This is a genomic window from Pseudomonas sp. WS 5532, from assembly GCF_012985445.1.
Lineage (GTDB): Bacteria > Pseudomonadota > Gammaproteobacteria > Pseudomonadales > Pseudomonadaceae > Aquipseudomonas > Aquipseudomonas edaphica.
The window spans coordinates 114,468-170,554 of sequence record NZ_JAAQWK010000001.1; the positions used below are offsets into that span (position 1 = coordinate 114,468).

Here is a 56,087-nt window from a genome sequence, read left to right on the forward strand (position 1 = left end):
CGGGCTTTTTACTTTCTCAAGGTCTGGCGCGGTCACTGTGGGAGCTGGCTTGCCTGCGATAGCGGTGGGTCAGCAACATACCCATCAACTGACAGTCAGCTATCGCAGGCAAGCCAGCTCCCACGTTAGATTGCATTCACAGGTCGGTCAGTGGCGGCCTGGGTATTCCGTGTGAAGCTTATCCAGCAGCGCATCCTTGTCTTCCCACAACCGGTTGATCCACCCCTGGAACGCCAACCGATACTCCCCATCCTGCTCATAATTCTTGCCGATAAATCCGGCTGGAATCTGCACTTCCTCAAAGTGCACCACCACGTCTTTCACATTCCCGCACAACAAATCCCAATACCCTGGACGCCCGGCCGGGTAGTGGATGGTCACGTTCACCAATGACTTGAGCTGCTCGCCCATGGCATCCAGCACAAACGCAATGCCACCGGCCTTGGGCTTGAGCAGGTAACGGAACGGCGATTTCTGCTGTGCGTGCTTGCCCGGCGTAAACCGCGTGCCTTCGGCAAAGTTGAAAATACCCACCGGGTTGTCGCGAAACTTCGCGCAGGTCTTGCGCGTGGTTTCCAGGTCTTTGCCTTTCTTCTCCGGGTGCTTCTCCAAGTAAGCTTTGGTGTAGCGCTTCATAAACGGGAAGCCCAGCGCCCACCATGCCAGGCCAATCACCGGCACCCAGATCAGTTCCTGCTTGAGGAAAAACTTCAGCGGCCGAATCCGGCGATTGAGCACGTATTGCAGCACCATGATGTCGACCCAGCTCTGGTGGTTACTGGTCACCAGATACGAGTGCTGGTAGTCCAGGCCTTCAAGGCCAGTCAGGTGCCAGCGTGTGCGTCGCACCAGGTTCATCCAGCCCTTGTTGTTGGTCACCCAGGCTTCGTGGGTGTGGTTCATCAGCCATTCGCTGAAACGTTTGGCAAATGGCAGCGCCTTGAACAGCGCGACAACAAACAGGAACGAACACAGCAGGATCGTGTTCAGCGCCAACAACAAGGACGCGATTACCCCGCGTACGGCGGCAGGTAGAAAATCCAGCATTTAGATATCCATAGGTCGGTTGGCGGCTTGAATCGCCGTCAGGGCGATGGTGTACACGATGTCGTCCACTTGCGCACCGCGCGGCAGGTCGTTCACCGGTTTGCGCAAGCCTTGCAGCATGGGGCCCAGGCTTACGCAGTCGGCGCTGCGCTGCACGGCCTTGTGCGTGGTGTTGCCGGTGTTCAGGTCCGGGAACACAAACACCGTGGCTTTACCGGCGACCTGGCTGTTGGGCGCCAACTGCCTTGCCACGGTTTCATTGGCCGCGGCATCGTATTGCAATGGGCCGTCGATCAGCAGCGAGCTTTGCTGTTCGTGGGCGAGCAAGGTGGCTTCGCGGACTTTCTCCACTTCTTCGCCGCTGGCCGAATCACCGCTGGAATAGCTGATCATCGCCACCCGTGGCGTAATGCCGAAGGCAGCGGCGGAGTCGGCACTTTGCAGGGCGATTTCCGCCAGTTCCACGGCGCTTGGGTGCGGGTTCATCACGCAGTCGCCGTACACCAGCACCTGCTCGGGGAACAGCATAAAGAACACCGACGACACCAAGGTGCAGCCCGGCGCCGTTTTAATCAGCTGCAGGGCAGGGCGGATGGTGTTGGCGGTGGAGTGAATAACCCCGGAAACCAGGCCGTCCACTTCATCCAGCGCGAGCATCATGGTGGCGATCACCACCGTATCTTCCAATTGTTGCTCGGCCATCGGCGCGTTGAGGCTCTTGCTCTTGCGCAGTGCGACCATTGGCTCGACATAGCGCTGGCGAATCAGGTCCGGGTCGAGAATCTCCAGGCCTTCGGGCAATTCGATGCCGTGGGCGCGGGCGACGGCTTCCACGTCGGCAGGTTTGGCCAGCAGCACGCAGCGTGCAATGCCGCGGGCCTGGCAGATGGCGGCGGCCTGCACGGTCAACGGCTCGCTGCCCTCGGGCAACACGATGCGTTTGTTGGCGGCCTGGGCGCGCTGGATCAACTGATAGCGGAACACCGCGGGCGACAGGCGCATTTCCCGTGGCGTGCCGCAGCGTTGGTGCAGCCAGCGTGCATCGAGGTGGCTGGCGACGAAATCGGTGATGATCTCCGCGCGCTCGCGGTCATCAATCGGGATTTCTTTGTTCAGGCTGTTGAGCTGGTTGGCCGTGTCGTAGGAACCGGTGCTCACGGAAAGGACTGGCAGCCCGGCCTGGAAGGCGCCACGGCACAGGTCCATGATGCGCGGGTCGGGCAGGGTGTCGCTGGTCAGCAACAGGCCGGCCAAGGGGACGCCGTTGATCGCGGCGAGGCTGACGGCCAGGATGATGTCGTCACGGTCGCCCGGCGTTACCACCAGCACGCCCGGCTTTAGCAGCTCCACGGTGTTACGCATGGTGCGCGCGCAAATGATGATCTTGGTCATGCGCCGGGTTTCGTAGTCGCCGGCGTTGAGGATCTGTGCGCCCATCAGGTCGGCCACGTCGCGGGTGCGCGGGGCGTTGAGTTCGGGCTGGTAGGGGATGCACCCGAGCAGGCGGAAATCGCCGCTACGCAACAGGGGCGAGTGCTCCTTGAGGCGCGCCGAGAAGGCTTCCATGCTTTCGTCGGTGCGCACCTTGTTGAGGATCACGCCCAGCACTTTCGGGTCTTTGGGGCCGCCGAACAGTTGGGCCTGCAATTCCACGCGGCCCGATAGCTCGGTGAGCACTTCGTTTTCCGGCGCCGACACCAGGATCACTTCCGCGTCGAGGCTCTTGGCCAGGTGCAGGTTGACCCGCGCCGCATAGCTGGCGCTGCGGGTCGGCACCATGCCTTCGACGATCAGCACGTCTTTGCCCACGGCGGCTTGCTGGTACAGGGTGATGATTTCTTCGAGCAGCTCGTCGAGCTGGCCGTCGCCGAGCATGCGTTCCACATGGGCCAGGCCCAAGGGTTGTGGTGGCTTAAGGCCGTGGGTGCGCGCCACCAGTTCGGTGGAGCGCTCGGGGCCGGTGTCACCCGGATGTGGCTGGGCAATCGGTTTGAAGAAGCCGACTTTCAGCCCGGCCCGCTCAAGGGTGCGCACCAGCCCAAGGCTGATGGAGGTCAGACCCACACCAAAATCGGTGGGCGCGATAAAAAAAGTCTGCATGCGAATTCTCTGGAGGTGCATGGCTTCGGTGGCGTTCTATGGCTGAGCGCCTACCGGGAATCAGGCACCAAGGTTATCGTTATTCAGGCGCTTGCGCACACCAGCCGCACGTAAAGGGTTGGCCTATTTTTTCAAGACGTTGCGCGGTATCGAGTACCCAGGCGCGCGACTGCCATGGCGGCTGGTGGCGCAGGTGCTGGGTGTGGCCGCAAGACAGCTCGGCCACCCAATGGTTGTCCTCATCCTGATGGAAACCGATGATGAAGGATGCCGTTGATCGGTTCCGTCTGTCCGGGTTCTGTTCGCTTTCGGGCAAATCCTTGTTTAGACTTGTCCGTTCTTCATTCTTATGCAAAAGGTCTCGCCCCATGACGATCGCCGCTAACAAGGCTGTCTCCATCGACTATACCCTGACCAACGACGCTGGTGAGGTCATCGACAGCTCCGCCGGCGGCGCGCCGCTGGTCTACCTGCAAGGTGCAGGTAACATCATCCCGGGCCTGGAGAAGGCTCTGGAAGGCAAGAACGTCGGTGACGAACTGACTGTCGCCGTAGAACCTGAAGATGCTTACGGCGAATACTCCGCCGAACTGGTCAGCACCCTGAGCCGCAGCATGTTCGAAGGCGTTGATGAGCTGGAAGTGGGCATGCAGTTCCACGCATCCGCTCCGGACGGCCAGATGCAGATCGTCACCATCCGCGATCTGGACGGCGACGACGTGACTGTCGACGGCAACCACCCTCTGGCTGGTCAGCGCCTGAACTTCCAAGTGAAGATCGTTGCTATCCGCGACGCCTCCCAGGAAGAAGTGGCCCACGGCCACGTCCACGGTGAAGGCGGTCATCACCATTGATTGTGGTTTGATCAATAGGTAGCAAAAACGCCCCGACTGGTTCGGGGCGTTTTTTTTGCGCCCGAAAATACACTGCAGTTCAAGTGTGGGAGCGGGCTTGCCCGCGATGAGGGCGTGTCAGCCGCCTTATACATCACTGACCCACCGCAATCGCGGGCAAGCCCGCTCCCACATTTTTGATCTTATCGCGCACAAACAAAAATGCCCCGGACCTTTCGGTTCGGGGCATTTCTTAACTGTTACGCAACCTGAGTTACGTGGCAGTTGTTACCACTTAGGCTGCTGCAGCGACGTTCAGAGCCTTGATGTGGCCATTCAGGCGGCTCTTATGACGAGCGGCTTTGTTCTTGTGGATGATGCCTTTATCGGCCATACGGTCGATAACAGGCACAGCCAGAACGTAAGCAGCTTGAGCTTTTTCAGCGTCTTTGGTGTCGATGGCTTTAACTACATTCTTGATGTAGGTACGAACCATGGAACGCAGGCTGGCGTTGTGGCTGCGACGCTTCTCAGCCTGTTTTGCACGTTTTTTGGCGGAAGGTGTGTTGGCCACCGTCGAGCTCCTCGAAAGACTTTTTAGGAAATAGCAAACAAAATAGGCCGCGAATCATGCCGATGACTTGATGGGTTGTCAAGGGCGGCTGATGCGAACTGCTGAGTGGTCGATCTGAAGAGGCGGGTGATTTATTTCCGGCGCTTGACCTGTAAACTCGCGAGCTTTGGCTCTGTGCTGTTGCAGGCGCGCAGTATCGCATAAGTGGGCGCTTTGTTCGCCTGCTCTTTATCTAAAGGCGCAAACTCTTTCAATGAATCTGCTCAAATCGTTGGCTGCCGTCAGCTCTATCACGATGATCTCCCGGGTTTTAGGGTTTGTGCGTGACACCCTGCTGGCGCGCATTTTCGGCGCCAGCATGGCCACGGATGCGTTCTTTATTGCCTTTAAACTGCCCAACCTGTTGCGGCGGATCTTCGCCGAGGGCGCATTCTCCCAGGCTTTCGTGCCGATCCTGGCCGAATACAAAACCCAGCAGGGTGAAGAGGCGACCCGTACCTTTATTGCCTATGTCTCGGGCTTGCTGACCCTGGTACTGATGCTGGTAACCCTCGTCGGCATGCTTGCCGCGCCCTGGGTGATCTGGGCCACGGCCCCCGGTTTTGCCAATACCCCGGAAAAATTCGCGCTGACCACTGACCTGTTGCGGGTGACCTTTCCTTATATATTGCTGATTTCGCTGTCTTCCCTGGCCGGGGCGATCCTCAATACCTGGAACCGTTTCTCGGTACCGGCCTTCGTGCCGACATTGCTGAACGTCAGCATGATTATTTTCGCGCTGTTCCTGACGCCGTACTTCGACCCGCCGGTTATGGCCCTGGGCTGGGCGGTGCTGGCCGGCGGCCTGGCGCAGCTGCTGTACCAACTGCCGCACCTGAAAAAAATCGGCATGCTGGTGCTGCCGCGCCTGAACCTCAAGGACACCGGCGTATGGCGCGTGATGCGCAATATGCTGCCGGCGATCCTGGGCGTGTCGGTGAGCCAGATTTCCCTGATCATCAACACTGCGTTCGCATCCTTGCTGGTGTCCGGTTCGGTCTCCTGGATGTACTACGCCGATCGCTTGATGGAGTTGCCGTCCGGCGTACTGGGTGTAGCCTTGGGCACAATCTTGCTGCCGACGCTGTCGCGCACCTATGCCAGCAAGGACCGCCAGGAGTACTCGCGCATCCTCGACTGGGGCCTGCGCCTGTGCTTTATGCTGGTGTTGCCGTGTTCCCTGGCCCTGGGCATTCTGGCTGAGCCGTTGACCGTGTCGCTGTTCCAATACGGCCAGTTCAGCGCGTTTGACGCGTCAATGACCCAGCGCGCACTGGTCGCCTACTCCGTCGGTCTGCTCGGCATTATCGTGATCAAAGTGCTGGCGCCGGGCTTCTACGCCCAGCAAAACATCCGCACGCCGGTCAAGATCGCAATCTTCACACTGATCGTCACGCAACTGCTCAACCTGGTGTTTATCGGCCCGTTGGCCCATGCCGGCCTGGCCCTGGCCATCAGCGCGGGTGCCTGCATCAACGCGGGCCTGCTGTTTTATCAACTGCGCAAGCAGCAGATGTATCAGCCGCAGCCGGGCTGGGGCCTGTTTGCCCTCAAGCTGCTGGTGGCTGTGGCGATGATGTCGGCGGTGTTGTTGGGCCTGATGCACTTCATGCCCGCCTGGGATCAAGGCCATATGCTTGAACGCTTCATGCGCCTGGGTGTTCTGGTCGTGGCAGGTGTGGTGGTGTACTTCGGGATGTTGCTGTTGCAAGGCTTCCGTCTGCGTGATTTCAATCGAAAGTCGCTTGGCTAGAGACTTTGCCGTGATAAAACGGTTGTTTTATCGATTCGATCCATTTGGCCTGCGCTGTTGCCTGTCGTCCGGGGCCGGGTGTGGTTATAATCGACCACTTTATGAGCAAGAAGCGCGTTATGCAGCTGGTTCGAGGTCTCCACAACCTGCGCCCCGAGCATCGGGGCTGCGTCGCCACTATTGGCAACTTTGACGGTGTTCACCGTGGCCACCAGGCTATCCTGGGCCGGCTGCGTGAACGTGCGGTCGAGTTGGGCGTGCCCAGCTGCGTGGTGATTTTTGAGCCACAGCCGCGGGAATACTTTACCCCCGAGACGGCTCCGGCGCGCTTGGCCCGCCTGCGCGACAAGCTGCAACTGCTGGCTGAAGAGGGCGTGGACCGTGTGCTGTGCCTGGCCTTCAATCAGCGTTTGCAAAGCCTCAGCGCCGCCGAGTTCGTTGACCGTATCCTGGTAGATGGCCTGGGCGTGCAGCACCTGGAGGTCGGCGACGACTTCCGTTTCGGCTGCGACCGCGTCGGCGATTTCGACTTCCTGCAACACGCTGGTGTGAATCAAGGTTTTACCGTCGAAGCCGCGCAAACCGTCGAACTGGACGGCCTGCGCGTGAGCAGTACCCAGGTGCGTAACGCACTGGCGGCTGCCGACTTCGCCTTGGCCGAGCGTTTGCTCGGTCGCCCCTTCCGCATTGCCGGGCGGGTATTGCACGGTCAGAAGCTGGCGCGCCAACTGGGCACGCCAACCGCCAACGTGCAGCTCAAGCGTCGTCGTGTGCCACTCACCGGGGTTTACCTGGTGAGTGTCGACATCGACGGCCAATCGTGGCCGGGAGTCGCCAACATAGGCGTCAGGCCCACGGTTGCAGATGATGGCAAGGCCCACCTGGAAGTTCACCTTTTGGATTTTGCCGGTGATTTGTATGACCGGCGTTTAACGGTGGTTTTCCACCAGAAGCTGCGTGAAGAGCAGCGTTTCGCCTCCCTTGAGGCGTTGAAAACGGCGATCAATGCGGATGTCGCCGCCGCCCGTGCACTAGCCGCACCTAGCGCCCATCGCTAACCGAAGAGCCTTAAATGACCGACTATAAAGCCACGCTAAACCTTCCGGACACCGCCTTCCCAATGAAGGCCGGCCTGCCACAGCGCGAACCGCAGATCCTGCAGCGCTGGGACAGTATTGGCCTGTACGGAAAGTTGCGCGAAATTGGCAAGGATCGTCCGAAGTTCGTCCTGCACGACGGCCCTCCTTATGCCAACGGCACGATTCACATCGGTCATGCGCTGAACAAAATTCTCAAGGACATGATCCTGCGTTCGAAAACCCTGTCGGGCTTCGACGCGCCTTATGTTCCGGGCTGGGACTGCCACGGCCTGCCGATCGAACACAAAGTCGAAGTGACCTACGGCAAGAACCTGGGCGCGGATAAAACCCGCGAACTGTGCCGTGCCTACGCCACCGAGCAGATCGAAGGGCAGAAGTCCGAATTCATCCGCCTGGGCGTGCTGGGCGAGTGGGACAACCCGTACAAGACCATGAACTTCAAGAACGAGGCCGGTGAAATCCGTGCCTTGGCTGAAATCGTCAAAGGCGGTTTCGTGTTCAAGGGCCTCAAGCCCGTGAACTGGTGCTTCGACTGCGGTTCGGCCCTGGCTGAAGCGGAAGTCGAGTACGAAGACAAGAAGTCCTCGACCATCGACGTGGCCTTCCCGATCGCCGACGACGACAAGCTGGCTCAAGCCTTTGGCCTGTCCAGCCTGCCAAAGCCTGCAGCCATCGTGATCTGGACCACCACCCCGTGGACCATCCCGGCCAACCAGGCGCTGAACGTGCACCCGGAATTCACCTACGCCCTGGTGGACGTCGGTGATCGCCTGCTGGTGCTGGCTGAAGAAATGGTCGAGGCCTGCCTGGCGCGCTACGAGCTGCAAGGTTCGGTCATCGCCACCACCACCGGCACTGCGCTGGAGCTGATCAATTTCCGTCACCCGTTCTATGACCGTCTGTCGCCGGTGTACCTGGCTGACTACGTGGAGCTGGGTTCGGGTACTGGTGTGGTTCACTCCGCGCCGGCCTACGGCGTTGATGACTTTGTGACCTGCAAAGCCTACGGCATGGTCAACGATGACATCCTCAACCCGGTGCAGAGCAATGGCGTGTACGCGCCGTCGCTGGAGTTCTTTGGCGGCCAGTTCATCTTCAAGGCCAACGAACCGATCATCGACAAACTGCGTGAAGTCGGTTCGCTGCTGCACACCGAAACCATCAAGCACAGCTACATGCACTGCTGGCGTCACAAGACCCCGCTGATCTACCGCGCTACCGCGCAGTGGTTTATCGGCATGGACAAAGAGCCGACCAGCGGCGACACCCTGCGTGTGCGCTCGCTCAAAGCGATCGAAGAGACCAAGTTTGTCCCGGCCTGGGGCCAGGCGCGCCTGCACTCGATGATCGCCAACCGCCCGGACTGGTGCATCTCCCGCCAGCGCAACTGGGGCGTGCCGATTCCGTTCTTCCTGAACAAGGAAAGCGGCGAGCTGCACCCACGTACCGTTGAACTGATGGAAGCAGTGGCGCTGCGCGTTGAGCAGGAAGGCATCGAAGCCTGGTTCAAGCTGGACGCCGCCGAACTGCTGGGCGACGAAGCGCCGCTGTACGACAAGATCAGCGACACCCTCGACGTGTGGTTCGACTCGGGTACCACCCACTGGCACGTGCTGCGCGGTTCGCACCCGATGGGTCACGCCACCGGCCCGCGTGCCGACCTGTACCTGGAAGGCTCGGACCAACACCGTGGCTGGTTCCACTCGTCGTTGCTGACCGGCTGCGCCATCGACAACCACGCGCCGTACCGCGAACTGCTGACCCACGGCTTCACCGTCGACGAGACGGGCCGCAAGATGTCCAAGTCGCTGAAAAACGTGATCGAGCCGAAAAAGATCAACGACACCTTGGGCGCCGACATCATGCGTCTGTGGGTAGCGTCGACCGATTACTCGGGCGAAATCGCCGTGTCGGACCAGATCCTGGCCCGTAGCGCCGATGCCTACCGCCGTATCCGTAATACCGCACGCTTCCTGCTGTCGAACCTGACCGGTTTCAACCCGGCCACCGACATCCTGCCGGCCGAGGACATGCTCGCTCTGGACCGTTGGGCCGTGGACCGTACCCTGTTGCTGCAGCGCGAGTTGCAGGAACACTACGGCGAATACCGCTTCTGGAACGTGTACTCCAAGATCCACAACTTCTGCGTGCAGGAGCTGGGTGGTTTCTACCTCGATATCATCAAGGACCGCCAGTACACCACCGGCGCCAACAGCAAGGCGCGCCGCTCGGCGCAGACCGCGCTGTACCACATCTCTGAAGCGCTGGTGCGCTGGATCGCACCGATCCTGGCCTTCACCGCCGACGAACTGTGGGAATACCTGCCGGGCGAGCGTAACGAATCGGTGATGCTCAACACCTGGTACGAAGGCCTGACCGAATTGCCGGCCAACTTCGAACTGGGCCGCGAGTACTGGGAAGGCGTGATGGCCGTCAAGGTTGCGGTGAACAAGGAGCTGGAAGTTCAGCGCGCGGCCAAGGCCGTCGGTGGCAACCTGCAAGCCGAAGTCACCCTGTTTGCCGAGGAAGGCCTGAGCGCCGACCTGGCCAAGCTGAGCAACGAACTGCGCTTCGTACTGATCACCTCGACCGCGAGCCTGGCACCGTTTGCCCAGGCACCTGCGGACGCAGTGGCCACCGAAGTGCCGGGCCTCAAGCTCAAAGTGGTCAAGTCGGCCTTTCCTAAGTGCGCCCGTTGCTGGCACTGCCGTGAAGACGTCGGCGTGAACCCGGAGCATCCGGAAATCTGCGGTCGTTGCGTCGACAACATCAGCGGTGCTGGCGAGGTTCGCCACTATGCCTAATGCTTCCAGTCGTTTCGGACGTCTGGGTTTGCTCGTGCTGAGCGTGCTGGTCCTGGTCATTGACCAGGTCAGCAAGGCTCATTTCGAAGGCTCCCTGCAGATGTTCCAGCAGATTGTGGTCATTCCTGACTACTTCAGCTGGACCCTGGCCTACAACACCGGTGCTGCCTTCAGCTTCCTGGCGGACAGCGGCGGCTGGCAGCGCTGGCTGTTTGCCTTGATCGCGGTGGTTGTCAGCGCTGTGCTGGTGGTCTGGCTCAAGCGTCTGGGCCGTGATGATACTTGGCTCGCCATTGCCCTGGCCTTGGTGCTGGGCGGCGCGCTGGGCAACCTGTACGACCGCATTGCCCTGGGCCATGTGATCGACTTTATTCTGGTGCATTGGCAGAACCGCTGGTACTTCCCTGCGTTCAACTTTGCCGACAGCGCCATCACCGTCGGTGCAATCATGCTGGCGTTGGACATGTTCAAAAGCAAGAAAACCGGAGAGACCGTCAATGACTGATCAGGTATTGGCTGAGCAACGCATCGGCCAGAACACGGAAGTCACTTTGCATTTCGCACTGCGCCTGGAGAATGGCGACACGGTCGACAGCACGTTCGACAAAGCCCCGGCGACCTTCAAAGTCGGTGATGGCAACCTGCTGCCGGGTTTTGAAGCGGCACTGTTCGGTTTCAAGGCCGGCGACAAGCGCACCTTGCAGATCCTGCCGGAAAACGCCTTTGGCCAGCCCAACCCGCAAAACGTGCAGATCATCCCGCGCTCGCAGTTCCAGGACATGGACCTGTCGGAAGGCCTGTTGGTGATCTTCAACGATGCGGCGAACACCGAGCTGCCCGGCGTGGTTAAAACCTTCGATGACGCGCAAGTGACCATCGACTTCAACCACCCGTTGGCCGGTAAAACCTTGACGTTTGACGTTGAAATCATCGACGTTAAAGCGCTCTGACTGACGAAACCGGCGCTTATGGGGCCGGCTTGTGTGGGAGCTGGCTTGCCTGCGATAGCATCACCTCGGTGTACCTGATACACCCGGTCGTTTGCATCGCGGGCAAGCCCGGTTCCCACAGGGGCTTACTCCTGTAGAGTTGAGTTGATCCAATTTCTTGCCCTGCAAGACACGAGGCACAGCATGCAAATCAAACTCGCCAACCCCCGTGGCTTCTGCGCCGGTGTGGACCGGGCGATCGAAATCGTCAATCGCGCCCTGGAAGTGTTCGGGCCGCCGATTTACGTGCGCCATGAAGTCGTCCACAACAAATTCGTGGTTGAAGACCTGCGCGCACGCGGGGCTATCTTTGTCGAAGAACTCGACCAGGTGCCGGACGACGTTATCGTCATCTTCAGCGCCCACGGCGTGTCCCAGGCAGTACGCACCGAAGCGGCGGGCCGTGGCCTCAAGGTGTTTGACGCCACCTGCCCGCTGGTGACCAAGGTGCATATCGAAGTCGCGCGCTATAGCCGCGACGGCCGTGAATGCATCCTGATCGGCCACGCCGGTCACCCGGAAGTCGAAGGCACCATGGGGCAGTACGACGCCAGTAATGGCGGCGCCATCTACTTGGTAGAAGACGAAAAAGACGTGGCCGAGTTGCAGGTTCAAAACCCTGATCGCCTGGCCTTCGTGACGCAAACCACCCTGTCGATGGACGACACCAGCCGTGTGATCGATGCCCTGCGCACGCGTTTCCCGGCAATTGGCGGCCCACGCAAGGATGACATCTGCTACGCCACGCAAAACCGCCAGGACGCCGTCAAGCAACTGGCCGACGAATGCGATGTGGTTCTGGTGGTCGGCAGCCCCAACAGCTCCAACTCCAACCGCTTGCGCGAACTGGCTGAACGCATGGCCACGCCGGCCTACCTGATCGATGGCGCTGAAGACATGCAGCGCAGTTGGTTCGACGGCGTTGAGCGTATTGGCATCACCGCAGGGGCTTCCGCTCCAGAAGTGCTGGTGCGCGGTGTGATTCAGCAACTGCAAGCCTGGGGCGCCACCGGCGCGGATGAATTGGCCGGTCGCGAAGAGAACATCACGTTCTCCATGCCCAAAGAGCTGCGGGTTCGTTCGCTGCTCTGAGTGCCACGGTGCCGGAGCCGCACAGCGCCTGCTCGGTGGCCTCACTGCGCAGGCTGATGCGCCCGCTGGGCGCCAGCACCACTTGATAGAGGCTCTGTACCGGGTCGGTGCCGCAGATGTGCACCGTACCGGCGCGGAAGCCACCTCCCGCAAACACCGGCTCACCCAGCCCGCTGAAGCGTACCTGGCTCTTGACTGGCCCATTGCCCGCCATCAGCACGCGCCCATTGCCCTGCCGTTCCAGCAGTATAGGGTTGTCGGTACCCGGCTCGCCGCGCCCGCTTGTATCCACGATGATTTGCCATCCTCGGCTCCAATCGTTCTCCAGCGCCTGAATGATCACTGCGCGATTGCGGGTGATTGCCTCAGTGCGCGCCAACCGCAGGCCTTCGGCAAGTGAGTGTGCCGCGCTGCGTTGCTGCTGCGACGCAAGCAACCCCTTGAAGGCGGGCACTGCCACGGTCACCAGGATGCCGCCCAGTAACAGGCCGAACAGAAGTTCGATCAGGGTGAAACCGCGTTGTTGCATAGTCTGTCCCTCCATGGGCAAGGGTAAAAATGGGTTTGGAGACCTAGGTATAGCGCCCGGCGGCGGGGCTGAATGATGGCCTTTATGTCCAAAGTATTTCCCTTTGTTCCGATAGCAGCGCGAGCCAAAAACCGGCGCTAGTCTTGGGTCTCACAGCAGCATTGCGCTGCTTTTTTCAGCCTTCGACACGGATGACGACGGTAATGCTTGCCTGCCCGAACAGACTTTTTCCCTGCGTGCTGCCTCGACAGCAAACCGGCATGACCTTGATCGAAGTGCTGGTGGCGGTGCTGATTCTCGCCGTCGGGTTGCTGGGCGCCGCAGTGACCCAGCTCAATGCACTCAAGTACACCGACAGCTCAAGGATGACCAGCCAGGCCAGTTTCATTGCCTACGATATGCTCGACCGAATCCGCGCCAACTCAGGCGCCGACTATGCATGGGGGGTCGCGCAAACCGCCCCCGTCCTTAGCGCGACGGCCAGCGTGCGGGACCTGGACCTGCATGACTTCGAAGCCAATATCATCGGCTTCGCCGGCGAGGACGCCAAAGGCTCGGTGGTGATCAGCGGTGGCGAGGTAACCGTGAGCATCAGTTGGGATGATGCCCGTGGGGCGAATACGCCCGGGGCGCGGGAAACCTTCACCCTCACCAGCCGCATTACCAGCGACCCGCAGGTGCCTCAATGAGAAGCTTTGTCCGTGGCTTCAGCCTGGTGGAGTTGTTGCTCGCGCTGGCTGTCGGGTTGCTGCTGGTGCTGGGTGTCAGCCAGGTGACGATCAGCGCTCGCGCGACTCAAGCCAGCCAACAGGCCGCCATGCTGCTGCAGGATGACGCGCGGTTTGTGCTGGGCAAGATGATCCGGGATATCCGCCAGGCGGGCATGTTCGGCTGCCTGGCGACAGCCTCTATCGACAACGCACCGTCAGCCTTTGATCAACCTGTGGGTTGGCATTCTGCAGGCAGTTCCTGGTCGCTGACGCTGGTCACCGCCGATGTCGCAGGTGAGGGCGGCACGCCTGACTGGACGGTGCTCTCTGACTGCCTCGGCACGGCCCAGGCCTACGCGGGGAATTCACCGCCACCGATGCCAGGGCAGATCCGCTTTGCGCTGCGCCAACTCACCTACACCTATGAAACTGGGCAATTGAAGGTCAGTACGCCTGCGGCGCCGGCCAAGGCGGTGCTGTTGGATAACGTGCAGGCCTTCGACATCAGTTTCGGCGTGGCGGGCAAACCAGGTTCGCCTCAGGTAGCGCGCTATGACGCCAGCCCGGCGGATGAATCGCTGATCCGCAGCGTACGCCTGCGCATGACGCTGCAAGATCCGACCGGGCGTGTGAAAGATCAGGCCTACAGCGTCGTCGCAGCCCTGCGAAACCGGTTGGGGTAGGGCAGCATGTTCAATCATCAACGCTTTTATGCAGGGCAAGCCGGCATCGTTTTACTGATCAGCCTGGTGTTTCTGCTGGTGCTGTCACTGATCGGCCTGGCATCGATGCAAGGGGCGGTGTCCCAACAAAAGATTACCGGCAGCGTATGGCATCGAAACCAGTCATTCCAAAGCGCCGAAAGTGGCCTGCGGTTGGGTGAGTCGGTGATCCGGCGGGCAGGCGCGACACTGCCGGTGTGTCGGGCAATCAATTCCTGTGCGCCGCCGGTCGAGTCGTCGCAGGTGATAGAGGCTGGCACAAACCCCGTGTCAGCAGTTACTTGGGTTGCCCTGAAGGGCGGCCTGTATGGCGTGCAATCCCTGGGAGTGGGCGTGGGGATGGCGGGTTTGCCTGCCGAAACACCGGCCGCGTTGTACCGCGTGACGGCGGTTGGGAGCAGTGGCCAAGTGCGCACGGTGCTGGAGGCGGTCTATGCACAGGCAGAGGGCGGTCTGTGCATTCATCGGGTGCTATGGCGACAACTTCACTAGTAAGGAGCGTATCAATGGGCAAGGATTGCCAAGGTTTTACCCTGATCGAGTTACTGGGTGCGGTCGCGATCATCGCGTTTTTGGCCGGGATTGCTTACCCCGCGTATACCGGGCAGGTGAAAAAAGCCTACCGCGCGCAGATCGTTGCACTGTTGATTGAGCAGGCGCAGCACCTCGAACGTTTTTACACGCGCCACGGCACTTTTATTGATGCAAGCGGCGCCAGTGCCGGCAATGATCACTATAGAATCAGCACTGCATTGAGCCCCCAGTCATTCACACTGGTCGCCTCGCCTGCAGTCGGCGCCATCATGGCAAATGACCCATGCGGTGAGTTCAGCTTGTCCAGCACCGGCGTGCGCAGCAACCCGGGCGCGATACCTGAAATGTCGCGCCAGGCGTGTTGGGGGCAATGATGAGAGTACTGGATGAATGGGCGCCGGGTGCGCTTTTCCCTTTTTATCGGCTGGATCAAATGATGGCTAAGCAACAGCAAGTGGTGATTGTCGGTGGCGGTGTCATCGGCTTGTTGATCGCGTTTAACCTGGCCACGGAGGGGCAGGCCGTGGTGCTGCTGGAGCGGTCGGGGCTTGGGCAGGAGTCTTCCTGGGCGGGTGGCGGCATTGTTTCGCCGCTGTATCCATGGCGCTACAGCCCGGCGGTCACCGCACTGGCCCATTGGTCGCAGGATTTTTACCCGCAGTTGGCAGAGCGGCTGTTTGCGGCCACCGGGGTTGATCCAGAGGTTCACACCACAGGCCTTTACTGGTTGGACCTGGAAGATGAAGCCCAAGCGTTGGCTTGGGCTGCCCGAGAAGGTCGCCCGTTGAGCAAGGTAGATGTGTCGGCCGCCCATGATGCCGTGCCGGTGCTGGGCGGTGGATATTCCCAGGCGATCTACATGGCGAACGTGGCCAATGTGCGCAACCCGCGTCTGGTCAAATCCCTCAAGGCTGCGCTGTTGGCGTTGCCGGGCGTGACCCTTCATGAGCAGTGCGAAGTGGAGGGGTTTGTTATTGAAGATGGCAACGTCGTGGGTGTAAATACCGCTGCGGGGCCGATCCTGGGCGATCAGGTGGTGCTGGCTGCGGGCGCCTGGAGCGGCGAAATACTCGGCAAGCTGGGCCTGTCGCTGCCAGTGGAGCCGGTCAAAGGCCAAATGATTTTGTACAAATGTGCGTCGGATTTTTTGTCGAGCATGGTGCTGGCCAAAGGGCGTTATGCGATCCCGCGGCGTGACGGGCACATTCTGATCGGCAGCACGCTGGAGCATGAAGGGTTCGACAAGACCCCGACCGAGTCGGCCTTGGAAAGTCTCAAGGCGTCGGCGGTGGAGTTGATTCCCGCGCTGGCAGACGCGCAGGTCGTAGGTCACTGGGCCGGTTTGCGCCCCGGTTCACCGGAAGGTATCCCTTACATCGGTGAAGTGCCCGGTTTCAAAGGGCTTTGGCTCAACTGCGGGCATTATCGCAATGGGCTGGTGCTCGCGCCGGCATCCTGTCAACTGTTCGCTGACTTGCTGTTGGGGCGTCCCCCGATCATTGACCCGGCGCCGTATGCGCCCGCCGGTCGGATCAACGCTGAATAGACTTCGGCCCTTGTTCCAGGTGCGCCTGGGTGCAGTACCACTCCTGGCGTGAATTGAGTGCGCGATCCTGCGGCAGGTGCACGCCGCAGTGGGCGCAGCGCACCATCAGGGCCGCGCTCGGCTCGGCGGAGCGTTGCTGTTTAGCCGCCGGGCTTTTGAATTTGCGCCAGAACCATACCGCGGCAGCAATGACGGCAATCCAGAACAGTAGACGAAGCATGATGGGCAGTTTCTCGACAGGGAATGCGCCAGTTTAGCCAAGCGCGTGGCAAGCGCACAGCGCAATAACAAGACGCCCACAAAAAAGGAGCCTCGAGAGGCTCCTTCTTGATGACGCTGTGTGCAATCAGTCAAACACGCCGAAGGTCATGTAGCTGAACCACGAACGGTCTTCATTGTTGCCCAGGGCCTGGGGTGCTTCTTCTTCGATCACGTCGCCATTGGCGTCATGCGGCTTGAGCTCCGAAGGAATGGCTTCCTTGGCGTCCTGGAACTGCTTCATCACGTCCTGGTTGGCGCGGGTTTCGCCCGGCGGCAACGGTGGACGGGAACTGATCAGGCCCAGGGTGTATTTGCTCAACCAGGAACGGTTGTCTGCTTCAGCTACCCGAGGCACGAACTGGCCGTCTTTCAGACTTGGGGAGTCCGGGTAGTTGAGCTTCAGGGTTTCCAGGCTGGTGGTTGCCAATGCATCCAGGTGCAATGCCTGGTAAGCCTGGGTCATCACCGCCAGGCCATCACCCACGGATGGGGTCTCCTGGAAGTTCTCAACTACATAACGACCACGGTTGGCGGCAGCTACATACGCCTGACGGGTCAGGTAGTAGTCGGCCACGTGAATCTCGTAGGACGCCAGCAGGTTGCGCAGGTAGATCATGCGCTGCTTGGCGTCCGGCGAGTAGCGGCTGTTGGGGTAGCGGCTGGTGAGCTGGGCGAACTCGTTGAAGGAGTCGCGGGCAGCACCGGGGTCACGCTTGGTCATGTCCAGCGGCAGGAAGCGCGCCAGCAGGCCAACATCCTGGTCGAACGAGGTCAGGCCCTTCATGTAGTAGGCGTAGTCCACGTTCGGGTGCTGCGGGTGCAGGCGGATGAAACGCTCGGCGGCGGATTTTGCAGCTTCAGGCTCCGCGTTCTTGTAGTTGGCGTAGATCAGCTCGAGCTGTGCCTGGTCGGCATAGCGCCCGAACGGATAGCGCGACTCCAGGGCCTTCAGCTTGGCTGTGGCACTGGTGTAGCTATTATTGTCCAAGTCTTTTTGAGCTAATTGATACAGCTCGACTTCGCTCAGGTTTTCGTCGACGACTTCCTTTGTTGACGAGCAAGCAGCAGTCATGGCGAGGATGGCGATCAGCAGCAGGTGTTTCACTTGCATGGCGGCTTGCGTCCCTATGACGGCCGCTGTCTTGGGCGGGGCCGTCCTGTTATGATGAGCGCCCCGTTGAAAGCCTCGGGGCAAAAGACGCCGTATTTAACCACAAGCGCGCAGCCGAAACCAAAGGCTGTGCCACGCCTAGTCTGAGCATGTCCGATAAAATTGAACTTCGCGCAGAGGTGCCGTCCGAATTGGGCGGCCAACGCCTCGATCAAGTCGCCGCACAATTATTCGCTGAGCACTCGCGCTCGCGCCTTTCCGCCTGGATCAAAGACGGCCGCCTGACTGTGGATGGAGCGGTTATCCGCCCGCGAGACATAGTCCATGGCGGTGCGATTCTTGAGCTGACTGCCGAGCAGGAAGCCCAGGGAGAATGGGTCGCCCAAGACATCGAGCTGGATATCGTCTATGAAGACGATGACATCCTGGTCATCAACAAACCTGCAGGCCTGGTGGTTCACCCGGCGGTCGGGCACGCTGATGGCACTTTGCTCAATGCCTTGTTGCACCACGTGCCGGACATCGTCAACGTGCCGCGCTGCGGCATCGTGCACCGCCTGGACAAGGACACCACCGGCTTGATGGTGGTGGCCAAGACCATTCAGGCGCAGACGCAGTTGGTCACACAATTGCAGGCCCGCAGTGTCAGCAGGATCTACGAATGCATCGTGATCGGCGTGGTGGTGGCGGGTGGCAAGATCAACGCCCCGATCGGCCGCCACGGCCAGCAGCGCCAGCGTATGGCTGTGATGGAAGGCGGCAAGCCGGCCGTCAGCCACTACCGTGTGCTGGAGCGTTTCCGCTCCCACACGCATGTGCGGGTGAAGCTGGAGACCGGCCGCACGCACCAGATTCGCGTGCATATGGCGCACATCAACTTCCCGTTGGTCGGAGATCCGGCCTACGGTGGTCGCTTCCGTATTCCGCCAGCGGCCAGCCAGACCATGGTTGAATCGCTGAAAACCTTCCCGCGCCAGGCACTGCATGCACGTTTCCTGGAGCTGGATCATCCGACGAGCGGTAAGCGGATGAGCTGGGAATCGCCTCTGCCGGACGATCTGGTCTGGTTGTTGTCGCTGCTCAAGCAGGATCGCGAGGCGTTTGTAGGATGAGTGACTGGCTGATTCCTGACTGGCCCGCGCCGTCGGGAGTCAAAGCCTGCGTCACCACCCGTGCGGGCGGCGTCAGTCTGGCGCCGTTCGACAGCCTTAATCTGGGCGATCATGTCGAGGACAGCCTTGAGGCCGTCCTTGAAAATCGTCGCCGTCTTACCGACGCTTTTACTATCCAGCCTGCCTGGTTACGCCAGGTTCACGGGATAACCGTGGTGGAGGCTGACCCTTCGCGTATCGCTGAAGCCGACGCCAGTTGGACCAGCACACCCGGCATTGCCTGCACCTCAATGACCGCCGATTGCCTGCCCGCGTTGTTCTGCAACCGCGCCGGCACACGTGTGGCGGCTGCCCATGCCGGTTGGCGCGGGCTGGCGGCCGGTGTATTGGAGGCTGCGTTTGAAAGCTTGAATGCCGAGCCCGATGAAGTACTGGTGTGGCTAGGCCCGGCCATTGGCCCGCAAGCGTTTGAGGTCGGCCCCGAAGTGCGTGAAGCCTTCATGCAGCAATTGCCGACCACGGCCGAGGCCTTTGTACCTAGCCGCAACCCCGGCAAGTACATGGCCGATATTTACCAGTTGGCGCGCCTGCGCCTGGCCGCGCGCGGTGTCACCGCTGTATATGGTGGCGGTTTATGCACCGTTACCGACCCACGCTTCTTTTCCTATCGTCGCAGCCCGCGCACCGGTCGGTTCGCCTCCCTTATCTGGCTTGAGCGCTAGACTCTCCTGACTTGGGTCAATGCTGATCCACATCAAGGATCAGTTGCTTGAATCTTCCAGAATCCACCCCATCTATAAGGGTATCTGGCAGGTTTCTTCATTCAGGATGTGTATTTCTAGCTCCGGCCTGCTCAAAAGGAAGGTGACTAATGCGTATTGATCGTTTAACCAGCAAATTGCAGTTGGCACTCTCGGATTCCCAATCCCTGGCGGTCGGCCTCGACCACCCGGCGATTGAGCCTGCGCACTTGATGCAGGCGCTCCTGGAACAGCAAGGTGGTTCTATTAAACCCTTGCTGATGCAGGTGGGCTTTGACGTCAACAGCTTGCGCAAGGAGTTGAGCAAAGAGCTCGACCAACTGCCGAAAATCCAAAACCCTACCGGCGACGTGAACATGTCGCAGGACTTGGCGCGCCTGCTTAACCAGGCCGATCGCCTGGCCCAGCAGAAAGGTGACCAGTTCATTTCCAGCGAACTGGTGCTGCTCGCCGCGATGGACGACAACAGCAAGCTTGGCAAATTGTTGTTGGGCCAGGGCGTGAGCAAAAAAGCTCTGGAAAACGCCATCAACAACCTGCGTGGCGGCGAGGCGGTGAATGACCCCAATCATGAGGAGTCGCGCCAGGCCCTGGACAAATACACCGTCGACCTGACCAAGCGCGCCGAAGAAGGCAAGCTGGACCCGGTGATCGGCCGTGACGACGAAATTCGTCGCACCATCCAGGTGTTGCAACGCCGCACCAAGAACAACCCTGTGCTGATCGGTGAGCCTGGCGTGGGTAAGACCGCGATTGCCGAAGGCCTGGCCCAGCGCATCATCAATGGTGAAGTGCCGGACGGCCTTAAAGGCAAGCGCTTGTTGTCGCTGGACATGGGTTCGCTGATCGCCGGTGCCAAGTTCCGTGGCGAGTTCGAAGAACGCCTGAAGTCCCTGCTTAATGAACTGTCGAAACAGGAAGGGCAGATCATTCTGTTTATCGATGAACTGCACACCATGGTCGGCGCCGGCAAGGGCGAAGGTTCGATGGACGCCGGCAACATGCTCAAGCCGGCGTTGGCGCGCGGTGAGTTGCATTGCGTTGGCGCGACCACGCTCAACGAATACCGCCAGTACATTGAAAAGGACGCGGCCCTTGAGCGCCGCTTCCAGAAAGTATTGGTGGAAGAACCGAGTGAAGAAGACACCATCGCCATCCTGCGTGGCCTCAAAGAGCGTTATGAGGTGCACCACAAGGTGGCGATCACTGACGGCGCGATCATTGCGGCGGCCAAACTGAGCCATCGCTATATCACCGACCGTCAGTTGCCGGACAAGGCCATCGACCTGATCGACGAAGCGGCCAGCCGCATTCGCATGGAGATCGATTCCAAGCCGGAAGTGCTCGACCGCCTGGATCGGCGCCTGATTCAGCTGAAAGTTGAATCCCAGGCACTTAAGAAAGAAGAGGACGACGCAGCGAAGAAACGCCTGGAAAAACTTCAGGAAGAAATCCTGCGTCTGGAACGCGAGTATTCGGACCTCGAAGAAATCTGGACCTCGGAAAAAGCCGAAGTGCAGGGTTCTGCGCAGATCCAGCAAAAGATCGAGCAGTCCCGTCAGGAGCTGGAAGCAGCGCGCCGTAAAGGCGACCTGAACCGCATGGCCGAGTTGCAGTACGGGGTGATCCCGGACCTGGAGCGCAGCCTGCAAATGGTTGACCAGCACGGCAAGCCCGAGAATCAGCTGCTGCGCAGCAAGGTGACCGAGGAAGAAATTGCCGAAGTGGTCTCCAAGTGGACCGGCATTCCCGTGTCGAAAATGCTTGAAGGCGAGCGCGACAAGCTGCTGAAAATGGAAAGCCTGCTGCACCAGCGCGTCATCGGCCAGGAAGAGGCCGTGGTGGCAGTGTCCAATGCGGTACGGCGTTCGCGGGCCGGTTTGTCCGACCCGAATCGTCCGAGCGGCTCGTTTATGTTCCTCGGCCCAACCGGCGTGGGTAAGACCGAGCTGTGCAAGGCATTGGCCGAGTTCCTCTTTGATACTGAAGAGGCCATGGTGCGCATCGATATGTCCGAATTCATGGAGAAACACTCGGTGGCGCGCCTGATCGGTGCTCCACCAGGCTATGTGGGATATGAAGAAGGCGGTTACCTGACCGAAGCCGTGCGGCGTAAGCCTTACTCGGTGATCCTGCTGGATGAGGTCGAGAAGGCCCACCCGGATGTGTTCAACATCTTGCTGCAGGTGCTGGAAGATGGCCGGTTGACGGACAGCCACGGGCGCACTGTGGACTTTCGCAATACGGTGATCGTGATGACCTCTAACCTGGGCTCGGCGCAGATCCAGGAGCTGGTCGGTGATCGTGAGGCCCAGCGCGCTGCGGTGATGGATGCGCTGACCTCGCACTTCCGCCCGGAATTTATCAACCGGGTCGATGAAGTGGTGATCTTCGAGCCTCTGGCGCGGGATCAGATCGCGGGTATTACCGAGATCCAGTTGGGCCGTCTGCGCAGCCGCCTGGCCGAGCGTGAGCTTGACCTGGAGCTGAGCAGCGAGGCGTTGGACAAGTTGATCGCGGTGGGTTACGACCCCGTGTACGGCGCACGGCCTCTGAAACGTGCGATACAGCGCTGGATCGAGAACCCGTTGGCGCAGTTGATCCTGTCGGGCAGCTTCATGCCGGGGACCAGCGTGGCGGCCACGGTGGAAAACGACGAAATCGTCTTCCACTAAGCCCAGACTGTAAGGCGATAAGAGGAGGCCCCGCATTGCGGGGCCTTTTTTTTCGATAGGGCGTTGAACTGTAAGGCAAAGGCTTGTAAAGTGCGCCCCGCAGCAACGTCAGCCCACGGGTTTCTTCTCCCCAAGAAGAAATCAGAAACAAGCGCAAATCATTGTCTTAAAAGCAATTTAAAGGGTTGACAGGGGTTTTTAAGATTGTAGAATAGCGCGCCTCAGAGACGTGAACGTAGCGATACGGACAAGCCGATGAGAAGGTTGTAAAGCAGTAGAAGTTGTAAATTTGAAATATGTAGTTCCGTGATAGCTCAGTCGGTAGAGCAAATGACTGTTAATCATTGGGTCCCAGGTTCGAGTCCTGGTCACGGAGCCAATTTCAAAACCGGGGTATAGCGCAGTCCGGTAGCGCGCCTGCTTTGGGAGCAGGATGTCAGGAGTTCGAATCCCCTTACCCCGACCATTTTTGGGTCGTTAGCTCAGTTGGTAGAGCAGTTGGCTTTTAACCAATTGGTCGTAGGTTCGAATCCCACACGACCCACCATTTTTGAGACCAGTTAACGCTGGAATCGAATCTTAAGATCAGAGGCCAAAAGCACTGATCGAAGAAGGCGACTGAGAGGTCGCCTTTTTTTTACCGGGGTATAGCGCAGTCCGGTAGCGCGCCTGCTTTGGGAGCAGGATGTCAGGAGTTCGAATCCCCTTACCCCGACCATATTAAAAATCCTCGTATCGAAAGATACGGGGATTTTTTTTGTGCGCGCAAATCTTAAATATTACGCAAAAAATGTGGGAGCTGGCTTGTCGAATCGTCGCACCGCTGCGATAGCGGTGTATCAGCCTGTGCATCTTGTGCTGATCGATCGCCATCGCGGGCAAGCCAGCTCCCACATTAGTTTGTGCTGTTAATGGAGCTTGAGCCGAGGCTCAGTCCCACGCCCAATCTTGCTGCCCAGCATCAGCATTGCCGTGCGGAAGAACCCGTACAGCGCCATCTGGTGCATGCGGTACAGCGACACGTAGAACATCCGCGCCAGCCAGCCTTCGAGCATCACGCTGCCCGTCAGATTGCCCATCAAGTTACCCACCGCCGAAAAACGCGACAGCGAGATCAGCGAACCGTAGTCGGTGTACTTGTAGGGCGGCAGGTCCTTGCCTTCGATCCGCAGTTTCAGCGACTTGGCCAGCAGTGAAGCCTGCTGGTGAGCGGCCTGGGCGCGTGGCGGCACATTGCGGTCGGTGCCCGGTTGCGGGCAGGCGGCGCAGTCGCCAAAGGCGAAGATGTTTTCATCACGGGTGGTTTGCAGCGTCGGCAATACCTGCAATTGATTGATGCGGTTGGTTTCCAGCCCGTCAATATCCTTGAGGAAGGCCGGTGCGCGGATACCCGCAGCCCAGACCTTGAGGCTCGCTGGAATGACCTGGCCGCTGCTGGTGATCAAGGCATCCGCGGTCACTTCGCTGACCGCCGAGTTGGTCAGTACCGTTACCCCAAGTTTCTCCAGGGTTTTGTGCACAGGCCCGCCGATCCGCTCCGGCAGCGCGGGCAATACCCGTGGGCCGGCTTCGATCAGGGTGATGTGCATGTTTTCCGGTTTAATGCGGTCCAGGCCATAGGCAGCCAGCTCATGGGCGGCGTTGTGCAGTTCAGCGGCCAATTCGACGCCCGTCGCACCAGCGCCGACGATAGCGACGCTGATGTTCTCTTCCACGTCGGTCTGGCCCGCATGGGCGCGCAGATAGTGGTTGAGCAATTGTTGATGGAAGCGCTCGGCCTGTTTGCGGGTGTCGAGGAACAGACAGTGTTGCGCCGCGCCCTCGGTGCCGAAATCGTTGGTGGTGCTGCCGACTGCGATCACCAGGCTGTCATAACCCAGCACGCGCGCAGGCACCAGCTCACGGCCTTCTTCATCGAGGGTCGCGGCCAGCTGGATTTTTTTCTGTTCACGGTCAAGCCCGCTCATGCGCCCCAGTTGGAACTCGAAGTGGTTCCATTTGGCCTGGGCGACGTAATTGAGCTCGTCTTCCGAAGAGTTCAGCGAACCGGCGGCCACTTCGTGCAGCAGCGGTTTCCAGATATGGGTGAGGTTGGCGTCCACCAGCGTGATGCTGGCGGTGCCGCGCTTGCCCAGAGTCTTACCCAGGCGGGTAGCCAACTCCAGGCCGCCGGCGCCGCCGCCGACGATAATAATACGATGGGTCATGGGGATATCTCGCAAGGCTAAAAGAAATCGGAGCAGTTACCCTCGCGAGCGCGATGCAGCTCATAGCGTCAGGTAACTCAAAAGGCGGCTCAGCAGGCCGAGCCCGATCACCACCAACAGCACCACACCCAGGAGCAGCCACGGCCGGAAAGGCTTGCGCTCGACTCGGTTTTGGGAGAGTTGCAGGTACTCTTCGACATGCTGTTGGTCATCGGGGTTCAGGCGGCTGGTCATAAAGGCCTCGTCAGGTAGACGTTGCAAAAGGGCGCCACGTTACAGCCAGAAGGTTGGCGGGCTCGCCACAAGCGTAGCCGGTGCCCGCGTCACAGGCTGATGCCCACATCGAATACTATGCTGCGCCCCAGGTTGTTGCGCAAGAAGTCCGGTGCGTCCGGGTGGGCAAACAGTACGCGCGCAAAGGTCGGGCCTACCAACGACAGCGAGCGCCAGCCTTGGCGCAGGTATTCGGTAGGCGGTGGGAAATGGCTGTTGAGGTCCAGCACTTCACGCTTGAGGCTGGTGAAGGCAATCAGGTCCAACTCGCCCAGGTCTATGCCGCGTTCTTTGTAGTTATGTGCCTTTTTGCGCAACGTCGGCGCCAGGCGCAGCAGGAATTCATGGGCCGGAATGCGCCGTGGCTTGGCTTCGCGTCGCACCAACTGGCTCAAGGAAAACGCACTGCGCCGCCGCAGCAACTCATCACGCCATTCGTCGTTCAGGCGCCGGCCTTCATCCAATACGAAAAAAACTTCGAAACTGGCGTCGCGAAACAACACGTCCGGCGGCTCTTGGCCGGCGGGGTGAAACTCTTCGGCACGGTAAGGCACGTTCAAGCCTTGCAGCAGGCGCTGGCAGACCCAACGCTCACGCTCCCATTTGCGGGCATTGGACAGGAACGCATTGGCTTGTTCGGCCGCTACGGTGAGCAGGCGCAAATAATCTGAGTCATCCATATTGGCAGCTTAGCGTCCAATTGATGACCGCAGGAAGTCTTGCTTTGAAACGCCGGTGTAGACTGCTCATTCAACAGCAACTGCATGGACGAGGTGTGTGGTGAGGTTTTCTGCAAAGGCATTACGCTCGTGATCAGCGCTGCAGTGTTGGCGCCGCAAACGCTCATCATTGGCTGGCTGTTTTACGCGCCATTGGTCATGTGGGCGATCCTGCGCGCACCGTGGGTCGAGTTGTTTGCCGACCGGCGGCGCCAGCATTTGCTGTTCGGCACCGTGTTTGCCCTGTTTATGCTCTGGCTGGTACGGCGGGATTTCGACACCGGTGTGTCTTACCACTTTATCGGCATGACCGCCGTGACCCTGCTGCTGGATTGGCCCCTGGCTATCGTCGGCGGGTTGGCCGCGCAATTGGGTTTGGTGCTGCTGGGGCGCCAGGACCTGGCGGCGGTCGGGGTCAATGGTTTGCTGCTGATTGGTTTGCCGGTGCTGGTCACCGAGACCTGCGCGCTGCTGGTGGAGCGGGCGCAACCGCGCAACCCCTTTGTGTATATCTTCTGTTCCGGCTTTTTCGCCGCAGCGCTGTCGGCACTGCTGTGCCTGCTGGCGGCGTTGGGGTTGTTGTGGTTTGACGGCCGTTTTGCCATGCCCGAGTGGCTGGAAGACTTCGTCGGTTACCTGTGGCTGATCATCTTCCCCGAGGCGTTTATCAACGGCATGGTCGTCAGTGCCCTGGTGGTGTTCTGCCCGGAATGGCTGGAGACCTTCAACCGTACGCGCTACCTGTCGGCGCCGTGGAAGGATGACGATTCGCGGCGTTGATCCAGATCAAATCCCAGGCGGCCGCGCAGGCCCATGCTCTGCGAAATTTTACTGAGCAGGGCGGGGCACAGACTATGAGTGTGTACGAATGGGCGCGGCAAGAGTTGCGCAGAAGCCAGGATGCGGCACAGGAAATCGGTTTTGACCCAGGCCTTACCCTGCGCGCCATGCTCAGTGCGGTGGTGCAGCAGAGCAAGGGTGTGCGCAGTTTTGAAGACCTGGCCGACGAGCTGCAATACCTTGCAGAAAACCTCGACGACCAGCAGGAATACGCCTTTATGCGGCCTTAGTGGCGCGGCGGCAGGTCTTCTGAGAACAGCTCGTCCTCGGCATCCGGGCTCACCGGAATCTTGTGTTCTTCCGCGGCCCAGGCGCCAAGGTCGATAAGCTTGCAGCGGTCCGAGCAGAACGGCCGGTTGAGGTTGTCGGGTTTCCATTCCACGGGTGCGCCGCAGGTTGGGCAGTCGACGGTCAAGGGTTGGCTCATGATCGGCCTCCACGCAAAGTAAGGTAAAAGTGGTGCAGTCGCTCGACCTCGCTGTGCAGCCAGGCGAGGTCCTTGTCGTTGACCAGCACGTCATCGGCATGGTTCAGACGGTCTTCACGGCTGGACTGAGCCTTGAGGATCGCCTGCACCTGCTGTTCGCTGATGCCGTCGCGCTGCAGGGTACGCTGAATCTGCAGCGATTGCGGCACGTCGATCACCAGGATGCGCTGGGTCATGCTGTACTGGCCGGACTCGATCAGCAGCGGTGAGACCAGGATCGCGTAAGGCGATTGCGCACGCGCCAGATGGCTGCGAATTTCTTCGCCAATCAACGGGTGCAGCAGGGCTTCCAGCCAGCGACGTTCTTCGGGAACTTCAAAGATCAGCTTGCGCAGGGCGGCGCGGTCCAACTGGCCGTCCGCCTGCAGCACACCTGCACCAAAATGCTCGGCAATGCGTGCGAGTGCTGGCCGGCCGGGTTCGACCACCCAGCGTGCGGCATGGTCGGCATCGACCAGGTCAATGCCCAGGTCGATAAAGTGCTGGGCGGCCGCGCTTTTACCGCTGCCGATGCCGCCGGTGAGGCCTAGAATCCAGGGTGTTGCGACACAAGTGGTCATCTGAAACCGACAGACTGCAAATAGAAGTCGGTTATTTGACCACCCCAGAGCAATGCAATCCAGCCGGCAATTGCCAGGCACGGGCCAAATGGCATCGGCACCGATGCCTGGGACTTGCGCAAACGCATCAGGACAAGGCCTGCGAACACGCCCAGCAGCGACGCTATCAGCAGCGTCATCGGCAGGATCTGCCAACCACCCCAGGCACCGAGCAGGGCCAATAGCTTGAAATCGCCATAACCCATGCCGTCCTTGCCGGTGACCACCTTGAACACCCAGAACACGCTCCACAGGCACACATAGCCTATGACTGCGCCCCACAGCGCATCGGGCAGCGTCGCCAACAAGCCGCCGCTATTGAGGACCAGCCCCAGCCACAGCAGTGGCAACACCAGCACATCCGGCAGCAGTTGATGATCGATGTCGATCAGGCTCATCGCCAGCAGGCCCCAACTCAGCAGCATCACTGCGCCAGCTTGCCAGCCGAAGCCAAAATGCCAGGCGACCATGGCCGAGAGCAGCGCACAGGCCAGTTCGGTAAAGGGGTAACGCGCGCTGATAGACTCGCGGCAGCGGGCGCAGCGCCCCTTGAGTAGCAGGTAGCTGAGTACCGGGATATTTTCCCAGGGGCGAATCGGCTGGCTGCAATGCGCACAGCACGAGTTGGGATGCATCAGGTTGTAGACAGGGCCGGCGGGGTCGGCCGGCAGGCCGAGTATTTCCTGGGCCTGGGCGCGCCATTCGCGCACGAGCATCTTCGGCAGGCGCCACACCAGCACGTTGAGAAAGCTGCCGACGATCAGGCCGAGCACCAACGCCATCCCGACAAAGACCCAGGGTTGTTCACCCAGCAGCAGGCTCAAAACGCCGACCCCAACTGGAACACCGGCAGATACATCGCAATCACCAACGCGCCGACAATGCCCCCCAACACCACCATGATCAGTGGCTCCATCAGGCTGGTGAGGTTATCGACCAGGTTCTCCACATCGGCTTCATAGTGGTTGGCGACTTTTTCCAGCATGAGGTCCAGGGTGCCCGACTCTTCACCGATGGCCGTCATCTGGATGGCCATGCTGGGGAACAGCCCGCTGTGGGCCATGGACTGGTTCAACGGCACACCTGTGGATACATCGTGCCGCATATGTTCGATCGCCTTTGTGAACAATCCATTGCCTGCCGCGCCTGCCACGGAGTCCAGAGCCTGCACCAATGGCACGCCCGCGGCAAAGGTGGTTGAAAGTGTACGGGCGTAGCGGGCGATGGCTGAGCGCCTCAGCAGTGTGCCAGCCAGGGGCGCGTTCAACAAAGCGGCATCCAGCCCGTCACGAAACCCCGGGTAAGCCCGATAGGCATGGCGCAGCGCAGTTATTGCCATACCCAGCCCCAAGGCAAGCATCCACCAGGCGTGCTGCAGGAAGTTGGACAGCGCAATCACCAGCAAGGTAAAGCCCGGCAGTTGGCCGTTTACCCCGGCGAAGATGTTCTGGAACTGCGGCACCACGTGAATAAGCAAAACTGCGCTGACCAGGCAGGCGACGACGATTACGGCGATAGGGTAGGTCATGGCTTTTTTGATTCGCGCCTTGAGCTGCTGGCTTTTTTCCAGGTGAATCGCCACCCGTTCGAGCAATGTTTCCAGGGCGCCTGCCTGTTCGCCTGCGGCAATCAGGTTGCAATACAAGTCATCAAAGTGACGCGGCTGTTTGCGCAGCGCTGCTGCCAGGCTACTACCGGCGGCAATCTCCTGCTTCAAGCCTTTTATCAACGCGCGCATCTGCCGGTTTTCGAAGCCTTCGCAGATGATGTCGAACGCCTGCAGCAGCGCAATGCCTGCCTTTAACAGGGTCGCCAATTGGCGCGTGAACAGCGCGATGTCGGCGGGTTTTATCGGCGCGGCAAAATATGGCCGGTGCGAAGCCTTTTTGCGCACGCGCCCGGGGTAAATCCCCTGCTGGCGCAGCTGTGCCTTGATCAGTGCCAGGTTATGCCCGGTGGCTTGCCCGGACACCCGGCGGCCTTTGCGGTTGGTGCCTTCCCAGGCGTAGATCGTTGAAGCGTCATTCATGGCACAGGTCCGCACACAGGTCGTCGTAGATTTATAGCTTAGTCAGATGACGGATTCGGACCGCTCGTGGGCGCACGATAAAATGTCAGAATGTGCGTCTTACCCACAATTGGGCGCTCACGGATGAGTACACTGGCGCCGCTGCACACTGCGGGGCGCAGGACGCGCCTTGATAAGGTTTTTATTCTGGAGAGTGAATGTGATGCGTCAGAAAGGCTTTACCTTGATCGAGTTGTTGATCGTCGTGGCAATCATCGGCATTTTGGCCACCATCGGTCTGCCCATGTACACCAAGCACCAGGCCAAGGCCAAGTTCACGGCGGGGCTGGCTGAAATTGCGGCGTTGAAGGCCGGTTTTGAAGACACCCTTAACCAGGGCACTGTGCCGACCTTGCCTTTGATTGGTGGCACCAGCCCGACTGCCAACTGCACGATCACCGTAACCGGCGATGTGGCCACGGGCGTCGGTTCCATTACCTGCGAAATCCTCGATGCACCTGCGCCGGTACTGGGCAAGACCATCACCTTGACGCGCAGCGCCACCCTGGGTTGGGCCTGTGCCACCACGGTCGAGGCGCAGTACGCCGCCAAGGGTTGCGGCGCCGACGGGGCGTAATGCCTGCCGGGCGGTCAGCGAGTTTGTTGCTGCCTGCCCAATGCGGTGCTAGCTTTAGCCCACCGCCCGTGTAGCTCAGTTGGTAGAGCAGCGCACTCGTAACGCGAAGGTCGCAGGTTCGACTCCTGTCTCGGGCACAAGGCAACACTGTTTCAACGGCGACACTGTTTCAAAGGCAACGTTTTCAGATGATCCCAGAATGGTTCTGAAGGCCAGACGAGGCGGCATTCGTGCCCACTTTTTTGTATCTGCGCAACCTTGATGACCCAGATGCATCCCCATTCCATGATCTAAGAGAACAACATGACCACACAAGAAATGACCCAGGAACAGCGGCACGAAGCAGCCCTCAAAAAATACGTCGCGGAATCGCCGGAACTGCTCGACGAGATCAAGGACCTGAGCGCCGATGATCAAAAGGACCAGATCCAGTGGGCCTTCGAGGATGAGGCCGAGGCCCAGGGCCTGCAGCCATGGGAACTGACCCTCAAGTACACCTCGACGCCGCAAGAGTTCGAAGCGGCGCGCCTGGCCTTGCACAAGGAGGCCGCCGAGGTACTGGGCGTTGACTGGAACGAGTATTGCGGGATGAATAATCTCGCGATCTGAGCGCGAAATTGAAGGAGCGAGCAACCTCGCTCCTTTTGCTCGGATGTTGCTTGCTCAGGTGCTCAGGCGCATCGACAAATCCACCGCCTTCACATCCTTGGTCATCGCACCGATGGAAATGTAATCCACCCCGGTCTGCGCGATAGGCAGCAAGGTGGTTTCATTGATCCCGCCGCTGGCTTCCAGCTTGGCCTTGCCGGCATTCAGGCGCACGGCCTCACGCATGTCATCCAGGCTCAATTCGTCGAGCATGATGATATCGGCGCCCGCCGCCAGTGCTTCACGCAGCTCCTCCAGGCTTTCCACTTCGATTTCCACTGGCTTGCCCGGCGCGATCTTGTGGGCGGCGGTAATCGCCTCGGCAATCCCGCCACAGGCGGCGATATGGTTTTCCTTGATCAGGAACGCGTCATACAACCCGATGCGATGGTTGTGGCAACCGCCGCAAGTCACGGCGTACTTCTGCGCCAGGCGCAGGCCCGGCAGGGTTTTGCGGGTGTCCAGCAACTTGACCTGAGTGCTGGCGACAAAGTCCGCCAAGTACTGCGCGCGCGTGGCGACGCCTGACAACATCTGCAGAAAATTCAGCGCACACCTTTCGCCGCTCAGCAGTGAGCGTGCCGGGCCTTCAAGGTGGAACAGCACTTGATTGGGGCTCACACGCTCGCCGTCGGCCACCTGCCAATGCACTGCAACCCGTGGGTCGAGCTGGCGGAACACCGCGTCCACCCAGGCGGTGCCGGCGATAACGGCTGCGTCGCGGGTAATGATGGTGGCCTTGGCCAGCCGTTCGGCCGGGATCAGTTGCGCAGTGATGTCGCCGCTGCCGATGTCTTCCAGCAGTGCGCGGCGCACGTTGGCTTCGATTTCGGCGGTGAGGTCGGCAAGAAGGAGATTCGGCATAACAGGCTCCACAAACAAAGTGCCTCGATTATAGGGGCAGCGCGCCGCCGAACCCATACTCGCCACTCATTTACAGCGCATTGGCAGAGTTCACTGGCGCAACAGCCCCCATTTGCAAGATAATCGCGCGCCTTGCGATTGGCGTCATAGCTTTGACGTCCTTGGAGATAACCGGTGTTTGCAGCCCGATGGGGCCTGTAGCCGATTTTTCCCCAACTCATCACCGCCGTTTCAGGAGGCCAGGATGCACATTGACGGAAAGGTGGTGCCCATCAATCGGGCACAGGCCACGCCATCGCCGCTCGCGCGCCTGCCGGTGGTGTTGCTGCAGGTTCGCGACAAGGCTGCACAGCAGTTGCAGCAAGGTTTGCAGGAGCTGTTCGATAACGCTGACGACACCTTGTTTGAAATGGCCGACAAGGCCCGCAGCAACGTCGACCACCATATTTTCTTTGAAGCCATGCGTGACCTGCGCCTCAAGCGCAAGAATTTCGAGCGCGTGTTCATGGAGCAATTGTTCGCCGCATTTATCGACCTGGGCCAGGCCGAGCGCGGTGAGTTTCACTTGGTGCCGATGGTGTCCTATGAGGCGGCGCCGGGTACGTCCAGTGATGAGCTGGAAAAAGCTGTCGCGCTGGAGGCCATGCTCGGCCGGGTGCGCCATCGCGATGGCCTGGCGCTGGGGCAATTAACCGCGCGCCTGGGCGCGTTGCTCGGCAACCCCCTGGATGAGCGCGATAACCCGCTTGGCCCGGCACTGCTGTGCGAGTTCTTCCTGCGTGCGGGGCGCAGCCTGGGGGTGGAGATTCGCGTCAAGCTGATCATGCTCAAGCTGTTCGAAAAGTATGTGCTCAGTGACGCCGACCAACTGTACGCCGAGGCCAACCAACTGCTGGTTGCCACTGGCGTTTTGCCGCAGCTCAAGGCTGTGCCGTCACGCCGCCCAGGTGGGCGTGAAGCTCGCGAGCAGCAGCGCGAAGGCAGTGTGCAGGCCGTTGATCAGCCCTTGGATGAAAACGGCCAGCAAGCCTTCGCCGCGTTGCAGAAGTTGCTCGCTGCCGTGCGTGGCAGCGTCGCGCCCACCCTGGAAGCCAGCGCCGAACCCCAGCCCATCGCCACCCGCGATTTGCTGCGCCTGCTCTCCCACCTGCAGCAATATGTGCCGGAGCCCGAGGCCGAAGACGACTTCGACCTGCGTAACCAGCTTGAACAGTTGTTGACCCGCGTGAGCGTCAAGAGCGGTAAATCCCGTGTGGTGGAAGACGCCGATGAGGATGTGATCAACCTGGTCGCGCTGTTGTTCGAGTTCATCCTTACGGATCACAGCGTGCCTGACGTATTCAAGGCCTTGATCGCACGCTTGCAGATTCCGCTGTTGAAAGTGGCGGTGCTGGACAAGAGTTTTTTCAGCCGCGCCAGCCACCCGGCGCGACGTCTGCTCAATGAAATCGCCAGCGCCGCCATGACATGGAGCCCGCGCGATGATTATCAGCGTGACAGCCTGTACCTGCGCACTGAGCAGGTGGTGCAACGGCTGTTGAATGAGTTCGTTGAAGACCTGGCGATTTTCCCCCAGGTGCTGGCGCAGTTCAGTGCCTCTACTGCCGACGAGCGCCACCGCAGCGAGTTGCTCGAACAGCACACCTGTGAGGCCGAAGAAGGCCGGGTGCGCAAAGACGCCGCGCGTCAGCGGGTGGCCGAGGTGCTCAATCGACGGTTGGTGGGCCGAGTGTTGCCGCAGTCCGTGGTGCAGTTTATCCAGCAGGCCTGGAGCCAGGTGCTGTTGCTGGCCAGCCTCAAGCAGGGCGAGCAGTCAGTGCAATGGCAGGCGGCCGTGCGCACCATGGACGAATTGATCTGGAGCGTCAGCCTGCAAAAAGACACCGAGGCCGGCCGGCACTTGCTTGAGCAGCTGCCCGGCCTGCTCAAAGCCTTGCGTGATGGGTTGACCAGTGCTGCGTTCGACCCCTTCAGCACCCGCGAATTTTTTCTACGTTTGCAGGCCATGCACCTGCAGTCGTTCGAAGGCGAGCGCCTGGACACGCTGATCGAGGTGCGTGAGCCGTTTTCGCTCAGTAGCGAGGTGCCTGACGCCATCCCGAGTCTGCCCAGTGATGATCCGGAGTTGCTCAAGGTCCAGCAGTTGCACATTGGTCACTGGTTTGAGTTCCAGCAGGAGGACGGCAGCCGGCTGCGTTGCAAGCTGAAGGCCATCATGGCGCCGGCCAACCGCTATATTTTTGTCAGCCGCACCGGGCTCAAAGCCCTCGAGAAAAGTGCCGGCCAATTGGCCATGGCCCTCAAGCAGGGCGCGCTGCGCAGCCTTGATGAGGGGCTGCTGTTCGACCGCGCGCTGACGTCGGTGATTGGCACGCTGCGCCAACTCAATCGCGGCAAGTGATCGCAACCGCAGGGCTGAACGCGGCATACTGGTAACACCTCGTCTCATTCAAGGAACCCGTATGCAGTTGGACCCCACCAGCGGTTGGTGCCAGGGCATCCGTCATTGCCCGTCGCCCAACTTCAACGAGCGCCCCGCCGGCGAGATCTCACTGTTGGTGGTGCATAACATCAGCCTGCCACCGGGGCAGTTTGCTACTGGCAAAGTGCAGGAGTTTTTCCAGAATCGCCTGGACGTCACGGAGCATCCCTACTTTGAAAGCATTGCCAGCCTACGGGTGTCTGCGCATTTTCTGATTGAACGCGACGGCTTGGTGACACAATTTGTGTCGTGCCTGGAGCGTGCCTGGCATGCCGGGGTGTCCAGTTTCGAGGGGCGTGAAGTGTGCAATGACTTTTCCCTCGGGATCGAACTGGAAGGCACGGACGAGCTACCGTTCACCGATGCGCAATATGTGTCGCTGATCGACCTGGCCCGGCAACTGTTGTCGGCCTACCCAGACATTACCCAGCAGCGTATTTGTGGTCACAGTGATATCGCACCGGGACGCAAGACCGATCCAGGCCCGGCTTTTGATTGGACGCGCTTTCGCAGCGCCCTGCAGGATGGAGGACACGCACGATGAGTTTCCTGGTGTTGGTGCTGGCGGTGTGGATCGAGAAGTTCTCGGCCCTGCGTCGGCGGTTGCAACGTGACGGCGGATGGCTGCGCGAGCTGGCCAAGCTGGAGTCGAGCCCGCGCATGGGCAAGCAGCCTTGGCTGATCCTGGTACTGCTGGTGTTGTTGCCGGTGGCCGTGCTGGGGTTGTTGCTGTTGGTGCTGGAGCCCGTGGCTTATGGCCTGTTGGCGCTGCCGGTGCATTTGCTGGTGGTGATCTACAGCCTGGGGCGCGGCGACCTGCTGGGCGAGCTTGGGCCGTTTCGCGACGCCTGGCGGCGCGGTGACCTGCAAGCTGCCGAGCACGTTGCCGAGCGCGACCTGAAGGTGGCCGCCGACAGTGGCGAGCAACTGCTGGAGCGGGTTCAAGGCCATTTGCTGTGGCAGGCCTACCAAAGCTTTTTTGCGGTGATTTTCTGGTATTTCCTGCTTGGCCCGGTCGCGGCCCTGGCTTATCGCCTGTTGGCATTGGCCAGCGAGAACAGCCAGAACCCGCTGGTCGCCGAACGCGCCGGGCAATTGCGTCACGCATTTGATTGGCTGCCGGTGCGTCTGTTGGCGGCCAGCTTTGCCCTGGTGGGTAACTTTGTCGCGGTCAGCCGGGTGATGCTGCATGAGCTGTTGAGCTGGGACATCAGCGCTGCGCAACTGATGGAAAAAGTCGGCTTGGTGGCGGCTGAAATTCCACCACCGGTGGTGGGGGCCGATGGCATCAACAGCCTGGATCGTCTGTGGGAACTGCTGCTGCGGGCTGCGGTGCTGTGGTATGCCGGGTTCGCGATCTGGACGGTGTTGCCTTAGCTCCTCGCAACAGGATGGCTGCATGCGGTCAAAGTGTGGGAGCTGGCTTGCCTGCGATGGCCATAGGTATCTACACAACCGGTTAGGCTGTTGTGGCGAGCAGGCTTGCCCTGCGTTGGGCTGCGAAGCGGCCCCAAACCCAGACGCTGAGTTCTTTCAGGAAAATTGCAGTGCCTTTACTGGGGCTGCTTCGCAGCCCAACGCAGGGCAAGCCTGCTCGCCACAGGAGAAAGTGGCTGCCTTCAAAAGTTGTGTAGATACCTATGCTGCGATCGCATCAACTCGGTATGCCTGATACACCAAGGTGCCTGCATCCCCACATTGGGTCTGTGGTGAATTTCCAAGCCGTTAACCTTACGTTACAAAACTCCCTTTCAAATTGAGCTATACAGTCAGAGCGCCAAATAGTGGCTATCTGCCGCCGCCCTGCGCCTCAATAAAAATAAGAAAGGGAGCTCACCCGTGAAGCGCTTGCTCTATCCCGCTGTCGCCCTGATGAACCGCCTGAGTTTTGGCATGAAGTTCAGCCTGATCAGCGTGCTGTTCCTGCTGCCGATGCTGGCGACCAACTATTTTCTGGTGCGTGACTCCTGGTCGCAATTCCAGGGCACCCGCATTGAACTGCAAAGCCTCGATTTGCTCGGCAGCAGCCTGGCCCTGCGGCGCGATCTGGAGACCCTGAACAATCAGGTGCAGATCAACGCGGTGCTGGGGCAATCAGGTAAGGCCGGCGACCTCGAAGGCAAGATCAGTACCCTTGAGCAGAGCGTACTGAGCCGCCTGCAAAGCCTCAACGCCATGACCGTCGACCCTGAGCAAGCCAGCGCCTTCGAGGGCAAACGCGACGAGTTAATCGCCGCCTTCAAGGCTCAGCAGCAAGAAACCTCGCTGCTGAGCAAAAGCGCGCTGATCGGCAAATTACTCAACAAGGCGCAGATGTTGAGCCAGATCATCGCCAGCCAGTCCGGCTTGAGCCGCGACCCTCAGAGTGATTTGCGCCAGCTCAGTGAGCTGCTCACCAGCGTCACCGCGCAAGTCACCCAAACCCTCGGCGAGGGGCGGGCCATGGGCGCGTACTCCCTCGGCCAGGGCTTTCTCAATTCATCCTCCAGCACGCGCTTTGACGAACTGTTGCAACAGTTGGAAAAACTCCAGGCTGAATACGCCTTGAAGCTGCAGGATGCCCTGGGCGCCAGTACCGCCGCGCACACGGCGCTCGACAGCTTGGCCCAGGCCAGCAGTGCCAGCCTCAAACAAGGCAGCGAGTTGTTTGAAGAGCAGGTCGTCATGGCGCAAACCCTCGACGCGCCGTGGCAGGGGTTCTACGAAGATGTCAGCCGACTGATGGCCCAGACCTACCAGCTCAATGACACCACCCTGAGGTTCCTTGAGCAGCAACTGCAGCAGCGCCTGGCGCAAAACCGCACGCACATGGTGGTGCTGGTGTGTGCCCTGGTGGCGGTGTTCTTGCTGATCTTCTATTTGTATGCAGGCTTCTATGCCTCCACGCGCACCACCTTGCGCCGACTGGGCGCGATGATGGACAAGGTGGCGGCCGGCGACATGACCGTCACGTTTGTGGCCCACAGTCGCGATGAACTGGGCGACCTGGGCCAAGTGTTCAACGGCACCGTGGCCAAGATTCACGACTTGATCGAACGCGTGGGGCACACCGTTAGCCAGGTCGAGCTGCAAGCCGGCCAGGTGCAGGCCGTGTCTTCGCAAAGCAATCAGGCGGTGTCCGGCCAGCGCAGCCAGATTGAACAGGTGGCGACGGCGATGAACCAGATGTCTTCCACCGCCCAGGAAGTGGCACGCAGCGCGGCGGCGGCGGTCAACAGCGCCCATAGCGTCAACGACGAAACCGTCACCGGCCGTGGCCTGGTGCAATCCCAGCAGGGCAGCATTGCGCGCCTGGCGTCGGAGATTGATGAATCGGTGCGGGTGATCAATCAACTGGCCGCCGACAGCCAGTCCATCAGCAGCGTGCTGGAAGTGATCAAAAGCATCGCCGAGCAAACCAACCTGCTGGCGCTCAATGCGGCGATCGAGGCGGCGCGCGCCGGTGAGCAGGGGCGTGGTTTTGCGGTGGTGGCCGATGAGGTGCGCACCCTGGCCCGGCGCACGCAGCATTCCACCGAAGAAATCGAACAGATGATCAGCCGTTTGCACAGCGGTGTAGGCGCAGCGGTGAAGGCCATGGGCACCAGCCATACCATGGCCGATGGCACCGTGGCTCAGTCGGAAAAGGTCCAGCAGGCCCTGGAAAATATCCTTGGCGCCGTGGGCATGATCGTCGATCAGAACCAGCAGATCGCCGCCGCCGTCGAGCAGCAAACCGCAGTCGCGCAGGATATCGACCAAAACATCGTCGAAATCAATCGAGCCGGCGAACATGCGGCCCAGGGCGCGCAGCAGACCGAGGCCGCCAGCCGGCAGCTGTCGTTGCAGGTCATTGAACTGAAGCACTTGATCGGGGCGTTTCGTGTGTAAGACCTGCGCGTAGGAATAGGCTTGATGGTTTGTGGTGCCTGTCCTTATTTTTCGGTGTGCCTGTTTTGATCATGTGATTGGGTGAGAATTTGTTTCACCCAATCCGGGTACTCGGGAGGCAACGCGATGACGGCGGTTATCGGCATCAAAGGGCACTGCGCCCATTGCGACATCACCTTCGAACTCAAGCCCTGGCAATTGAACGCCATTGCCATCCGTGAGCCGTTTGATTGCCCGTATTGTCAGCGGGTCCTGGAGTTGAACTGCCCCAGGCAACTGCGCCAGTTCAAATCCTTGGACCACTGGGCCATGGTGCACCCCAGCATGATGGTACTGACCAGCGCGGTGCTGATCGTGGCGATGGTGGCCGAGTGGCTCGGCCTGATCAGTATGGTCGGGCAGCTCAACGTTTCATTGATAGTGGTACTTATGCACTTTCTGACGCTGCGTTACGTGCGCCACCGGCAGCGACTGACCTTGGATTTGCAGGTGGTCAACGTGCTACCAGTTGAACAGCTCGCACGCGTTGCGTGTGCTCGTTTCGGCCAGCACTGAAGGGCTGATGCCCATGCGTTCGGCCAAGGCGTCGCAGATAGCCGGCAGGTGTTGCGGGCTGTTGCGCTGGCCGGGGTACATGGCCGGCGCCATGTCCGGCGAATCGGTTTCCAGCACCAGCGCCTCAAGCGGCAGCTGGGTCAGCACCTTGTGCATACGCAGCGCCTGGGGCCAAGTGGCCGCGCCGCCCAGGCCCAGTTTAAAGCCGAGTTTGATGTATTCGCGGGCCTCCTCAACGCTGCCGGCAAACGCATGAATGATGCCGCCGCGCGGCAGGCGGATGCGTTTGAGGGTGGCGATCACTGCCGCGTGGCTGCGGCGCACGTGCAGCAGGGCTGGAAGCTGGAAATCCACAGCCAGTTTCAGCTGCGCTTCAAACAGGCTTTGCTGACGTTCGCGGTCCAACTGTTCGAGGAAGTAATCCAGCCCGATCTCACCGACGGCGCACAGTTGCCGATGGCCCTGTAGACGGGTCAGCCAATCACCCAACTCGATCAGGTCGGCGGGGCGATGATCCTCCAGATACACCGGGTGCAGGCCGAAGGCGGCAAATAAACTTTCATCGTCCTGCACCAGATCCCACAGCCGTTGCCAGTTCTGCTGATACACACCCAGCACCACCATGCGCTGCACGCCGAGTTGGCGGCTGTGGGCGAGGACTGCCCGGCGATCCGTGTCGAAATCCGGGAAGTCCAGGTGGGTGTGGGTGTCGATCAGCTCCACGCTCAAGCCTCGTGAATGCGCTGCTTGAAGGTCCGGCCGATGGCATGCACGCCGGGCTCATACTGTTCTTCTTCGATGGCCGCCAGGGCCAGGCGCAGGGCGGTGTCGGCGATCAGTTGATGTTGCTGGGCCATGGCGTTGACCGGCAAGGGCAGGAAGTCGAGCAGTTGGGTGTCGCCGAACGTGCCCAGGCGCAACGGCCGGGACTTGAGCGGGAAGTCATGCAACGCGTCGAACACACCTTGCAGCAGCACGTAGGAAGTCGTCACCAGCGCGTCAGGCAAATGCCCCAGGCGTTGCAGGAGTTCTTCCATCAGTTGGCGGCCACAGTCACGGCTGAAGGCTTCACCCTGCTCGATCAGCACGTCGCCCTTGAAGTCTCTCAAGGCTTCACGGAAACCGGCAGCGCGTTCCTGGCTGATGCTCAGTTCGGGGTGTGCGCCGATCAGCGCGATCTGCTTGGGCAGCGGCTGCAACAGGCTGCTGGTGAGTTGCTGGCAGGCCTGGCGGTCGTCGCTGACCACCGAGCAGAACTGCCCGGGTTCCATCACCCGGTCGATGGCGATCACCGGCAGGCCCTTGGCTTGCAGCTCACGGTAGCTGTCATCGCTGGCCGGCAAACAACTGGCCACGAACAGTGCATCGCAGCGCCGCGCGCGGAACAGTTGCAGCAGTTGGCGTTCGCTGTCGGCTTCATCATCGGAGCTGGCGATCAGCAGTTGGTAGCCGCGCGCCCGCGCGCCTTGTTCCAACAGCTTGGCGATGCGTGCGTAGCTGGGGTTTTCCAGGTCGGGCAAGATAAAGCCCAAGGTGCGCGTGTGCCGACTGCGCAGCCCGGCGGCCTGAGGGTTGGGCGTAAAGCCATGGGCTTCGACCACAGCACGCACACGCTCGACGGTGGCGCTGCTGATGCGTTGCTGTTCGGCCTTGCCGTTGATGACATAGCTGGCGGTGGTAACGGACACACCGGCCAGACGTGCGATATCACTGAGTTTCAAACCGGGATTTCCTTGTTTTTTAGAGCTTGCCCCGACATTTTGTCCAATCGTAACCGATTCCTGCACACGACTATTGTCTGAGCTCAAGTGCCGAGTGGTCCTTCAAGCTTGCATAATTAGCGCATAATCTGCCATAAATTCTAGATTAAACGTTTCAGCAAGCGTATTTTTACGATGTTCGCCACTGAGTGACTACTGCCAATTGACCACTCAGTCAGTTATTTATGAACGCGCCTGCGCTGATTTATTCAAAACAATACCTAGTGCCCACAGTGCACTAACTAGGAGAACGGCATGCTTGAGCTCACTGTAGAGCAGATTTCCATGGGCCAGGTGGCTGTGGATAAATCTGCTGCCTTGCACCTGCTCGCGGAAAAACTGGTGGCCGATGGCCTGGTCGCCGAGGGTTATCTGAGCGGCTTGCAAGCCCGTGAAGCCCAAGGCTCGACTTTTCTCGGCCAAGGTATTGCCATCCCCCACGGTACGCCGGAAACCCGTGACCAAGTGTTTTCCACGGGCGTACGCCTGCTGCAATTTCCCGAAGGGGTGGATTGGGGCGACGGCCAGATCGTCTACCTGGCGATCGGCATCGCGGCCAAATCCGATGAACACCTGCGCCTGCTGCAACTGCTCACCCGCGCCCTCGGAGAAACCGACCTGGGCCAGGCGCTGCGCCGTGCCGGCTCCGCCGAAGCCTTGCTGAAACTGCTGCAAGGCGCACCACAGGAACTGGCGCTGGACGCGCAGATGATCAGCCTGGGCGTATCGGCCGACGATTTTGAAGAGCTGGTCTGGCGTGGCGCACGCCTGTTGCGTCAGGCCGATTGTGTCAGTAATGGTTTCGCCGCCGTGTTGCAGCAAGTCGACGCGCTGCCGTTGGGCGATGGCCTGTGGTGGCTGCACAGCGAGCAGACGGTGAAGCGCCCAGGCCTTGCGTTTGTGACGCCGGACAAACCGATGCGTTACCTCGGCCAGCCCCTGAACGGCCTGTTCTGCCTGGCCAGCCTGGGTGAGGCGCATCAAACCTTGCTCGAACGCCTGTGCGCCTTGTTGATTGAAGGTCGCGGCCAGGAATTGGGCCGCGCTACCAGCAGCCGGGCGGTGCTTGAGGTGCTCGGCGGTGAATTGCCGCCGGACTGGCCGAGCGTGCGCATCACCCTGGCCAATGCCCATGGTTTGCATGCACGGCCGGCGAAGATCCTCGCGCAATTGGCGAAAAGTTTTGACGGCGATATCCGCGTGCGCATCGTTGATGGCCCGGTGGGTGCCGTCTCGGTGAAAAGCCTGAGTAAGTTGCTGAGCCTCGGCGCCCGTCGCGGCCAGGTGCTGGAGTTTGTCGCTGAACCTGCGATTGCCGGTGATGCATTGCCCGCGCTGTTGGCAGCGGTGGAGCAAGGGCTCGGTGAGGAAGTCGAGCCGCTGCCGACCGTGAGTGCCCAACCTGCCATCCTTGATATTGAACCCGCGATCAGCGCGCCTGTGTCCGGCAGCCAGGTCCAGGCTATCGCCGCCGCGCCTGGCATTGCCATTGGCCCGGCGCATATCCAGACCCAACAGGTCTTCGATTACCCGCTGCGTGGCGAGTCTGCAGCCATTGAGCGCCAGCGCCTGCACGCCGCGCTCACCGAGGTGCGCGCTGATATCCAGGGTTTGATCGAGCGCAGCCAATCCAAGGCGATCCGCGAGATTTTCATTACCCACCAGGAAATGCTCGACGACCCGGAGCTGACCGACGAGGTCGACACGCGCCTCAAGCAGGGCGAAAGCGCCGAAGCTGCGTGGATGAGCGTGATCGAAGCCGCGGCCAAACAGCAAGAGTCGCTGCAGGATGCCTTGCTCGCTGAGCGCGCCGCCGACCTGCGTGATATTGGTCGCCGGGTGCTGGCGCAATTGTGCGGCCTTGAAACCGCCCAGGAGCCAAGCGAGCCTTACATTCTGGTGATGGACGAAGTCGGCCCCTCTGACGTTGCCCGCCTGGACCCAACCCGCGTCGCCGGCATCCTCACCGCCCGTGGCGGCGCCACGGCCCACAGTGCCATCGTTGCGCGTGCCTTGGGCATTCCTGCTTTGGTAGGCGCCGGCGCGGCGGTGTTGTTGCTGGCCGCTGGCACACAGCTATTGCTCGACGGCCAGCGCGGTCGATTGCATGTCGACCCCGACGCGGCCACGCTGCAACGCGCCACGGTCGAGCGCGACACCCGCGAACAGCGCCTGCAAGCGGCCTCGGCCCAGCGTCACGAACCGGCCATGACCCGCGATGGCCATGCCGTGGAAGTGTTCGCCAATATCGGTGAAAGCGCCGGCGTTGCGACGGCGGTGGAGCAGGGCGCCGAAGGCATCGGGCTGTTGCGCACCGAACTGATTTTTATGGCTCACCCGCAAGCACCGGATGAAGCCACCCAGGAAGCCGAATACCGCCGTGTGCTCGACGGCCTTGGCGGTCGCCCGCTGGTGGTGCGCACCCTGGATGTGGGCGGCGACAAACCGCTGCCGTATTGGCCGATTGCCGAGGAAGAAAACCCTTTCCTCGGTGTGCGCGGCATTCGCCTGACCTTGCAGCGCCCGCAGATCATGGAAGCGCAATTGCGTGCGCTGTTGCGCTCGGCGGACAACCGCCCGCTGCGCATCATGTTTCCCATGGTCGGCAGTGTCGATGAATGGCGAGCCGCCCGCGATATGACCGAGCGCCTGCGCCTGGAAATCCCGGTGGCCGACCTTCAACTGGGCATCATGATCGAAGTACCGTCTGCCGCTTTGCTCGCGCCGGTACTCGCCAAGGAAGTCGACTTTTTCAGCGTCGGCACCAACGACCTCACCCAGTACACCCTGGCCATCGACCGTGGCCACCCAACCCTGTCGGCCCAGGCCGATGGCCTGCACCCGGCCGTGTTGCAACTGATCGACATCACCGTGCGCGCCGCCCATGCCCATGGCAAATGGGTCGGCGTGTGTGGCGAACTGGCGGCGGACCCGCTGGCGGTGCCGGTGCTGGTCGGGCTGGGTGTGGATGAGTTGAGTGTGTCAGCCCGCAGCATTCCCGAAGTGAAGGCGCGGGTGCGTGAATTCAGTCTGAGCGAGGCCCAGGGCCTGGCGCAAAAAGCGCTTGCGGTGGGTTCGCCCGCGCAAGTGCGAGCCCTAGTGGAGGCCGTGTAAATGGCGAAGATTCTGACCCTGACGCTGAACCCGGCGTTGGACCTTACGGTACGCCTGGCACACCTGGAACCCGGTGCAGTCAACCGCAGCGAAACCCTGTTGACCCATGCTGCCGGCAAGGGTGTGAATGTCGCCCAGGTGCTGGCGGACCTCGGGCATGAGGTGAGCGTGGGCGGTTTTCTCGGCGCCTCAAACCCTGAGGCTTTCGAGGCATTGATCGCCAGCCGCGGGTTTGGCGACGCGTTCATCCGCGTGCCGGGCGAAACACGTAGCAACATCAAGATTGCCGAGCAGGATGGTCGGGTCACCGACATCAATGCGCCGGGGCCGCTGGTGAGTGAGCAGGCGCAAAAACAACTGCTCAAAATGGTCGCGATCATCGGCCCTGAATTCGATGCGGTGGTGGTCGCTGGCAGTTTGCCGCGTGGCGTCAGCGCACAGTGGTTTCAGGAACTGATACACGCGTTGAAAGACCTTGGTTTGAAAGTCGTCCTCGACACCAGCGGCGAAGCCTTGCGCGCGGGCATCAAGGCCGGCCCGTGGTTGATCAAACCCAACACCGAAGAACTCGCCGAAGCCCTCGATTGCGCCACCGACTCCATCGCACAGCAGGCCCAGGCCGCCGAGCGTTTGCATGCTCAAGGCGTGGAGCATGTGGTGGTCTCCCACGGCGCCGAGGGCGTGAACTGGTTCAGCCCAGGCACCGCGCTGCATGCCACGCCGCCCAAGGTCAGCGTCGCCAGCACGGTGGGTGCGGGCGATTCGTTGCTGGCCGGGATGCTGCACGGTCTGCTCAGGTTTGATCTGCCGGAAACCACCTTGCGCCGGGCCACGGCGATTGCCGCCATGGCGGTCACGCAGATCGGTTTTGGCATCAGCGATGACGCGCAGTTGGCGCGCCTCGAAAGCGGCGTCCATGTGCGCACGCTGACAGAACAATAAGAGGGTTTGTGATGAAGTTAGCCATTGTTACCGCCTGCCCGAACGGCATGGTCACCAGTGTGCTGTGCGCCCGCTTGTTGGACGCCGCCGCGCAGCGCCAGGGCTGGAGCACCAGCACCGAAGTCGTGGATGTGCAGCACCCGGAGCGGGCGTTGTCCCAAGCGACTATCGACGCGGCCGAGTGGGTGTTGCTGGTCAGCAGCACGCCGGTGGATATGCAGCGGTTTGTCGGCAAGCGTGTATTCCAGAGCACGCCGGCCCAGGCGCTGGCGGATGTCGACGCGGTGCTGCGCCGTGGTGCCGAAGAGGCCCAGGAATACGTCGCCAGCCAAGCGCCGGTGGCGGCGAAGAATGCCCCGCGTATCGTCGCGATCACGGCCTGCCCGACCGGCGTGGCCCACACCTTCATGGCCGCCGAAGCCTTGCAGCAAACGGCCAAGCGCCTGGGCTATGACTTGCAGGTCGAGACCCAGGGGTCGGTGGGCGCACGCACGCCGTTGAGCGCGCAGGCCATCGCCGATGCCGATGTGGTGTTGCTGGCGGCGGATATCGAAGTCGCCACTGAGCGTTTCGCCGGCAAAAAGATTTACCGCTGCGGTACCGGCATCGCCCTCAAGCAGTCCGAGGCCACGCTCAACAAGGCGCTGGCCGAAGGCGCGGTAGAAAACGCCGCCAGCGGTGCGGTCGGCAAAAAAGAAAAAACCGGCGTGTACAAGCACCTGCTTACCGGCGTGTCGTTCATGTTGCCGATGGTGGTGGCGGGCGGGCTGTTGATCGCCTTGTCGTTTGTGTTCGGCATCCATGCTTTTGAAGAAAAAGGCACCTTGGCTGCCGCCCTCAAAACCGTCGGCGACCAGGCCTTTATGCTGATGGTGCCGTTGCTGGCGGGCTACATCGCTTATTCGATTGCCGACCGTCCGGGCCTCGCGCCGGGCATGATCGGCGGCTTGCTGGCGGGCACCTTGGGCGCCGGGTTTATCGGCGGCATCCTCGCCGGTTTCCTTGCCGGTTACTGCGTCAAGCTGATCACCCGCGCGGTGCAATTGCCGCAAAGCCTGGAGGCGCTCAAGCCGATCCTGATCATCCCGCTGCTGGCAAGCCTGTTCACGGGCCTTGCGATGATCTATCTGGTCGGCCCGCCGGTGGCGCGGTTGCTCACGGGGCTGACGGATTTTCTCAGCACCATGGGCACCACCAATGCGGTGCTGCTGGGCATTTTGTTGGGCGGCATGATGTGTGTGGATTTGGGCGGGCCGATCAACAAGGCGGCGTATGCGTTTTCTGTCGGCCTGCTGGCCGCGTCCAGTGGTGCACCGATGGCGGCGACCATGGCCGCTGGGATGGTGCCGCCAATCGGCATGGGCATCGCCACCTTGCTGGCGCGGCGCAAGTTCGCCCAGACCGAGCGCGAGGCGGGCAAGGCCGCAATGATCCTGGGCCTGTGCTTTATCTCTGAAGGCGCGATTCCATTTGCCGCCAAAGACCCGCTGCGGGTGATCCCGGCCAGCATCGCCGGTGGCGCGTTGACCGGCGCGCTGTCGATGTATTTCGGCTGCAAACTCGCCGCACCCCATGGTGGTTTGTTTGTGTTGGTGATTCCGAATGCAATGAACCATGCGCTCCTGTATTTGCTGGCGATTGTGGCGGGCAGCTTGGTGACTGGGCTGGTGTATGCGCTGATCAAGCGTCCCGAGGCGGCGGAGCTGTCGATCACTTCAGCCAAGGCCTGACACTGTTCAAAATGTGGGAGCTGGCTTGCCTGCGATTGCTTTCTGTCAGTCACCCTTTCAGTGACTGATTCACCGCTATCGCAGGCAAGCCAGCTCCCACCTTTGATCTCCAGTGTTCTTACGGTCGGTGTCACATCCGCTTCATGCTCCCGTGTTTAAGTTGCCCTTTTGATACTCAAGAGGGCACCTGCATGAGCCACTTCGATCTCGGCCGTCGCCGCGTGATGCAAGCCGTTGGCGCCGGTTTGTTGCTGCCGGGCCTGGCGCCGGCAGTGATCGCCTCGGTCAAGGACCGCCCCCAACTCACCGACGGCGTGCAGTCCGGCGACTTGCTGGGCGATCGGGCGATGATCTGGAGCCGCAGCGACCGCCCGGCGAAGATGGTGGTGGAGTGGGACACCCGCAGTGTGTTCAGCAACCCGCGCAAATTTATCTCGCCCCTGGCCGACAGCCGCACCGACTTTACCGCCCGCGTCGAACTCACCGGGCTGCCGGTCGATCAGGCGATTTTCTACCGTGTGCACTTTGAAGACGCCCAGACCGGCGTGGCCAGCGAGCCGTGGTTCGGCCACTTGCGCAGCGTGCCGCAGCAGCGTCGTGATATCCGTTTTGTGTGGAGCGGCGACACTGTCGGCCAGGGCTTCGGCATCAACCCGGACATAGGCGGCATGCGCATTTACGAAGCCATGCGCCTGCGCCTGCCGGACTTTTTTATCCACAGCGGTGACACCATCTACGCCGACGGCCCAGTGCCGGCCCAGCTGACCGTTGAAGACGGGCGCATCTGGCGCAACATCACCACTGAAGCCAAGAGCAAAGTCGCCGAAACCCTCGACGAATATCGCGGCAATTATCGCTACAACCTGCTGGATGAAAACGTGCGCCGCTTCAATGCCGAAGTGCCGCAGATCTGGCAGTGGGACGACCACGAGGTGATCAACAACTGGTCGCCGAGCAAGATGCTCGATGAGCGTTACCAGACCAAGGACATCAACACCTTGGTCGGCCGCGCACGCCAGGCCTGGCTGGAGTATTCACCGATGCGCCGCCAGAGCGCCGATGGCGGTGGGCGCATCTATCGCAAGCTCAGCTACGGGCCGTTGCTGGATGTGTTCGTGCTGGACATGCGCAGTTATCGCGGGCCTAACGACGACAATCTGGGCGGCGAAAAGCCCTTTATGGGCCGTGAGCAACTGGACTGGCTCAAGCGCGAACTCAAGGCCTCCCAGGCGCAGTGGAAAGTCGTGGCCGCCGACATGCCTATCGGCCTCGGCGTGCCCGACGGTGAAGTCAGCCCCGGCGTGCCACGTTGGGAAGCCATCGCCAACGGCGACCCAGGCCCGGCCCAAGGTCGTGAGCTGGAGATTGCCGAACTGTTAGGGTTTTTGCGCGCGCAGCAGGTGCGCAACCATGTGTGGCTGACGGCGGATGTGCATTACTGCGCGGCGCATCATTACCACCCGGACCGCGCGGCGTTTCAGGATTTCGAGCCGTTCTGGGAGTTTGTGGCCGGGCCGCTGAATGCGGGGAGCTTCGGGCCTAATCAACTGGACAAAACCTTTGGACCGGAGGTGGTGTTCCAGAAGGCTCCGCCTGCGCAGAACACTTCGCCGTTTGCCGGTTTTCAGTTTTTTGGTGAAGTGCAGATTGACGGGCAGACGGCGGAGTTGACCGTGATCTTGCGTGACTTGGATGGGGTCTCGGTGTTCGAGCAAAAGCTGCAGCCCGCCTGACCTGCAATGCACGTAAAACTGTGGGAGCTGGCTTGCCTGCGATGGCATAACCCTGGTGTCACTTTTACACCGAGGTGCCTGCATCGCAGGCAAGCCAGCTCCCACAGTTGCTCCTCGGTGTTTATGAGGGCTTAGTACACATCCCGTCGATAGCGGCCCTGCTCAATCAAACGCTCCACCGCTTCGCTGCCCAGCACCTCGTGCAGCACTTGATCCACACCCGTGGCCATGCCCTGCAAGCTGCCGCACACATAAATCGCGGCGCCTTCGGCCAGCCATCTACGCAATACGTCTGCCGATTCGCGCAGGCGGTCCTGTACGTAGATTTTCTCTGCCTGGTCGCGGGAAAACGCCAGGTCCAGCAGGGCCAGGTCACCGCTGGCCAGCCAGCCTTGCAGCTCGTCCTGGCACAGGTAGTCGTGGGCAATATTGCGTTCGCCGAACAACAGCCAGTTGCGCTGCTGGCCATCGGCGATGCGCGCTTTAAGCAAACTGCGCAGGCCGGCCAGGCCGGTGCCGTTGCCCAGCAGGATCAGCGGCACCGGCGCTTCGGGCAAGTGGAAGCCACTGTTGCGGCGCAGACGCAGGCTGACGCCGGAGCCGATGGCGGCGTATTCGGTCAGCCAGCCCGAGCCCAGGCCCAGGCTGCCGTCGGGGTGGCGCTCCTGGCGCACGATCAGCTCCAGCACGCCGTCGCTGGCGATCGAGGCGATGGAGTATTCGCGCATGCCCAAGGGCACCAGCGCGTTGACCAGCGCTTGTGCGTGCAGGCCCACCAGATGCGCGCGGTTGTCCGGCAGTTGGCGGGTGGCCAAAGCCTGGTTGAGGGTTTGCGCCAGGCCGTCGATCAACACACCATCGCTGCCGACCAGGCCCAGGCCTGCGAGGAAATGCTCGATGGCCCACGGGCAATTGCGCGGCAGCACTTCCACCAGGTCACCGGCCAGCCAGCTTTGCGGCGCAGGCGGCGTGAGGCCCAGCAGGTAGATGTCTGAGCCAACGCTGTCGCGGTTAAGCAGGGTGCGATGGGTGAGGGTCCAGATTTCAAACTGAGGCGCCTGCCAGGCCGCTGCCGGTGCTTGGCCGGTGATTTGGCCCAGTTGTTGTTGCCACATCAGCAGCGCTTCGCTGTCGCCGCTGTCGACTTCCACCGGCGCGAATAACGGCGTGCCGCCCTGGTGGGTCAGCCAGAAGTGCAGGCGCCGGGCAAAACCGCAGAAGTGTTCATACTGGCGATCACCGAGGGCCAGCACCGAGTAGTTCAAGCCTTTGAGCGACAGATCCTGGCCGAGCACGCTGCGCTCAAACCCCCGGGCGCTGTCTGGGGCTTCGCCGTCGCCGAAGGTGCTGACCACGAACAGCGCATGCTGCGATTGGCTCAGGTCGTGCTGGCTGACGCTGCCCAGCGGCTGCACTTTCACCGGCAAGCCGGCGGCCTGCAATTGCCCGGCGGTTTGCCAGGCCAACTGCTCGGCAAAACCGCTCTGGCTGGCAAAGCCGATCAGCCAGGCCGGCGCATCGCTGTGGTTGGCGCCGAGGCCGTTGCGGGCGTCGCGCACCTGGCGCTTTTTGCGGCGACGGTCCAGGTACAGCAGCCAGCCGGTGATAAAGAACAACGGCATCATCAGCGAACTGAGGGTGAGGAGGATGCGCCCGGTCCAACCGAAGTAGCTGCCGGTGTGCAACGCATAAATGCTAGTGAGCAATTGGGACTTGAGCGTCTTGCTGGCGTACGGGGCGTGGGTTTTGACCTCGCCGGAGGACGGGTCCAGGTTGATCTGGTTCAGCGCGCGGTCGTGGGGCGATGTGTTGAGCAGGTAATACACGATGGCCGGCTGCCCGGCGACGGCCGGCATGCGAATGTTGTAGGCGATCAAACCGGGGCCGGCGTTGGCGTAGATGCTGCTCCATATGGCGTCGTAGTTGGCCACCGGCGCCGGGCCTTCGGGCGGCGGGCCGCGTTTGCGCAGGCGCTCGTTTTGCGGTGCGTCGGACAGCAGTTTGTTCAGGCCCTGACTGTACCAGTCGTAGGACCAATACAGGCCGGTGAGCGCCGAGAACAGATAGAACAGCAGGCACCAGGTGCCGAACACCGAGTGCAGGTCCCAGTTGAAGCTGCGGCCTTTCTTGCGCCAGTCCATCGTCAGCCAGGCGCGCCAGCTTGCCACTTGGCGCGGCCAGCGCAGGTACAGGCCCGAGAGGCAGAAGAACACCAGGATGAGGCTGCAGGCGCCGGTGATGTTACGCCCGGTTTCGCCCATGGCGAGGAAACGGTGCAACTGCAAGATAAAGCCGAGCACATCCTGGCCGACGGCGTCACCCATGTAGTCGCCGGTGTAGGGGTCGAAGTAGCGCATCTGGCCACGCCGTTCGCCCGGCGGGGCGGTGAAGAACACGCGCGCGGCGTTGCCGCTGTCGCTTTCCACCCACAACATCGATACGGTCTTGCCTTCGGTGGCCTCAAGCTTGCGCACCAGTTCGGCAGGCGGCAGCACACCGGCTTCGCGTTTTTCGACCTTCAAGACTGTGGGGTTGAGCGCCCGCAGGATTTCATCCTGAAACGAGACCGCAGCCCCGGTTATCCCCATCAACGCCAGCACCAGCCCGGCAGTGATGCCGAAGAACCAGTGCAATTGGAACAGGGTTTTTTTCAACACGTCGGACCGCCTCGCTCATCTGGATGTCGTTGTCACGGCGCGCATTATGCCGTGGGTTAACGAGAAAAATTCTGTTTTACACGCAAAAGCCCCACGCATCCGATGCGTGGGGCTTTTGGCTGAACGTTGACCGGGTTTAGAAGTGGAAACTGGTGGTCAACAGCGCCGTACGCCCGGCGGCCTGGTTGGCAAAGTGCGCCGCGTAGGCTTTGTCGTAGTAGGTCTTGTCGGTCAGGTTTTGCACGTTCAATTGCAGGTCGACGTTCTTGGTCAGCTTGTAGCTGGCCATCGCGTCGTAGCGGGTGTAAGCCGGCACGTACACGGTGTTGGCCGGGTCGCCGTACACCTGATCGACGTAGAACGCGCCGCCGCCGATGGTCAGTTTTGGCGTGATGTCGTAAGTGGTCCACAGGCTGAAGGTGTTCTTCGGCGTGTTGGGCATTTGGTTGCCTTTGTTGGAGCCGGCAGATACTACGTTTTGACGGTTGCCGATCTTGCCTGGGTCGACCAGTTCGCTTTTCAGGTAGCTGTAGCCGGCAAACACTTGCCATTGGTCAGTGAGCTTGCCGCTGGCCGACAGTTCCAGGCCATCGACACGGGATTCGCCGCCGTTTTCGAAGGTGTTGGAGTCCACCAGGATTCGCGTGTTTTTCTTCTCGGTACGGAACACTGCTGCCGTCAACGACAGGCGGTTGTGGAACAGGTCCCACTTGGTGCCCAGCTCGTAGTTGACGGTCTCTTCGGGTTTCAGGTCGCTGGTGTTGATGCCGGTGACGAAACCATTGGTTTCTTGCCCTTCACCCACCAGCCCGCCGACTGGCTGCGCCGAGGTGGCGTAGGAGGTGTAGATGCTGCCGTTTTCCAGCGGCTTCCAGACCAGACCCGCCTGCCAGTTGAAGAACTGGCTGTCGTCCTTGAGCTTGCTGCGCCCGGCTACGGCGTTGGTGTTGGCTTGGGTATCAAAGGTGTCGTAACGCACGCCGACGTTCAGCAGCCATTTCGGGTCCAGCTCGATGGTGTCGAACACATAGGCTGCGCGGCTGGTGGCCTTGGTGTTGGTGCCCATGTAGTTGCGTGCCACGCTGCCGGTCCAGGCGTCATCCGGTGTCGGGTTGCTCAGCGAGGTGCACTGGCCGCCCAGGCTGCCTTTGGCCACGGTGCAGGTCGGGTTGCTGTTCGGGCTGACGGTGTAGCTGCTGACGCGGGTTTCTTCACCGGTGAGTTCCAGGCCGGTGGAGTACGAGTGTTTCATGCCCGCCAGTTGGAAGTTGCCGAACAGATCAGTCTGGTTGGTGGTGGTGTCGGTGGTTGACACGCGGGTGTTGGCGCGGCGCCACACGGTGCCGAAACGGCTGACGTTGCGCTGGCTGTCATCCGGCTGAGTGAGTACGTAATCCTGGCCGGTGCTGCCATGGCGCAGGGTGTTTTTCAGCGTCATGTTGTCGTTCAGGTCGTGCTCGATGGAGAACGTGCTGATGTCGGCGCGGGTCTTGCGGAAATCGCGGTCTTTCAAGCCGTAGAAGTTATTTCTGTCGCCGCCATCGGTGGGTTTGTCATGCCCGTGGGCAGTGGCGGTCGGCGAGCTGTAGCCATACGGAATGCCCGAGTCCGGCAGGTCGTCGCTTTCCATGTGGTAGTAGCTGAAGTTGACGCGGGTCGGTGTGCCCAGGCCGAAAGTCAGCGACGGTGCCACGCCCCAGCGGTCGTAGTTGATGGTGTCGCGGCCGGCCACATTCTGCTCGTGGCTCATCAGGTTCAAACGGAACGCGGCGTTGTCGAGGAACTGACGGTTCACGTCGAGTACGTAGCGGCGGGTCTGGTCGGAGCCGTAAGTGAAACCGCCGTTGGTGAAGTCACGCGCCTGTGGCGTCTTGCTCACCAGGTTGATGCTGCCGCCGGCCGAGCCACGGCCGCCGAACGAGGAGTTGGGGCCTTTGCTGACTTCGATCGATTCGATGTCGAAGATCTCGCGGCTCTGGCCGCCGGTGTCGCGCACGCCATCCAGGTAGGTGTCGCCCTGGGCGTCAAAACCACGGATGAACGGGCGGTCGCCCTGGGGGTTGCCGCCTTCGCCGGCGCCAAAGGTGATGCCCGGCACGGTGCGCAAGGCATCCTGCAGCGACGTGGCGGCAGTGTCTTTCAACACTTGCTGCGGCACTACGGTGACCGAGCGCGGGGTGTCCACCAGCGGCGCGGTGTATTTTTGCGACGAGACTTTTTCGACCTGGTAGGAGGTGTTGTCCTGTTCCTGGCCGGTGATGCTGGTGGCGCCGAGGGAGATGCTGTTGCGCTCGCCTTTTTGTTCGGTGCTTTCGGCCGCTTGCGCCAGTTGGGCGGCAGAGCTGGCACTGAGTGCAACGCCGATGGCCGAAGCCAGCATGCGTGGTGAACTGGCAGGTGTTTTTAGCGTAGTGCGCGACATAACAAGTCCTTTCCCCAAGGAGGTGAGGTCGCGGAATATAGGGTCAACAAGACTTTCTATCAATTGCGATACATTACTATTCGCACTGAATTTACATTCTTTACACTTTTGCCTTACGGTTTTTACCCACTCATTCGTCCGCCGCGTTTTACAGGGCAGATAAGAATCAATACCATTAGCGCCTCTCTGTTTTCAGGTATTGCCCCATGTTGCTGCATATTCCCGGCCTGTTCTCTCGCGAGGAGGTGCTGCGCATTCGCCAAGCCCTGGAAAACACTGAGTGGGCCGACGGTAAAATCACCGCCGGGCACCAATCCGCCAAGGCCAAGTACAACCTGCAATTGCCCGAAGGCCACCCGCTGGCCAAGGAAATCGGCGCGGCGATGCTGGAGCGTTTGTGGAACAACCCGCTGTTTATGTCGGCGGCACTACCGCACAAAGTTTTCCCGCCGTTGCTCAACTGCTACACGGCCGGTGGCAGTTTCGATTTTCATATCGACAATGCCGTGCGCCAGGCGCGCGGCAGCTACGAGCGGGTGCGCACGGATCTGTCGTCCACGCTGTTTTTCAGCGACCCGGAGGAATACGACGGTGGCGAACTGGAAATTCAGGACACTTTTGGCCTACAACGGGTAAAACTGCCGGCGGGCGATATGGTGCTGTACCCCGGCTCCAGCCTGCACAAAGTCAACGCCGTGACCCGTGGCACGCGCTACGCCTCATTTTTTTGGACCCAAAGCCTGGTGCGCGAAGACAGCCAGCGAACGTTGCTGTTCGAAATGGACGGCGCTATCCAGCAACTGACCACGGACGTACCCGACCACCCGGCGCTGATCCAGCTTACCGGCACCTACCACAACCTGCTGCGCCGCTGGGTTGAGGTGTAAGCATGGGCTTTTTATTGCGCCGTGAAGAAGTGCTCAATGTCGAGCAACTGCAAAGCATGCTCGACGACTCCCCGGTGCGCGCCGCCCAGGCGATTTTGATGGCGGCCAAGGAAGGCGTGGTCGACGCTCAAGCGTTGCTCGGGCAAATCCTGCTGGAAGGGCGCGGCATTGCACGCGATGAAGCGCTGGCACTGCGCTGGTTCCAGATCGCGGCCCATGGCGGGCATTGGATGGCGCGCAATATGACCGGGCGTTGCCTGGAGCATGGTTGGGGTTGCGCCGTCGATGAAGCAGCGGCTGCGCGCAATTATCGTCTGGCGGCAGAAGCTGGATTGGATTGGGGGCAGTACAACTACGCCAACTTGCTGGCGACCGGCCGCGGTGTTGCGCAAGACCGAGCGCAAGCGTTGGCGTTTTACCGGCTGGCCGCAGAGCAGGGCCATGCCAAGTCGATGAACCTGCTGGGGCGTTATCTGGAAGACGGCCAGTATTGCCCTCAGGATCTGGATGCGGCCGTAGCGTGGTATCGCCGTTCAGCCGAAGGCGGGGATTTTCGCGGGCAGTTCAGTTATGCGGCGGTGCTGGCTGATAGGGGCCAGATCGAGGAGGCGCTGGGTTGGCTGCGCCAGGCACTGGCTGGAGGGAACCTCAAGTTTTTGCGCACCGCGCACAAGGCGCTGTTAAATGCAGCGCAGCCGGAAATCAGGTCTTTGGCTAAAGATTTCGAGCAGCGAGTGGCTCAATTAAACGATAAGCGGCATGGGTTAGCAGTTGCCGCACCGCTCTAAATCACTATGATTGAAGCTGATTCAGATTTAATCATATGTTTCGCAATGCTGCGAAGAGAGGATTTATGGGCGCCGACACTAAAGTACTGACCGCTCACGTCCCCACCGCCTTGGCGCAAAAAGTCGATCAGATGGCGGCACGGATGGATCGTTCGCGGGGCTGGATCGTTAAGCAAGCGCTCGCCGATTGGGTCGATATGGAGGAAGCACGCAGCCGGCTGACACGAGAGGCCATGGCCGATGTCGATGCCGGTCGGGTGATTGATCAGCAAGCGGTTCAAGCCTGGGCGGATAGTTTAAGCACTGATTCGCCGCTGCCGGTACCTCGCTGATGGAGTTGAAGTGGACCAGTAAGGCCTTATCGGATCTGGCTCGACTTTTCGACTTCCTGGCCGTCGTAAATCGCATGGCGGCGGCGCGTACGGTGCAGTCACTTTCCCAAGCACCTTTGAGCTTGTTAAGTAACCCGCGCATCGGTGAACGCGTTGAAGAATTTGAACCGCGGGACGTAAGACGACTGTTGGTTGGTCATTACGAAATGCGCTACGAAATTCAAGAATCAACACTCTATATTTTGCGTTTATGGCACGTGCGCGAAGATCGTTGAAACGTAGCCCCCATAAAAAAACCCATGACATGTCATGGGTTTTTTGTGTGCGCGGATCTTACACGTAGTAAGACTTCAGCGGCGGAAAGCCGTTGAATTCAACCGCGCTGTAGCTGGTGGTGTAGGCACCGGTCGACAACCAGTACAAACGATCACCAATCGCCAGGTTCAGCGGCAGGCCGTACTTGTAGTTTTCGTACATGATGTCGGCGCTGTCGCAGGTCGGGCCGGCGATGACCACTTCTTCCATCTCGCCTTTCTTCTCGGTCCAGATCGGGAACTTGATGGCTTCGTCCATGGTTTCGATCAGGCCGGAGAATTTGCCCACATCCGTGTACACCCAGCGCTCGACGGCGGTGCGCGATTTACGTGCAACCAGTACCACTTCGCTGACCAGGATACCGGCGTTGGCGATCAACGAACGGCCCGGTTCCAGGATGATTTCCGGCAGGTCGTCGCCGAAATCTTCCTTGAGGAAGCGGATGATTTCTTCGGCATAGGTTTCCAGGCTGTTGGTACGGGTGATGTAGTTGGCCGGGAAGCCGCCGCCCATGTTGATCAGCTTGAGGTGGATGCCGTCTTCTTCCTTCAGGCGTTCGAAGATCACTTTGACCTTGGCGATGGCGGCATCCCATACGCTGATGTCGCGCTGTTGCGAGCCGACGTGGAAGGAAATGCCGTAAGGCACCAGGCCCAGGTCGCGGGCGAGGATCAGCAGGTCCATGGCCATGTCGGTCTGGCAGCCGAATTTGCGCGACAAAGGCCAGTCAGCCGTGGTCGAGCCTTCGGTGAGGATACGCACATACACTTTGGAACCCGGCGCGGCCTTGGCGATGTTGCGCAGGTCGGCTTCGGAGTCGGTGGAGAACAGGCGCACGCCTTTATCAAAGAAGTAGCGGATGTCCTTGGATTTCTTGATGGTGTTGCCGTAGCTGATACGGTCCGGGCTGACGCCACGGTCCATCA

52 protein-coding genes and 5 tRNA genes (1 of these 57 only partly in view) are annotated in these 56,087 nt (G+C 60.7%); 37 read left to right on the forward strand and 20 right to left on the reverse strand.

What is annotated here, in order from left to right; genetic code table 11:
* Positions 1-147: 147 nt before the first annotated feature.
* The 3 genes from HBO23_RS00555 to HBO23_RS00565 form a co-directional block, all read right to left on the reverse strand.
* On the reverse strand, positions 148-1,047 hold the full coding sequence (locus tag HBO23_RS00555) for an acyltransferase (RefSeq protein WP_170036198.1): 900 nt from the start codon (positions 1,045-1,047) through the stop codon (positions 148-150).
* On the reverse strand, positions 1,048-3,147 hold the full coding sequence (gene pta, locus HBO23_RS00560) for a phosphate acetyltransferase (protein WP_056859109.1): 2,100 nt from the start codon (positions 3,145-3,147) through the stop codon (positions 1,048-1,050).
* A 79-nt stretch (positions 3,148-3,226) separates the two neighbouring features.
* Positions 3,227-3,535: a DUF3565 domain-containing protein gene (locus tag HBO23_RS00565; protein ID WP_225933027.1), complete on the reverse strand. Its 309-nt coding sequence runs from the start codon at positions 3,533-3,535 to the stop codon at positions 3,227-3,229.
* Here HBO23_RS00565 and HBO23_RS00570 point away from each other — a divergent pair.
* Positions 3,516-4,001, forward strand: coding sequence for a peptidylprolyl isomerase (locus HBO23_RS00570; RefSeq protein ID WP_003188398.1), 486 nt, complete (start codon positions 3,516-3,518; stop codon positions 3,999-4,001). The two genes, HBO23_RS00565 and HBO23_RS00570, sit on opposite strands and share 20 nt — an antisense overlap.
* Positions 4,002-4,275: 274 nt before the next feature.
* Here HBO23_RS00570 and rpsT read toward each other — a convergent pair whose 3' ends face one another.
* Positions 4,276-4,554, reverse strand: coding sequence for a 30S ribosomal protein S20 (rpsT, locus tag HBO23_RS00575; protein ID WP_003171647.1), 279 nt, complete (start codon positions 4,552-4,554; stop codon positions 4,276-4,278).
* 253 nt (positions 4,555-4,807) lie between these two features.
* Here rpsT and murJ point away from each other — a divergent pair, with 253 nt between their 5' ends.
* The 6 genes from murJ to ispH all read left to right on the forward strand — a co-directional run bounded on the left by murJ (position 4,808) and on the right by ispH (position 12,331).
* Positions 4,808-6,346 (forward strand): murein biosynthesis integral membrane protein MurJ, encoded by a 1,539-nt coding sequence (gene murJ, locus HBO23_RS00580; protein ID WP_056859107.1) that lies wholly within the window; start codon positions 4,808-4,810, stop codon positions 6,344-6,346.
* A 119-nt stretch (positions 6,347-6,465) separates the two neighbouring features.
* The gene (gene ribF / locus HBO23_RS00585) at positions 6,466-7,404 is read left to right on the forward strand and encodes a bifunctional riboflavin kinase/FAD synthetase (protein WP_170036200.1); all 939 of its coding nucleotides are present in this window, start codon (positions 6,466-6,468) and stop codon (positions 7,402-7,404) included.
* 14 nt (positions 7,405-7,418) lie between these two features.
* Entirely contained in the window at positions 7,419-10,250 is a 2,832-nt protein-coding gene (gene ileS, locus HBO23_RS00590) for an isoleucine--tRNA ligase (protein ID WP_170036202.1), read from the forward strand.
* Entirely contained in the window at positions 10,243-10,755 is a 513-nt protein-coding gene (gene lspA / locus HBO23_RS00595) for a signal peptidase II (protein WP_017137607.1), read from the forward strand. The genes ileS and lspA overlap by 8 nt, the downstream gene beginning before the upstream one ends.
* A 7-nt stretch (positions 10,756-10,762) precedes the next feature.
* The gene (fkpB, locus tag HBO23_RS00600; protein WP_010213263.1) at positions 10,763-11,200 is read left to right on the forward strand and encodes an FKBP-type peptidyl-prolyl cis-trans isomerase; all 438 of its coding nucleotides are present in this window, start codon (positions 10,763-10,765) and stop codon (positions 11,198-11,200) included.
* Positions 11,201-11,383: 183 nt separating this feature from the next.
* On the forward strand, positions 11,384-12,331 hold the full coding sequence (gene ispH / locus HBO23_RS00605; protein ID WP_017137605.1) for a 4-hydroxy-3-methylbut-2-enyl diphosphate reductase: 948 nt from the start codon (positions 11,384-11,386) through the stop codon (positions 12,329-12,331).
* Here ispH and HBO23_RS00610 read toward each other — a convergent pair.
* Entirely contained in the window at positions 12,285-12,860 is a 576-nt protein-coding gene (locus HBO23_RS00610; RefSeq protein ID WP_138451313.1) for a GspH/FimT family protein, read from the reverse strand. The genes ispH and HBO23_RS00610 overlap by 47 nt on opposite strands.
* A 203-nt stretch (positions 12,861-13,063) precedes the next feature.
* On the opposite strand from HBO23_RS00610, the gene pilV reads away from it, so the two are divergent.
* From pilV to thiO, 5 genes are all read left to right on the forward strand, one after another.
* Positions 13,064-13,549, forward strand: a complete 486-nt coding sequence (gene pilV / locus HBO23_RS00615; protein ID WP_170036204.1) for a type IV pilus modification protein PilV — start codon at positions 13,064-13,066, stop codon at positions 13,547-13,549.
* A complete protein-coding gene (locus HBO23_RS00620) occupies positions 13,546-14,253 on the forward strand; it encodes a prepilin-type N-terminal cleavage/methylation domain-containing protein (RefSeq protein WP_170036206.1) in 708 nt (235 codons plus the stop codon). Before pilV ends, HBO23_RS00620 begins: the two co-directional genes overlap by 4 nt.
* A gap of 6 nt (positions 14,254-14,259) precedes the next feature.
* Positions 14,260-14,784 carry a PilX N-terminal domain-containing pilus assembly protein gene (locus HBO23_RS00625; protein WP_170036208.1) on the forward strand — a complete coding sequence of 175 codons (525 nt, stop codon included), beginning with the start codon at positions 14,260-14,262 and terminating at the stop codon, positions 14,782-14,784.
* Positions 14,785-14,798: 14 nt separating this feature from the next.
* The gene (locus HBO23_RS00630; RefSeq protein ID WP_017137600.1) at positions 14,799-15,200 is read left to right on the forward strand and encodes a type IV pilin protein; all 402 of its coding nucleotides are present in this window, start codon (positions 14,799-14,801) and stop codon (positions 15,198-15,200) included.
* 62 nt (positions 15,201-15,262) lie between these two features.
* Positions 15,263-16,372, forward strand: coding sequence for a glycine oxidase ThiO (gene thiO, locus HBO23_RS00635; RefSeq protein ID WP_170036210.1), 1,110 nt, complete (start codon positions 15,263-15,265; stop codon positions 16,370-16,372).
* Here the strand turns inward: thiO and HBO23_RS00640 are convergent.
* Together HBO23_RS00640 and HBO23_RS00645 are read right to left on the reverse strand one after the other, a co-directional pair.
* On the reverse strand, positions 16,359-16,592 hold the full coding sequence (locus HBO23_RS00640; protein ID WP_170036212.1) for a PP0621 family protein: 234 nt from the start codon (positions 16,590-16,592) through the stop codon (positions 16,359-16,361). The genes thiO and HBO23_RS00640 overlap by 14 nt on opposite strands.
* 126 nt (positions 16,593-16,718) lie before the next feature.
* Positions 16,719-17,744 (reverse strand): outer membrane protein assembly factor BamD, encoded by a 1,026-nt coding sequence (locus HBO23_RS00645; RefSeq protein WP_017137597.1) that lies wholly within the window; start codon positions 17,742-17,744, stop codon positions 16,719-16,721.
* Between the two features lie 149 nt (positions 17,745-17,893).
* Between HBO23_RS00645 and rluD the strand changes: the two genes are divergently transcribed.
* The 7 genes from rluD to HBO23_RS00680 all read left to right on the forward strand — a co-directional run bounded on the left by rluD (position 17,894) and on the right by HBO23_RS00680 (position 23,010).
* A complete protein-coding gene (gene rluD, locus HBO23_RS00650; RefSeq protein WP_017137596.1) occupies positions 17,894-18,856 on the forward strand; it encodes a 23S rRNA pseudouridine(1911/1915/1917) synthase RluD in 963 nt (320 codons plus the stop codon).
* Entirely contained in the window at positions 18,853-19,578 is a 726-nt protein-coding gene (pgeF, locus tag HBO23_RS00655; RefSeq protein ID WP_169986842.1) for a peptidoglycan editing factor PgeF, read from the forward strand. Before rluD ends, pgeF begins: the two co-directional genes overlap by 4 nt.
* A gap of 149 nt (positions 19,579-19,727) precedes the next feature.
* The gene (gene clpB, locus HBO23_RS00660) at positions 19,728-22,292 is read left to right on the forward strand and encodes an ATP-dependent chaperone ClpB (protein ID WP_017137594.1); all 2,565 of its coding nucleotides are present in this window, start codon (positions 19,728-19,730) and stop codon (positions 22,290-22,292) included.
* A 303-nt stretch (positions 22,293-22,595) separates the two neighbouring features.
* A tRNA-Asn gene (locus HBO23_RS00665) sits at positions 22,596-22,671 on the forward strand.
* Positions 22,672-22,681: 10 nt separating this feature from the next.
* Positions 22,682-22,758 (forward strand) — tRNA-Pro (locus HBO23_RS00670).
* 5 nt (positions 22,759-22,763) lie between these two features.
* Positions 22,764-22,839 (forward strand) — tRNA-Lys (locus HBO23_RS00675).
* A 94-nt stretch (positions 22,840-22,933) separates the two neighbouring features.
* Positions 22,934-23,010 (forward strand) — tRNA-Pro (locus tag HBO23_RS00680).
* Positions 23,011-23,200: 190 nt separating this feature from the next.
* On the opposite strand, the gene HBO23_RS00685 is transcribed toward HBO23_RS00680, so the two are convergent.
* From HBO23_RS00685 to HBO23_RS00695, 3 genes are all read right to left on the reverse strand, one after another.
* Positions 23,201-24,499, reverse strand: a complete 1,299-nt coding sequence (locus tag HBO23_RS00685) for an NAD(P)/FAD-dependent oxidoreductase (protein ID WP_170036214.1) — start codon at positions 24,497-24,499, stop codon at positions 23,201-23,203.
* 60 nt (positions 24,500-24,559) lie between these two features.
* On the reverse strand, positions 24,560-24,733 hold the full coding sequence (locus tag HBO23_RS00690; RefSeq protein WP_017134503.1) for a DUF3094 family protein: 174 nt from the start codon (positions 24,731-24,733) through the stop codon (positions 24,560-24,562).
* A gap of 89 nt (positions 24,734-24,822) precedes the next feature.
* Positions 24,823-25,452, reverse strand: a complete 630-nt coding sequence (locus tag HBO23_RS00695; protein WP_017134504.1) for a DUF1780 domain-containing protein — start codon at positions 25,450-25,452, stop codon at positions 24,823-24,825.
* A gap of 129 nt (positions 25,453-25,581) precedes the next feature.
* On the opposite strand from HBO23_RS00695, the gene HBO23_RS00700 reads away from it, so the two are divergent.
* On the forward strand, positions 25,582-26,271 hold the full coding sequence (locus HBO23_RS00700) for an energy-coupling factor ABC transporter permease (RefSeq protein ID WP_099550506.1): 690 nt from the start codon (positions 25,582-25,584) through the stop codon (positions 26,269-26,271).
* Positions 26,272-26,345: 74 nt separating this feature from the next.
* Positions 26,346-26,561 (forward strand): hypothetical protein, encoded by a 216-nt coding sequence (locus HBO23_RS00705; protein WP_003171680.1) that lies wholly within the window; start codon positions 26,346-26,348, stop codon positions 26,559-26,561.
* On the opposite strand, the gene yacG is transcribed toward HBO23_RS00705, so the two are convergent.
* Genes yacG through HBO23_RS00725 form a run of 4 tightly spaced genes read right to left on the reverse strand, consistent with a single transcriptional unit; the run spans position 26,558 to position 29,446 of the window.
* The gene (gene yacG / locus HBO23_RS00710; protein ID WP_017134507.1) at positions 26,558-26,758 is read right to left on the reverse strand and encodes a DNA gyrase inhibitor YacG; all 201 of its coding nucleotides are present in this window, start codon (positions 26,756-26,758) and stop codon (positions 26,558-26,560) included. The genes HBO23_RS00705 and yacG overlap by 4 nt on opposite strands.
* Complete coding sequence (gene coaE / locus HBO23_RS00715; RefSeq protein ID WP_017134508.1) at positions 26,755-27,378, reverse strand: dephospho-CoA kinase; 624 nt, start codon at positions 27,376-27,378, stop codon at positions 26,755-26,757. The genes yacG and coaE overlap by 4 nt, the downstream gene beginning before the upstream one ends.
* Positions 27,375-28,241, reverse strand: a complete 867-nt coding sequence (locus HBO23_RS00720) for an A24 family peptidase (protein WP_275942351.1) — start codon at positions 28,239-28,241, stop codon at positions 27,375-27,377. Before HBO23_RS00720 ends, coaE begins: the two co-directional genes overlap by 4 nt.
* Entirely contained in the window at positions 28,238-29,446 is a 1,209-nt protein-coding gene (locus HBO23_RS00725; RefSeq protein ID WP_169986846.1) for a type II secretion system F family protein, read from the reverse strand. Before HBO23_RS00725 ends, HBO23_RS00720 begins: the two co-directional genes overlap by 4 nt.
* Positions 29,447-29,648: 202 nt before the next feature.
* Here HBO23_RS00725 and HBO23_RS00730 point away from each other — a divergent pair, with 202 nt between their 5' ends.
* The 3 genes from HBO23_RS00730 to HBO23_RS00740 all read left to right on the forward strand — a co-directional run bounded on the left by HBO23_RS00730 (position 29,649) and on the right by HBO23_RS00740 (position 30,671).
* On the forward strand, positions 29,649-30,062 hold the full coding sequence (locus tag HBO23_RS00730; RefSeq protein ID WP_170036516.1) for a pilin: 414 nt from the start codon (positions 29,649-29,651) through the stop codon (positions 30,060-30,062).
* A gap of 64 nt (positions 30,063-30,126) precedes the next feature.
* Positions 30,127-30,199 (forward strand) — tRNA-Thr (locus HBO23_RS00735).
* 166 nt (positions 30,200-30,365) lie between these two features.
* Positions 30,366-30,671 (forward strand): DUF6388 family protein, encoded by a 306-nt coding sequence (locus tag HBO23_RS00740; RefSeq protein ID WP_017134512.1) that lies wholly within the window; start codon positions 30,366-30,368, stop codon positions 30,669-30,671.
* Positions 30,672-30,725: 54 nt separating this feature from the next.
* On the opposite strand, the gene nadC is transcribed toward HBO23_RS00740, so the two are convergent.
* Positions 30,726-31,574 (reverse strand): carboxylating nicotinate-nucleotide diphosphorylase, encoded by an 849-nt coding sequence (gene nadC, locus HBO23_RS00745; RefSeq protein ID WP_170036223.1) that lies wholly within the window; start codon positions 31,572-31,574, stop codon positions 30,726-30,728.
* 244 nt (positions 31,575-31,818) lie between these two features.
* Here nadC and HBO23_RS00750 point away from each other — a divergent pair, with 244 nt between their 5' ends.
* The 5 genes from HBO23_RS00750 to HBO23_RS00770 all read left to right on the forward strand — a co-directional run bounded on the left by HBO23_RS00750 (position 31,819) and on the right by HBO23_RS00770 (position 38,481).
* Positions 31,819-33,975, forward strand: coding sequence for a DUF1631 domain-containing protein (locus HBO23_RS00750; RefSeq protein ID WP_170036225.1), 2,157 nt, complete (start codon positions 31,819-31,821; stop codon positions 33,973-33,975).
* Between the two features lie 61 nt (positions 33,976-34,036).
* A complete protein-coding gene (gene ampD, locus HBO23_RS00755) occupies positions 34,037-34,600 on the forward strand; it encodes a 1,6-anhydro-N-acetylmuramyl-L-alanine amidase AmpD (RefSeq protein WP_170036227.1) in 564 nt (187 codons plus the stop codon).
* Entirely contained in the window at positions 34,597-35,433 is an 837-nt protein-coding gene (gene ampE / locus HBO23_RS00760; protein WP_138451122.1) for a regulatory signaling modulator protein AmpE, read from the forward strand. Before ampD ends, ampE begins: the two co-directional genes overlap by 4 nt.
* Before the next feature lie 462 nt (positions 35,434-35,895).
* Positions 35,896-37,926 (forward strand): methyl-accepting chemotaxis protein, encoded by a 2,031-nt coding sequence (locus HBO23_RS00765; RefSeq protein WP_170036229.1) that lies wholly within the window; start codon positions 35,896-35,898, stop codon positions 37,924-37,926.
* Positions 37,927-38,052: 126 nt separating this feature from the next.
* A complete protein-coding gene (locus tag HBO23_RS00770) occupies positions 38,053-38,481 on the forward strand; it encodes a hypothetical protein (RefSeq protein WP_017138307.1) in 429 nt (142 codons plus the stop codon).
* On the opposite strand, the gene HBO23_RS00775 is transcribed toward HBO23_RS00770, so the two are convergent.
* Both HBO23_RS00775 and cra read right to left on the reverse strand, forming a co-directional pair.
* Positions 38,428-39,204 carry a TatD family hydrolase gene (locus HBO23_RS00775; protein WP_017138306.1) on the reverse strand — a complete coding sequence of 259 codons (777 nt, stop codon included), beginning with the start codon at positions 39,202-39,204 and terminating at the stop codon, positions 38,428-38,430. The genes HBO23_RS00770 and HBO23_RS00775 overlap by 54 nt on opposite strands.
* A gap of 2 nt (positions 39,205-39,206) precedes the next feature.
* Positions 39,207-40,202, reverse strand: coding sequence for a catabolite repressor/activator (cra, locus tag HBO23_RS00780; RefSeq protein ID WP_017138305.1), 996 nt, complete (start codon positions 40,200-40,202; stop codon positions 39,207-39,209).
* A gap of 294 nt (positions 40,203-40,496) precedes the next feature.
* Between cra and ptsP the strand changes: the two genes are divergently transcribed.
* The 4 genes from ptsP to HBO23_RS00800 all read left to right on the forward strand — a co-directional run bounded on the left by ptsP (position 40,497) and on the right by HBO23_RS00800 (position 47,760).
* Positions 40,497-43,355, forward strand: a complete 2,859-nt coding sequence (gene ptsP / locus HBO23_RS00785) for a phosphoenolpyruvate--protein phosphotransferase (RefSeq protein WP_170036231.1) — start codon at positions 40,497-40,499, stop codon at positions 43,353-43,355.
* Positions 43,356-44,297, forward strand: a complete 942-nt coding sequence (pfkB, locus tag HBO23_RS00790) for a 1-phosphofructokinase (RefSeq protein ID WP_170036233.1) — start codon at positions 43,356-43,358, stop codon at positions 44,295-44,297.
* 11 nt (positions 44,298-44,308) lie between these two features.
* Positions 44,309-46,027 carry a PTS fructose-like transporter subunit IIB gene (locus HBO23_RS00795; RefSeq protein ID WP_170036235.1) on the forward strand — a complete coding sequence of 573 codons (1,719 nt, stop codon included), beginning with the start codon at positions 44,309-44,311 and terminating at the stop codon, positions 46,025-46,027.
* A 191-nt stretch (positions 46,028-46,218) separates the two neighbouring features.
* On the forward strand, positions 46,219-47,760 hold the full coding sequence (locus HBO23_RS00800) for an alkaline phosphatase D family protein (protein WP_170036237.1): 1,542 nt from the start codon (positions 46,219-46,221) through the stop codon (positions 47,758-47,760).
* 131 nt (positions 47,761-47,891) lie between these two features.
* Here HBO23_RS00800 and HBO23_RS00805 read toward each other — a convergent pair whose 3' ends face one another.
* Positions 47,892-50,417 carry a sulfite reductase flavoprotein subunit alpha gene (locus tag HBO23_RS00805; RefSeq protein WP_170036239.1) on the reverse strand — a complete coding sequence of 842 codons (2,526 nt, stop codon included), beginning with the start codon at positions 50,415-50,417 and terminating at the stop codon, positions 47,892-47,894.
* 136 nt (positions 50,418-50,553) lie between these two features.
* Positions 50,554-52,839: a TonB-dependent siderophore receptor gene (locus tag HBO23_RS00810; protein WP_170036241.1), complete on the reverse strand. Its 2,286-nt coding sequence runs from the start codon at positions 52,837-52,839 to the stop codon at positions 50,554-50,556.
* 206 nt (positions 52,840-53,045) lie between these two features.
* Between HBO23_RS00810 and HBO23_RS00815 the strand changes: the two genes are divergently transcribed.
* The 4 genes from HBO23_RS00815 to HBO23_RS00830 all read left to right on the forward strand — a co-directional run bounded on the left by HBO23_RS00815 (position 53,046) and on the right by HBO23_RS00830 (position 55,121).
* Positions 53,046-53,726, forward strand: coding sequence for a Fe2+-dependent dioxygenase (locus HBO23_RS00815; protein ID WP_170036244.1), 681 nt, complete (start codon positions 53,046-53,048; stop codon positions 53,724-53,726).
* 2 nt (positions 53,727-53,728) lie between these two features.
* Positions 53,729-54,514: a tetratricopeptide repeat protein gene (locus HBO23_RS00820; protein WP_170036246.1), complete on the forward strand. Its 786-nt coding sequence runs from the start codon at positions 53,729-53,731 to the stop codon at positions 54,512-54,514.
* 65 nt (positions 54,515-54,579) lie between these two features.
* A complete protein-coding gene (locus tag HBO23_RS00825) occupies positions 54,580-54,846 on the forward strand; it encodes a ribbon-helix-helix domain-containing protein (RefSeq protein ID WP_017138296.1) in 267 nt (88 codons plus the stop codon).
* On the forward strand, positions 54,846-55,121 hold the full coding sequence (locus tag HBO23_RS00830) for a type II toxin-antitoxin system RelE/ParE family toxin (RefSeq protein WP_080593787.1): 276 nt from the start codon (positions 54,846-54,848) through the stop codon (positions 55,119-55,121). Before HBO23_RS00825 ends, HBO23_RS00830 begins: the two co-directional genes overlap by 1 nt.
* Before the next feature lie 58 nt (positions 55,122-55,179).
* On the opposite strand, the gene HBO23_RS00835 is transcribed toward HBO23_RS00830, so the two are convergent.
* Positions 55,180-56,087, reverse strand: partial view of a type III PLP-dependent enzyme gene (locus HBO23_RS00835; protein ID WP_017138295.1) — the 3' portion only. It continues 256 nt past the right edge of the window; 908 of the gene's 1,164 nt are visible here — the last part of the coding sequence; its start codon lies off the right edge, out of view — the gene reads right to left on this strand; it ends in the stop codon at positions 55,180-55,182.

Excerpts from the sequence above, each read along its gene's own strand:
- HBO23_RS00800 (WP_170036237.1), top strand. The coding sequence starts at position 46,219 with ATGAGCCACTTCGATCTCGGCCGTCGCCGCGTGATGCAAGCCGTTGGC.
- HBO23_RS00730 (WP_170036516.1), top strand. The coding sequence starts at position 29,649 with ATGCGTCAGAAAGGCTTTACCTTGATCGAGTTGTTGATCGTCGTGGCA.
- thiO (WP_170036210.1), top strand. The coding sequence starts at position 15,263 with ATGGCTAAGCAACAGCAAGTGGTGATTGTCGGTGGCGGTGTCATCGGC.
- HBO23_RS00825 (WP_017138296.1), top strand. The coding sequence starts at position 54,580 with ATGGGCGCCGACACTAAAGTACTGACCGCTCACGTCCCCACCGCCTTG.
- HBO23_RS00795 (WP_170036235.1), top strand. The coding sequence starts at position 44,309 with ATGAAGTTAGCCATTGTTACCGCCTGCCCGAACGGCATGGTCACCAGT.
- HBO23_RS00815 (WP_170036244.1), top strand. The coding sequence starts at position 53,046 with ATGTTGCTGCATATTCCCGGCCTGTTCTCTCGCGAGGAGGTGCTGCGC.
- pfkB (WP_170036233.1), top strand. The coding sequence starts at position 43,356 with ATGGCGAAGATTCTGACCCTGACGCTGAACCCGGCGTTGGACCTTACG.
- HBO23_RS00685 (WP_170036214.1), bottom strand. The coding sequence starts at position 24,499 with ATGACCCATCGTATTATTATCGTCGGCGGCGGCGCCGGCGGCCTGGAG.
- ampD (WP_170036227.1), top strand. The coding sequence starts at position 34,037 with ATGCAGTTGGACCCCACCAGCGGTTGGTGCCAGGGCATCCGTCATTGC.
- pilV (WP_170036204.1), top strand. The coding sequence starts at position 13,064 with ATGCTTGCCTGCCCGAACAGACTTTTTCCCTGCGTGCTGCCTCGACAG.
- rluD (WP_017137596.1), top strand. The coding sequence starts at position 17,894 with ATGTCCGATAAAATTGAACTTCGCGCAGAGGTGCCGTCCGAATTGGGC.
- coaE (WP_017134508.1), bottom strand. The coding sequence starts at position 27,378 with ATGACCACTTGTGTCGCAACACCCTGGATTCTAGGCCTCACCGGCGGC.
- HBO23_RS00570 (WP_003188398.1), top strand. The coding sequence starts at position 3,516 with ATGACGATCGCCGCTAACAAGGCTGTCTCCATCGACTATACCCTGACC.
- HBO23_RS00810 (WP_170036241.1), bottom strand. The coding sequence starts at position 52,839 with ATGTCGCGCACTACGCTAAAAACACCTGCCAGTTCACCACGCATGCTG.
- HBO23_RS00820 (WP_170036246.1), top strand. The coding sequence starts at position 53,729 with ATGGGCTTTTTATTGCGCCGTGAAGAAGTGCTCAATGTCGAGCAACTG.
- HBO23_RS00695 (WP_017134504.1), bottom strand. The coding sequence starts at position 25,452 with ATGGATGACTCAGATTATTTGCGCCTGCTCACCGTAGCGGCCGAACAA.
- HBO23_RS00830 (WP_080593787.1), top strand. The coding sequence starts at position 54,846 with ATGGAGTTGAAGTGGACCAGTAAGGCCTTATCGGATCTGGCTCGACTT.
- HBO23_RS00750 (WP_170036225.1), top strand. The coding sequence starts at position 31,819 with ATGCACATTGACGGAAAGGTGGTGCCCATCAATCGGGCACAGGCCACG.
- ptsP (WP_170036231.1), top strand. The coding sequence starts at position 40,497 with ATGCTTGAGCTCACTGTAGAGCAGATTTCCATGGGCCAGGTGGCTGTG.
- ileS (WP_170036202.1), top strand. The coding sequence starts at position 7,419 with ATGACCGACTATAAAGCCACGCTAAACCTTCCGGACACCGCCTTCCCA.
- HBO23_RS00625 (WP_170036208.1), top strand. The coding sequence starts at position 14,260 with ATGTTCAATCATCAACGCTTTTATGCAGGGCAAGCCGGCATCGTTTTA.
- HBO23_RS00630 (WP_017137600.1), top strand. The coding sequence starts at position 14,799 with ATGGGCAAGGATTGCCAAGGTTTTACCCTGATCGAGTTACTGGGTGCG.
- HBO23_RS00610 (WP_138451313.1), bottom strand. The coding sequence starts at position 12,860 with ATGCAACAACGCGGTTTCACCCTGATCGAACTTCTGTTCGGCCTGTTA.
- HBO23_RS00620 (WP_170036206.1), top strand. The coding sequence starts at position 13,546 with ATGAGAAGCTTTGTCCGTGGCTTCAGCCTGGTGGAGTTGTTGCTCGCG.
- lspA (WP_017137607.1), top strand. The coding sequence starts at position 10,243 with ATGCCTAATGCTTCCAGTCGTTTCGGACGTCTGGGTTTGCTCGTGCTG.
- HBO23_RS00740 (WP_017134512.1), top strand. The coding sequence starts at position 30,366 with ATGACCACACAAGAAATGACCCAGGAACAGCGGCACGAAGCAGCCCTC.
- yacG (WP_017134507.1), bottom strand. The coding sequence starts at position 26,758 with ATGAGCCAACCCTTGACCGTCGACTGCCCAACCTGCGGCGCACCCGTG.
- ampE (WP_138451122.1), top strand. The coding sequence starts at position 34,597 with ATGAGTTTCCTGGTGTTGGTGCTGGCGGTGTGGATCGAGAAGTTCTCG.
- murJ (WP_056859107.1), top strand. The coding sequence starts at position 4,808 with ATGAATCTGCTCAAATCGTTGGCTGCCGTCAGCTCTATCACGATGATC.
- HBO23_RS00690 (WP_017134503.1), bottom strand. The coding sequence starts at position 24,733 with ATGACCAGCCGCCTGAACCCCGATGACCAACAGCATGTCGAAGAGTAC.
- HBO23_RS00770 (WP_017138307.1), top strand. The coding sequence starts at position 38,053 with ATGACGGCGGTTATCGGCATCAAAGGGCACTGCGCCCATTGCGACATC.
- HBO23_RS00555 (WP_170036198.1), bottom strand. The coding sequence starts at position 1,047 with ATGCTGGATTTTCTACCTGCCGCCGTACGCGGGGTAATCGCGTCCTTG.
- ispH (WP_017137605.1), top strand. The coding sequence starts at position 11,384 with ATGCAAATCAAACTCGCCAACCCCCGTGGCTTCTGCGCCGGTGTGGAC.
- HBO23_RS00705 (WP_003171680.1), top strand. The coding sequence starts at position 26,346 with ATGAGTGTGTACGAATGGGCGCGGCAAGAGTTGCGCAGAAGCCAGGAT.
- HBO23_RS00640 (WP_170036212.1), bottom strand. The coding sequence starts at position 16,592 with ATGCTTCGTCTACTGTTCTGGATTGCCGTCATTGCTGCCGCGGTATGG.
- ribF (WP_170036200.1), top strand. The coding sequence starts at position 6,466 with ATGCAGCTGGTTCGAGGTCTCCACAACCTGCGCCCCGAGCATCGGGGC.
- nadC (WP_170036223.1), bottom strand. The coding sequence starts at position 31,574 with ATGCCGAATCTCCTTCTTGCCGACCTCACCGCCGAAATCGAAGCCAAC.
- HBO23_RS00645 (WP_017137597.1), bottom strand. The coding sequence starts at position 17,744 with ATGCAAGTGAAACACCTGCTGCTGATCGCCATCCTCGCCATGACTGCT.
- pta (WP_056859109.1), bottom strand. The coding sequence starts at position 3,147 with ATGCAGACTTTTTTTATCGCGCCCACCGATTTTGGTGTGGGTCTGACC.
- pgeF (WP_169986842.1), top strand. The coding sequence starts at position 18,853 with ATGAGTGACTGGCTGATTCCTGACTGGCCCGCGCCGTCGGGAGTCAAA.
- clpB (WP_017137594.1), top strand. The coding sequence starts at position 19,728 with ATGCGTATTGATCGTTTAACCAGCAAATTGCAGTTGGCACTCTCGGAT.
- HBO23_RS00725 (WP_169986846.1), bottom strand. The coding sequence starts at position 29,446 with ATGAATGACGCTTCAACGATCTACGCCTGGGAAGGCACCAACCGCAAA.